The organism is Pseudomonas abietaniphila, from assembly GCF_900100795.1.
Classification (GTDB): Bacteria; Pseudomonadota; Gammaproteobacteria; order Pseudomonadales; family Pseudomonadaceae; genus Aquipseudomonas; species Aquipseudomonas abietaniphila.
This window is the reverse complement of sequence record NZ_FNCO01000010.1, coordinates 56,433-112,510: the sequence shown is the minus strand read 5'-3', so window position 1 is coordinate 112,510 and position 56,078 is coordinate 56,433. Positions and strand designations below refer to the sequence as shown.

The window sequence follows — 56,078 nt, the reverse complement described above, 5'->3', positions numbered from 1 at the left end:
ATTCATTCGCGATTGGCCGGTACACCCGATAAATCTGTGTCGGAAGTGCTGCCGCATCGCGAATGAATTCGCTCCCACAGGGGGAATGCGGTGGCTTCAAGCTTTACAACCGAACAGCTTTCCTACACAGCCGGGTTTCTCTCAAAGAACCCGGCTGTTCTGTCTCATCCCTTTGAGCCACAGGAGCGTGGTGATGCGTTGGGGTACTTATTTCGCGGTGCTGTCGTCCGTCTTGAGCGTCGGTCTGGCGTTGGGCGTGAGCATGCCGCTGGTGTCGTTGCGCCTTGAAGCGTGGGGTTACGGCGCGTTTGCCATCGGCGTCATGGCGGCGATGCCGGCCATTGGCGTATTGCTGGGCGCGAGCCTTGCCAGCCGCCTGGCTTCGATTCTGGGCACCGCGAACCTGATGCGTCTGTGCCTTTGGGGCGGTTCGATTTCCGTGGGTTTGCTGGCGCTATTGCCCAATTACTGGATCTGGCTGGCGCTGCGGCTGATGCTCGGCGTGATCCTGACGATGGTGTTCATCCTTGGTGAGAGCTGGATCAACCAACTGGTCACCGAAAACCTGCGGGGCAAGCTGGTCGCGCTGTATGGCAGCTGCTATGCGCTCAGTCAGTTGGGCGGACCGTTGTTGCTCGGCGTCATCGGCACCGGACACGACTTCGGCTTTTGGGTCGGTACTGCGCTGCTGGCGACGTCACCTCTACTGCTGCTGGGAAGGTCCGGTGCGCCAAGCGCCGAAGCCAGCCATGTCAGCCTCGGTGATCTTGCCGGGTTCTGTCGGCAGTTGCCTGCAATCGCGTGGGCAATTGCGTTGTTTGCAGGTTTCGAGGCGATGATTCTGACGCTGTTGCCGGTGTATTGCCTGCAACAGGGGTTCACGCCAGAGATCGCACTGGCGATGGTGAGCACGGTGGTCGTTGGCGATGCGCTGCTCCAACTGCCGATCGGTGCGTTGGCGGACAAGATTTCCCGGCGTCGACTGTTCTCCGGCTGCGCGGTGGCGTTGATGGCGTCGAGCCTGGCGATTCCGCTGCTGGTCGATACGGATGCCATCTGGCCATTGTGGGTCGTGTTTGGCGCCAGTGCAGGCGGGCTGTTCACGCTGTCGCTGATTCTGATCGGCGAGCGCTATCGCGACGACGCGTTGGTACGCGCCAACGCTCATGTCGCGCAGCTGTGGGGTATCGGTTGCTTGTTGGGACCCTTGGCCGCGGGTGCGGGCAGCCAATGGATCAGTGGACAGGCGCTGCCGCTGTTGATGGCCGCGGGGGCATTGGGTCTTGTGATTCTGTCCCAGCGCCCACGAGCGTTCGGCACCGTCCAGCCGGTGGCAGCCTAGAGCATCCTCTCAAGGCCGACGGCGCTGCTGAACCAGGCGTTCAGTCGGCGCCACCAGTCGCCGGGTTCTTTGTACAGCGTGTGAATCTTGCCGTTGTCTTCGGTCACCCAGACCACGCGATCATTCTCAAGCTTGGCCTGGTAACTAATGGCGGGCGCCATGCCTTGCAGCGCCAGATCGCGCAGGTATTCCGTCAGTTCGGGGCTGTCGACGAGCACGCCGACTTCGGTGTTCCACAGCACCGAGCGCGGGTCGAAATTGAAGGAGCCGACGAACATCTTCTGTCGGTCAAAAATCATTGCCTTGCTGTGCAGGCTGGACTCGGAACCGCCCTTCAGGGTTTTGGTGCGCAGAAATCTGGGTCCGCTGCCCCCGCGATTGCTGGGGTCTCCCGGCTGGCGTCGCAGCTCGAACAACTTCACGCCGTGCGCCAGCAATGCTTTGCGGTACGGGGCGTAACCGCCATGGACGGCTGGCACGTCCGTGGCTTCCAGCGAGTTGGTCAGCAGGCTCACTGAAACGCCTTTGTCCGAGAGCCCGGTGAGGTAGACCAGTCCCTCCTGTCCCGGCACGAAATACGCCGAAATCATCATCAATTCCTGATGCACGTTCAGCAGATCGGGACTCAGTTGCGTGGTCAGCAACAAATGCGGGTCGGGCTCGCCCCGTGACAGCACTTTGGTCGGTGCGTCCCACAGGGCCTGGTTGTGCGCCCAGATCAGTTCGTTGAGCCAGGTCTTCATGCGGGGCTGTGTCTTGTAAGCCATCAGCCGTTCGTACAGGGCTTTTTTCTCGACATGCGCCTTGTCCAGCGAGGCCGCCAGACGCGTGCGCGCTTTGGCCAGATCCTTGGTGTCGGGAGGCCAGTAGAGGAAGTCGTCAATCGGCTTGCTCAGGGTGCTGTTCCAGTATTGGTCGAAGCTATGACTGAGCTGCTCGGCCACCGGGCCGACGCTGAGCATGTCGATATCGGTGAAGTTCAGGTTCGGTTCGGCGTCGAAGTATTCGTCACCCAGATTGCGGCCGCCGACGATGGCCACTGCGCTGTCGGCCAGCCACAGCTTGTTGTGCATGCGTCGATGTTGCTGCGACAGATTGAACAGCCGCCCCATGTTGCGCGTGGCGCCGGTGCTGCGGCCCAGATTGAGCGGGTTGAACAGGCGAATCTGAATGTTGGGATGCGCGGCGAGGGTAGCGATGACTTCATCCAGACCGTCGCTGGTGGTGTCGTCCAGCAGGATGCGAACGCGCACGCCGCGGTCTGCGGCCTTCAGTAGTTCATCGATCAATGCCCGGGTGCTGAGCCCGTCGTGAACGATGTAGTACTGCAGGTCCAGGCTGGATTTGGCGTTGCGGATCAGTTCGGCCCGCGCCATGAAGGCTTCCGTGCTGTTGGGCAGCAGGCGAAAACCGGAGCGGCCTTCGTACGGCGCGGCCTGGGCCATGATCGAGCGTCCGAAGGAGGACGCCGACGCGGGCAATGCCTGACTCGGACCGTCATCCGCCACCGGCGTATGCGCGCATCCGCTGATGCCCAGGGCACAGGCCAAAAGGAGGGGCAACGCCCATGTGTTGGTCAACGCAATCATCCAGAAGTCACATCATGGCGATATGACCGCGTTTTCGACAAAAGGTTAAGTCGCGGCGTCGGTTTGGGCCATGAGCCGCGCCGCCATTGCACCGACCTTGCGCACCGCCTCCTCGATTTTCGGCGTCGGCTTGGCCGCGAAATTCATGCGCAGGCAATTTCTGTACTTACCTGAGGCCGAAAAAATATTGCCGACGGCGATCTGTACGCCTTGGCCTTCCAGCGCGCGATTCAGGCGAAGCGAGTCAAAGTCCTCAGGCAACTCGACCCAAAGCATGAAGCCGCCTTGCGGACGGCTGACCCGAGTGCCCTCCGGGAAATAACGCGTCACCCAGTCGGTCATCAAGTCTCGGCTGCGCTGATACTGGCCACGCATCCGCCGCATGTGCGGTTCGTAATGCCCGGCCTGCAGAAATTCGGCAATCGCCAGTTGCGGTTGAGTCGCGGTGGAACCGGTGCTGATGTATTTCATGTGCAGCACACGGTCGAGGTAGCGCCCCGGCGCAACCCAGCCGACACGCAGGCCGGGCGCCAGGGTTTTCGAGAAGGAGCTGCAGAGCAGGACGCGCCCGTCCACGTCGAAGGATTTGATCGTGCGAGGGCGAGGGTAGGTGTAGGCAAGGTCGCCATACACATCGTCCTCAATGATCGCCACGTCAAAGCGCTGGGCGAGGGTCAGCAAGGCGCGTTTGCGGTCCTCCGGCATGATGTAACCCAGCGGGTTATTGCAGTTGGGCGTCAACTGTATGGCCTTGATCGGCCATTGTTCGAGGGCCAGCTCGAGTGCGTCCAGGCTGATACCGGTGATGGGGTCGGTCGGTATCTCCAGCGCCTTCATGCCAAGGCCTTTGAGCGCCTGCATGGCGCCGTGAAAGCTGGGTGAGTCCACGGCCACGATGTCACCGGGTTCGCAGATGGAGCGAATGCTGACCGCCAGCGCTTCCTGAGCGCCGGTAGTGATCACCAGATCATCCGGGGCAATGCTGGTGCCCGAGTCCAGCAACAGGCGGGCAACCTGATCACGCAGGCATTGCGTGCCATGAATGTTGTCGTAATACAGCCCCGGCATGTCCTGACGGCGGCTGATCTTGCCCAGCGCCTGGGTCAACGGGCGCAAGGTCGGGCTGCTGATGTCGGGCATGCCCCGCGCCAATTGAACGACGTCGGGGCTGGGAATGGCTTTGGCCAGCTCCAGCACTTGATCCCATTGCGAGATATCGACCGGACGCTGTGCGGGGCGTCCTACGACGGGCAATGCAGGTGTCTTGCGCCCTGCAGGAACAAAGTAACCCGATTTGGGGCGAGGAGACGCCAGACCGTTATCTTCGAGCAACCGATAGGCCTGTTGCACGGTACTGAGGCTGACACCGTGTTCAAGGCTTAGCGCGCGGACCGAGGGCAGGCGATCACCGGGTCGGTAGAAGCCGTTTTCGATGCGCGTGCCGAGCAGATCGGCAAGATTGACATAGAGGGTCATGGCGTACTCCCGCACAGTGTGGCGTCGGTTGACCGATACAGATGGGGCGAAAATACAGCATTCAGGCGCTGATGTATTGAATCTGTATGCAAAAAATTAGAATTCTTTGGTTCTGTAATGGTTTTCCATACAGACGCATCATGGAATCACTTGAAACCCATGATGAGGTGTCTGGAAATGAACGGAATGAGCGATGTTCGGCTGACGCTGTATGCACAGGAGTTGGTGAGAGAGCAGGAGGTGCGGGTGCGCGTCAATGCGCCAAAGGGCCTGGGTGTGTGGGGCTTGTTTCAACACCGGCGAGTTACGCGGCGAGCGCTCTTGAACTTGACTGACGATCAACTGCGCGACATAGGCCTGAGTTATGAGCAGGCACGCCGGGAAGGGCTCAAGCCGTTCTGGAGAGAGTGATGCGGGCTAACGCAAGCTTGCTTTCGGAAGGCTCAAGGCAAACCGACGTCTTCAAGCACACTGAATTCTTTGTGGGAGACGTCGGAGGTTACGGCGGCAGCGAATGCGGTCTATCAGGTGAATGTGTATGGCCTGGCAGGCCCCATTCGCCAGCAAGGCGGCTCCTACAAGGCTGCGCCATCTGATCCGGACCAGCTCTTGAGCCGATGCCAAAGCATCCCCAGCGCCAGCAAAGGCGAGCGCAGATGTTTGCCGCCCGGGAAGGCCATGTGTGGAACCTTGGCGAACACGTCGAAGCCGCTACTGTGCTGACCACTGATGGCTTCACCCAGTAACTTGCCCGCCAGATGCGTGGCATTGAGCCCATGACCCGCATACGCCTGGGCATAGAACACATTCGGATGCTCATCCAGACGCCCTATCTGCGGCAGACGATTGGCGCCGATGCCGATCATCCCGCCCCACTGAAAATCAATCTTCACGTCCTTGAGCTGTGGAAAGACCTTGAGCATTTTCGGCTGCATGTACGCACCGATGTCCTGCGGATCGCGCCCGGAATAGTGGCAGGCGCCGCCAAACAGCAGGCGCTTGTCGGCCGAGAGCCGGAAGTAATCCACCGCCACTCGCTGGTCACACATGGCGGTATTGCGCGGAAGCAGTTGCTGCGCCAAGTCGTCGCCCAAAGGCTCGGTGGCAATGATGTAACTGCCAGCTGGCAGGACCTTGCCGCTCAGGGTCGGGTCCAGATCGTTCAAATAAGCGTTGCAGCCCAGCACCAGCGTGTCGGCGCGAACCAGGCCCTGCGCGGTATGCACCTTGACCTGTGCGCCGTACTCGAGGCGGATCACGGGCGAATGTTCGAACAGTTGAACGCCCAGTGATTTCGCAACGGCGGCCTCACCCAGCGCCAGGTTCAGCGGATGCAAATGGCCCGAGCCCATGTCCAGCATGCCGCCCGCGTAATTGCCTGAACCGATGACGCTGCGCAGGTCGTCGGGCGCTATCAGCTGCAATTCATGGCGATAGCCCAGTCCGCGCAGTTCCTCTGCATCCTCGGCGAAACCGTCGAATTCCCTGGGTTTGTTGGCCAGGTCGCAATAGCCCCACGTAAGGTCGCAGTCGATCCGGTATTTCTCCACGCGCTGACGGACAATCTCGACGGCTTCCAGCCCCATCCGTTTTAACTCACGCACGCCGCTGTCGCCGATCACGTCGCGAAAGCGCTCGACGTGATGGCCCACGCCGCGAATCAACTGCCCGCCGTTGCGGCCGCTGGCGCCCCATCCGATCGTGTGCGCTTCAAGCAATGCGACACTCAGTCCACGCTCGGCCAGTTCGATCGCCGTGTTCAGTCCTGTAAAGCCGCCGCCGACCACGCAGACGTCCACGTTTACTTCCCCGCTCAAGGCAGGTTCATCAGGCTGTGCTTGAGAGCTGGCCGCGTAATAAGAGGCGGCGTGACTAGAGGGGTGGTTCGGTCGAGCGCGGGCGTCCATGGCGATTCTCGGGAGGCTGTTTGGAAAATTTTACGGAGGGTAGCCTGCGGGTTGTCGCTCGGGCAAGGAAGGGCGGGCGGCTGTCCCCTGTCCAGAGGGTGGGGCACAATGTCGGCTTTGACAGGGAAATTTCACGCGATGAGCTGCAACAGCCAGAAAATCCGCGATTTGCGGCGGCAGATCCCGTCCTTCGAATGCGTGCCCGGCTGCCACGATTGCTGTGGGCCGGTGACGACGTCGTCCGAGGAGATGGCGCGCTTGCCACGCAAGACGGCCGCGGAGCAGGAAGCGGCGCTCAATGAGTTGAACTGTGTGCACCTGGGGCCCGACGGCTGCACGGTGTATGACGAGCGCCCGCTCATCTGCCGGTTGTTCGGCACCACCCAAACCCTGCCATGCCCCAACGGCCGCCGCCCTGCGGAGCTGATTCACCCGCGGGTGGAGAAACAGGTGCATGAGTACATTGCGTCGACGCGGCAGGTGTTGGTTTGATTGACGCCACCAATCTTTGTAGGAGCGTGGCTTGTCCCGCGATCGGACGGGAACCGGCCGCAAATCCGGATAATGCGGTGCATCAGATACGGCCCCGTTGCCCGATTTTGCTGTCGCTTCGCGACAGATCGCGGAACAAGCCACGCTCCTACGGATGACGTGCGGCGTTCATTATTCCGGAATCGGCAGGTTCAGGCTCTCCTTCACCTCTTCCATCACGATGTAGCTCTTGGACTCGCGCACATGCGGCAGCTTGAGCAGGATGTCGCCCAGCAGCTTGCGGTAGGAGGCCATCTCCGAGATGCGCGCTTTTACCAGGTAGTCGAAGTCACCCGAGACGAGGTGACACTCCAGCACATGAGGCAGTTTGAGGACCGCTCGGCGGAATTCCTCAAATGTGTCGCCCGATTTGTAATCCAGACTGATCTCGACGAACACCAGCAGACTAGCCTTCAGGTTCTGCGGATTGAGCCGGGCGTTGTAGCCCATGATGATGCCTTCGCGCTCGAGGCGACGGACCCGTTCTGTACAGGGCGTGGTAGAGAGGCCCACGCGTTCGCCCAGCTCCGTGAAGGAAATTCTGCCGTCGCTCTGCAGGATGCGCAGGATGTTGCGATCGATCTTGTCCAGCTCACGTTTTGACTGGTGTTGGGTGCGCATGGCTTACCCCCTCTGCTAAAGCCTTGGTTGTCGAGAATTAACGCCGAATATAGGCGCTTATATAGTGAAAAGCACTGCTCAATGCTTTTTATACTGCCCACATCCTTGCTTAAAACTTCAAAACGTCAGCGGATATCCGCGATGAGGAAATCAACATGCGCGTCCTGGTCCTTGGAAGTGGCGTAATCGGTGTCACCAGTGCTTATTACCTGGCCCGTGCGGGCTTCGAGGTGACGGTGGTAGACCGTCAGCCTGCCGCTGCCATGGAAACCAGCTTTGCCAACGCCGGGCAGGTGTCGCCGGGCTATGCATCGCCGTGGGCCGCACCGGGCGTACCGCTCAAAGCCATCAAATGGTTGTTGCAGCGCCACGCGCCGCTGGCGATCAAGGCAACCGCCGACATCGATCAATACCTGTGGATGGCGCAAATGCTGCGCAACTGCACGCAGAACCGCTATGCGGTGAATAAGGAGCGCATGGTGCGTCTGTCCGAGTACAGCCGCGACTGCCTTGACGAACTGCGCGCAGAAACCGGCATTGCCTACGAAGGCCGTAGCCTGGGCACCACGCAACTGTTCCGTACGCAAGAGCAACTGGACAACGCCGCCAAGGACATCGCCGTCCTCGAGCAGGCGGGTGTGCCGTACGAGGTCCTGGACCGCGAAGGCATTGCCCGCGTCGAGCCCGCGCTGGCCAGCGTCAGCAACATCCTCAGCGGCGCCCTGCGTTTGCCAAACGACCAGACGGGCGATTGCCAGCTGTTCACTACGCGTCTGGCACAGATGTGTGTGAAGTTAGGCGTTGAATTCCGATTCGGCCAGTCGATCGAGTCGATCGACTTCGCGGGCGACCGGATCAACGGCGTGCGCGTCAACGGCAAACTGGAGACGGCTGATCGCTACGTGCTGGCGTTGGGCAGCTACTCGCCGCAATTGCTCAAGCCGCTGGGCATCAAGGCGCCGGTATACCCGCTCAAGGGTTACTCGCTGACCGTGCCGATCACCAACCCCGACATGGCGCCAACCTCGACCATTCTCGACGAGACCTACAAGGTTGCGATCACCCGTTTCGACAACCGGATCCGAGTGGGCGGCATGGCGGAAATCGCCGGTTTTGACCTGTCGCTCAATCCTCGCCGGCGTGAAACGCTGGAGATGATCGTCAACGATCTCTATCCTCAGGGCGGCGACCTGACCGAGGCCAGTTTCTGGACCGGTCTGCGTCCAACCACCCCGGATGGCACGCCCATCGTCGGTGCTACACCGTATCGCAACCTGTTCCTCAATACCGGCCACGGAACACTTGGCTGGACCATGGCCTGCGGTTCCGGTCGTTTGCTGGCCGATCTGATCGCTCGCAAAACGCCACAGATCAGCGCCGCAGGCCTCGATATTTCCCGCTACGGAAGCTCCAAGGAGATCGCAAAACATGTCAATCCAGCGCCAGCTCACCAATGAGCGCATGAGCCAGATCGTCGTCCACAACGGCACCGTTTACCTGTCCGGCCAAGTGGGTGATGACATGGCGGCGGGTATCGAACAACAGACCCGCGGGACGCTTAACTCCATCGAGCGCCTGCTGGACCTGGCCGGTACCGACAAGAGCCGCATTCTGTCGGTGACGATTTACCTGAAAGACATCGACGCGCATTTCGCCGGGATGAACAGCGTATGGGACAAATGGCTGCCCAAGGGCGTCGCGCCAGCCCGTGCCACCGTTGAAGCCAAGCTGTGTGAACCGGAAATTCTGGTTGAATTGTCGGTGACGGCAGCGTTGCCGTAAAAAACGCCCAACCCTTGCAGGAGCGCGCTTGCCCGCGAAGGCGCTGTGTCAGTCAGCCTGGATGTCACAGATAAATTGCAATCGCGGGCAAGCGCGCTCCTACAGTTCAATATCTCCTAAACCAGAAGCCTTGCCATGCGTCCAGCCCGCGCCCTCATCGATCTCTCCGCCCTGCGCCACAACTATCAACTGGCCCGTGAAACCACAGGCGCGAAGGCGCTTGCCGTGATCAAGGCCGATGCCTATGGGCACGGTGCCGTACGCGTTGCCCAGGCGCTCGAAGCCCAGGCCGATGGTTTTGCGGTGGCCTGCATCGAAGAAGCCCTGGAGCTACGCCAGGCCGGTATTTGTGCGCCGATTCTGTTGCTGGAAGGGTTTTTTGAGGCCGACGAACTGCCGCTGATCGTCGAGCACGATTTCTGGTGCGTGGTGCATTCGCTGTGGCAACTCGACGCCATCGAGCAGACCATCGTCGGCAAGCCGCTGAACATCTGGCTGAAGATGGACTCGGGTATGCACCGCGTGGGTGTTCACCCGGCGGACTATGAGTCGGCCTACAAACGCCTGCTGGCCAGCGAGAAAGTCGCCAAGGTCGTGTTGATGACTCACTTTGCACGGGCTGATGAGCTGGGCAGTGCTCGCACGGACGAGCAAGTGGCGATCTTTCAGTCGGCTCGCGAAGGGCTGTCGGCCGAGGTCAGCTTGCGCAACTCGCCCGGCGTGATGGGCTGGCCCAACGTGCCGAGCGACTGGGTGCGGCCCGGCATCATGTTGTATGGCGCGACGCCCTTTGATCAGCCGCAATCGGTAGCCGATCGCCTGCAGCCCGTGATGACGCTGGAATCCAAAGTGATCTGCGTGCGTGAGCTGCCAGCCGGCGAGCCGGTGGGTTACGGCGGGGCTTTCGTGACCGACCGCAACATGCGCATCGGCGTGGTCGCGATGGGTTATGCCGACGGGTACCCGCGTCAGGCGCCGACCGGTACACCGGTGATGATCGACGGGCATCGCAGCCAGCTGTTGGGGCGCGTGTCGATGGACATGCTGTGTGTCGACCTGACCCACGTGCCGGCCGCAGGTGTAGGCAGCCGAGTCGAGCTCTGGGGCAAAAACGTGCTGGCCAGCGACGTCGCCACCCACGCAGGGACCATTCCTTATCAGATCTTCTGCAACCTCAAGCGCGTGCCAAGGCTCTATTCCGGGGATTGAACGCGCTGGTCGCTTCATTCGTCCGAACCCTTTGCGGCCCATGGCGGCCGCGGGTCCCTTTGCTAATCGGGTCAAGTGTTGTAAATACTGAACGCGGTCGCCATCATGGCGGCCACTTGACCGTATTTGATTATCAGGAGGACTCCAGCATTGGACGTCGGTGAACGACTGCAATCCATTCGTAAACTCAAAGGTCTGTCCCAGCGCGAACTCGCCAAGCGAGCGGGCGTGACCAACAGCACCATTTCCATGATCGAGAAAAACAGCGTGAGTCCCTCGATCAGTTCCCTGCGCAAGGTGCTGGGCGGCATACCGATGTCCATGGTGGAGTTCTTTTCGGAAGAGCTTGAGCCAGAAAACCCGACCCAAGTGGTCTACAAGGCCAGCGAGCTGATCGATATCTCGGACGGCGCCGTCACCATGAAACTGGTCGGCAAGTCTCATCCAGACAGGGCCATCGCGTTCCTGACCGAGGTGTATCCGCCAGGCGCCGACACCGGCGAAGAAATGCTCGTTCACGAGGGCGAAGAGACCGGCATTCTGGTCGAGGGACGACTGGAGCTTGTCGTTGGCCTCGATACTTATGTGCTTGAGGCAGGCGACAGCTACTATTTCGAAAGCACCCGACCTCATCGCTTCCGTAATCCGTTCGACGTTCCGGCGCGACTCATCAGCGCTGCCACGCCGGCGAATTTCTGATCCGCGAAACCCTTCCCCCGCTGAGCCATCACGCGGGGAATTGGGCGAGCCCGAAGCAGCAGGTCGACGCATGAATAACCCTGCGGTGCTCAGGGATGTAACGACCAACGGGCTACCCGCTATACTTTCGCCGTCTGCGGCTTACCGTGACCGCAGGGGCGTTATAGCCACCATGAGGGTGAAAGCGTGAACCTTACTAATAAGATCCTGGCTGCTGTTGCACTCCTCGCGTTTTGGGCTTTTGCGGCCCAAGCCTCCACCAGCGATGACCTCGCCAAACGACTCGAGCCTGTCGGACAAGTCTGCATCCAGGGCAAGGAATGTCCCGGCATGGACGTCGCCGCCACGGCCGGCGGCGCGGGTGGCGCAAAATCCCCTGACGACGTGATCGCCAAACACTGCAACGCCTGCCATGGCACCGGGCTGCTGGGCTCGCCGAAAATCGGTGACAGCGCCGATTGGGGCAAGCGCGCCAAAGAACAGGGCGGCCTTGACGGTCTGCTGGCCAAGGCGATCAGCGGCATCAATTCCATGCCACCTAAAGGCACCTGCGCCGATTGCTCGGATGAAGAGCTCAAAGGCGCGATCAAGAAGATGTCCGGGCTGCAGTAGGACTGAAAGGATCTTATGTTTCGCAAAACATCGCTGGTATGGCTGTTGCCTTGTCTGATGTTTGCCGACTTTGCGCAGGCGACCATGCGCTGCGGGACTGCATTGATCAACCTTGGCGATACCGCAACGGTTGTCCGCGAAAAATGCGGTGCGCCTGACCGCAGCGAGGATCAGGAGCCGGCTTCGCGAGTGAACGGAGTGCCTCGTCTCAATGCCGTAAAAGTCAGTTTCTGGGTATACGGGCCGAAAAACGGAGCGTTCCAGCATCTAAAGTTCATTGAGGACAAGCTGGTCGAGATGGACACCCGACGCGATTGAGCCGACAAGCATTGCCATTTTTTATTGTAGGAGCGTGGCTTGTCCCGCGATCGGCGGCGAAGTCGTCGTAAAACCTGAAGACATTGTTTGTCTGACACGCCGTGTATGTGGAATTTGCGACCGCCTCGCGGCTGATCCTCCAAATCCAGCTCAGACACAAACCACGCTCCTACAGGAGTGGGCTCGATGCAGCAAATCCCGTCGATCCCCGGTCCAACCTCCATCGAATAACAATCAGGAGAGGCCGGATGCCGCATTCCTGCTCCATCGAGCAAGCTGTCGATCATGTACTGGCCGAGCTGCCTGCCCACATTCGCATGGGCATGCCGTTGGGGCTGGGCAAGCCCAACCGGTTTGTCAACGCGCTGTATGCCCGCATCAAATCGCTGCCTGATCGGCAACTGACGATCTATACCGCGCTGTGCCTGGGGCGGCCTGCGGCGGGTGATGGGTTACAGGGGCGCTTTCTCGAGCCTTTCCTTGAGCGTGTTTTCGGCGACTACCCCGAGCTGGATTTCCTGGCTGATCTGCACAAGGACAACTTGCCGCCGAACGTGCAGGTCGAGCAGTTTTTCATGCAGCCCGGCAGCCTGTTGAACAGCACTCAGGCGCAGCAGGACTACGTCAGCAGCAATTACAGCCATGCGGCGCGGGACATCAACGCCAGCGGCCTGAACCTGATCGCTCAACTGGTGGCCCGTGATCCGCAACACAGCGACCGGTTAAGTCTGAGCTGCAACCCCGACATCACCCTCGACCTTTTGCCCATGGTGGAAATGCGCAGGTCTCTGGGTGAAACCATCCTGGTGCTGGGGCATGTTCACGCCGACCTCCCGTACATGCCGGGCGATGCCGAGGTAAGCCTCGACACTTTTGATCTGCTGATCGAACACGAAGAGCGCAGCACGCTGTTTTCCACGCCAAACATGCCGGTCGGTGTCCAGGATCATTTCATTGGCGTGTATGCCAGTACGCTGGTCCGCGACGGCGGCACCTTGCAGATCGGCATCGGCTCGATGGGCGACGCACTGACGGCAGCCCTGCTGGCGCGGCAGGCCGACAATGAAGCCTATCGCGCCTGCCTTTCGGAACTGGAGGGTATCTCTACCTGGAAGCCGCTGATCGAAGCAGAAGGCGGCGTGATGCCGTTCGCCACCGGGTTGTACGGCTGCAGCGAAATGCTGGTTAACGGGTTGTTGGTGCTGCTGGACGCCGGCATCATCCGGCGTAAGGTCTACCCCGACGCCGCGTTGCAGAAGCAGGCCGATGCCGGGATGCTGGATGAGTCCATTCACGGCAACGGCGTGTTGATCCATGGCGGTTTCTTTCTGGGACCGCGCAGCTTCTATGAGCGCCTGCGGGAGTTGACGCCCACGCAGATGGCCCAGATCAACATGACCGCCATCAGCTACATCAACGAGTTGTATGGCGACGAAACGCTCAAGCGGCTGCAGCGACGCGATGCGCGGTTCATCAACAGCGCATTCACCGTCACGCTGCTCGGCGCAGCCGTTTCCGACCAGTTGGCCGATGGGCGTGTGGTCAGCGGTGTCGGCGGGCAATACAACTTCGTTGCCCAGGCCCATGCACTGGAAGGCGCGCGTTCGATTTTGATTCTGCGCAGCTGGCGGGAGTCGGGTGGAGACGTCAGCTCCAATATCGTCTGGGAATACGGACACACGACGATTCCACGGCATTTGCGGGACATCGTCATCACCGAGTACGGCATTGCCGATCTGCGCGGCAAAACCGATGCCGCCGTGATCGAAGCCCTGCTCAACATTACCGACTCACGCTTTCAGCCGGGCTTGATTGAGCAGGCGCAGAAGGCGGGCAAGCTGCCCAAGGGCTTCCGTCTCGACCCTTTGTTCAGTCAGAACACCCCGCAAGGGCTGAAAGCGATTCGCGACCGCTTTCCCTCGCTGTTTACCGAATACCCGTTGGGCACCGATTTCACGCCACCTGAGCGGGATCTGTTGCGCGCACTGAACTGGCTCAAGAGTAAGTTCAAGCTCACTGAACTGATCGACCTTGGCAAGGCGACGCTGGAAGCCCCGGAACCGGATGCATTTCCCGAACACCTGCAGCGGATGGGACTGGATCAGCCGCAAGGGTTGCGCGAGGAGCTGTATCAGCGACTGTTGCTGGCGGGGTTGCAGGCAACCAGCGGGTCATGATGATCGTGTCAGAGCAGCGTCTTCGCGACCAACAACACCGCTGCAATCATCCCGGTTACGGCAAACAGCTGCTGCAGCCTTGGCCCGGCCAGAAACCTTGCGGCCTGTCGCCCGATGATCAGGCCGACCACCGCACCTGCCGCAAACGGCACGCCCACGGCCCAATGCATCACACCGCTGACGCTGGCGGTGATGACGCTGGCAGTCGAGACCAGTGCAATCACGGCCAGAGATGTCGCAACAATGCTCTTCATGTCCAGGTCGGTGTAACGGGTCAGCGCCGGAATGATCACGAAACCGCCGCCCACGCCGAGCAGTCCCGACAACACACCCGACATCACGCCCGTGATCGCCAGCGAACGGGCGCAAGGCAGCGTCCAGCGCAGGCGACCTTCCAGCGGGTTGAGAACGCAAGGCAGGAATTCGGCGCGTGCTGCGGGCTGACCATGGTGCAGCTCGTGAGCGGCCTTGCGATAAATCCGCCCGCACGCATAGACCAGCACCACGGCGAACCCCAGCGCCAACGGTGCGTTGGGCAGTTGATGAGCAAGCCATAAGCCCAGCGGGGCGAAGCAGACACCGATCACCGCGATGAACAAGGCGGCGCGATACCGCACGATGCCTTGGCGCAAGCCCAGCAACGCACCGACGGCGGCCGCAAGCCCAACCGCCAGCAAGCCGACAGGCGCGGCCTCGACCATCGATAAACCCAGTCCGAACACCAACAGCGGCACCGCGAGAATGCCGCCGCCCGCGCCGGTGAGTGCCAATACCGCGCCAATGATTGTGCCGAGGCCGGCTCCGATCAGTTCGTGTTCAGGCATTGTGGGTGGCGTCCACCGTCGGTGTCGGTCGGGCCATCCATTCGCGTCCCTTGAGCATCGCGTGCCAGTAAATATGCGGCAGTGCGGCGGCTTTCAACCACCAGGCCAGTCGCGTCGGGCGTCGCCCGTCGAGCAGCCAGCTCGGGAAGCTCGGGGCGACTTTGCCGCCGTAGGTGAACTCGGCGAGGACGATTTTGCCCCGTTCCACGGTCAGCGGGCAGGAGCCATAGCCGTCGTAATGGGCCAAGTGTCCCCGCCGATTCAGTGCCACCAATACGTTATTGGCGACCACGGGCGCCTGTTTTCTCGCCGCTGCTGCGGTCTTGGCGTTGCTGGTGTTGGTCACGTCACCCAATCCGTGGACGTTGGTGAACTGGCGATGGCGCAAGGTCGCGGGATCGACGTCAACCCAGCCGGCCGCATCGGCCAGCGGGCTCTGCCGAATGAAATCCGGTGCAATCTGCGGCGGCACCACGTGAAGCATGTCGAAGGTCTGCTCGACGGTTTCGCTGGAACCATCGGCCAGCGTTCGAACGAACGTTGCGCGCTGCTGTGGGCCATCGACCGCGACCAGTTTCGAACCGAACTTCAGGTCGATGCTGTACTTACGCACGTACTCCATCAGCGCAGGCACGTACTCGGCAACCCCGAACAGCACGCCGCCCGCGTTGTGAAACGCCGTGTTGATGTGGGCAAGGCGATCGGTTTTGAGCCAATGATCACAGGACAGGTACATGGCCTTTTGCGGCGCACCGGCGCATTTGATGGGCATCGGCGGCTGCGTGAACAATGCGCGGCCCTGTTTGAGTTGCTGAGCCAGTTGCCATGTGTAGGGCGCCAGATCGTAGCGATAGTTGGATGTCACGCCATGGCGGCCCAGGGTTTCGCGAAGGCCGTCGATGGCGTCCCAGTCCAGTTTCAGGCCCGGGCACACCACCAGTTGCTCGTAGCCGATGACCCGGCCGTCGCTGAGTACGACTTGATTGTGGGTGGGATCGAAGCGCTCGACCACCGACTTGATCCAGCGTGCTTTGGCGGGGATTACCGTCGCCATGCTACGGGCCGTGGATTCGGGCTGGAAGATGCCCGCGCCGACCATGGTCCAGCCAGGCTGGTAGTAATGCGTGTCGGCGGGGTCGATCAGCGCGACGTCCAGCGACGCATCGCGCGCCAGCAGGCTGGAAGCGGTGGCGATGCCCGCAGCGCCTGCGCCGATGATCAGGATTTGATGATGAGTCTTGTTGCCAGGCATGGAGTTGTTTCCAAAAAAATCTGAAGTCGGGCACCGACCGCAATCGGCGCCGGCGGCTTGCGTCACAGGGCGTTGATCGGGATCTTCAGATACCGCACACCGTTGTCTTCCGGCTCCGGAAGGTGGCCGCCGCGCATGTTGATTTGCACCGAAGGAAGGATCAGCACGGGCATGTCCAGCGTCGCATCGCGCTTTTCGCGCATCTCGACGAATGCGTCTTCGTCGATGCCTTCGCGAATGTGGATGTTGTGGGCACGCTGTTCGGCCACGGTAGTCATGTACATCAGCTTACGGCCGTTGGGCAGGTAGTCGTGGCACATGAAAAGACGTGTTTGCGGCGGCAGGCTGAGAATCCGGCCAATCGAGCGATACAGCGTGCGCGCATCGGCGCCTGGGAAGTCGCAGCGCGCCGTGCCGTAATCGGGCATGAACAACGTGTCGCCGACAAAACCCACTGTCTGGCCATCGGCTTCGATGAGGTAGGTCATGCAGGCGGGCGTATGGCCGGGTGTATGCATTGCGCGGGCCTGCAAGGAACCGATCTGAAAGTGCGCGTCATCTTCCAGCAAGCGGTCGAACTGGCTGCCATCGCGCGCGAACTCCCCTTTGGCGTTGAACAGTGTGCCGAACACCTTCTGCACGCGGGTGATGTGGCTGCCAATGGCGACAGCACCGCCGAGTTGCTCTTTCAAGTATGCAGCGGCCGAGACATGGTCGGCATGCACGTGGGTTTCCAGAATCCACTCGACCGAGACGCCCAGTTCGCGAACCCTGGCGATCAGCTTGTCCGCCGACTCGGTGTGTGTCCTTCCCGATTTGGGGTCGTAGTCCAGCACGCTGTCGATCAACGCGGCCTTGAGGGTTGAGCGGTCGATGACCAGATAACTGATGGTCCAGGTCTGCGGATCGAAAAACGCCTCCACGCACAATGTTTCGCCGATGTTCATGGGTTCTCTCCAGAAGATGCCTGATGCCAGACCGGTTGGCAGTCGCTGGCTGGAGAGATCAATATCCATGCCAGCGTATTTTCAGCGTCTGATCTGGATACCGAGGCCTGTTTATAAGGGGTTGTGCTGTTGGGGCAGCGAGACGCAAACGCGTTCTCTGCCATAACTGGCAGTCAATTGGCAGCATGTGGCAGTCGATGGCAGTGGCTGGGGCAAAGGAGTACCCTTGCGCTACGCGCAGGAGATCCACATGGCAAACGCTTCAAACGCTCTTTTCAGCCCGCAGATGCAGGCGCTGGTGTCCTATCTTGAGCACGACACCCATCCCACCATCGTGTTGGACATTGACTACAACATAGTCGCCGCCAACACGGCTTACCAACGGCAATTTGGTGTGGAGGGGCGGCCCCATGTGGGCGCCAAGTGCTATCGCGTGTCCCATCAGTTCGCCGTGCCCTGCGATCAGGCCGGGGAGCATTGCCCAATGCGCAAAGCGTCGGAAACCAAGGTGCCGGAACGCGTACTGCACATTCATCACACGCCCCGTGGTCCTGAGCATGTGGACGTGGAGCTGCGTCCGATTCTGGATGCCCGGGGCGAGGTGTTCGCGTATGTCGAGCGGCTGAACAGCGTAGCCGTGGCGTCCGTTCAACCACAGCAAAGCGGCTTGGTCGGGCGTTCGGCTGCTTTCAACGAAGCGCTGACAGCGCTGCAGCGCGCCGCGCCGTCGCAGATTCCCGTGCTATTGCAAGGCGAGTCCGGGACCGGTAAGGAACTGTTCGCTCGCGCGCTGCACGCCGCAAGCCCCAGAGCCAGTGGGCCGCTGGTGGTGGTCGATTGCACAGGATTGACCGAGACGTTGCTGGAAAGCGAACTGTTCGGCTACGAAAAAGGCGCGTTCACCGGCGCTCTGCAGCGCAAGATCGGCCTGGCGGAAAGCGCCCATGGCGGGACGTTGTTTCTCGACGAAATCGGGGAAGTGCCCTTGGCGATGCAGGTGAAACTGCTGCGCCTGATCGAGTCAGGGAGCTTTCGTCCCGTCGGCAGCCTGCGCACGGTTCATTCGGATTTCCGTCTGGTCGCGGCCACGCACAAGCCGCTCAAGGAAATGGTCGCAGCGGGGAGTTTCCGTCAGGACCTGTTCTATCGCATCAGCGCGTTCCCGATTCGTCTGCCTTCCTTGCGAGAGCGCAGTGAAGACCTGCCGCTGCTGATCGAAAGCCTGTTACGTCGGCTGGCGCCGGGCGCTGCGCCGAGGGTCGATGACGACGCGATGAAGCTGCTGCGTCTGTACCCATTCCCCGGCAACATTCGCGAACTGCGCAACATCATGGAGCGGGCGCGGCTGTTCACGGACGACGGCGTGATTCGCGCGCAGGACTTACCGCCGGAAGTGCGTGCCCAGCAATCTTCGCCCTTGGCCATTCGCTCTGCGGGGCGCAATGATCTGGAGTCGTTGGCCCATGCGCTGCAAGCCTTCGACGGCTCGCGCAGTGAATTGGCGAAGCATCTGGGGTTGAGCGAGCGCACGCTGTATCGGCGGCTGAAAGCGTTGGGAATCAATAGCTGACCAAACGCGCTCCTGCATCGGACTGGATCAGTCCACGAACGTCACCACGCCGCCATTCAGCGACTTGACGCGGGCCAGCGATTCGACGCGATAACCCTGTGTGTCCAGCTCTGCACGGCCGCCCTGGAACGACTTCTCTATCACGATACCCAGCCCGGCCACGGTCGCGCCGGCCTGCTTGATGATCGAAATCAGCGCCTGGGACGCCTTACCGTTGGCCAGGAAGTCATCGATGATCAGCACGCGGTCGCTGCTGGTCAGGTGCCGCGTACTGATGGCGATGGTGCTTTCGGTCTGCTTGGTGAAGGAATACACCGAGGCCGAGAACAGGTTTTCAGTCAGGGTCAGCGACTGATGCTTGCGGGCGAAGATCACCGGGATGCCCAGTTTCAGGCCGGTCATCACCGCAGGCGCGATGCCCGAGGCCTCGATGGTGACGATCTTGGTGATCCCCGAGTTGGCGAACAACGTGGCGAACTCGTCACCGATCTGCTGCATCAGGACCGGGTCGATCTGATGGTTCAGAAACGCGTCGACCTTCAATACCTGGTCGGAAAGTACGATGCCTTCCTCGCGAATTTTCTTGTGCAGTGCTTCCACGTCGGTGTTCCTCAGGGCGCAAAACGCGCGAAATTGATGTTTATCTTTTCAGCATGGCGCGAATGTCCGCCAATGCCGTATTGCCGCGAACGGCCTTCACTTCGGTGGGGGTGTCGTCGTTGCCTTCCCAGGCCAGATCGTCCGGCGGCAGCTCATCGAGAAAACGGCTGGGCAGGCAGTCGATGATCTCGCCGTATTGCTTACGCTTGGCCGCAAACGTGAACGCCAGCGTCTGACGGGCGCGGGTGATGCCCACGTAGGCCAGACGGCGTTCTTCCTCAATGGTGTCGGCCTCGATACTCGAACGGTGCGGGAGGATTTCCTCTTCCATGCCCATGATGAACACGTAAGGAAACTCCAGGCCCTTGGAGGCGTGCAGGGTCATCATCTGCACACCCTCGGCGCCGTCTTCTTCTTCCTGCTGACGTTCAAGCATGTCACGCAGCACCAGTTTGCCGATCGCCTCCTCGATGGTCATGCCGCCTTCTTCGTCCTTCTCCAGCGTATTTTTCAGCGCTTCGATCAGGAACCACACGTTGCCCATGCGGTAATCGGCGGCTTTGTCGCTGGAACTGTTCTGACGAATCCAGTTCTCGTAGTCGATGTCCATGACCATGCTGCGCAGGGCCGCGATCGGGTCCTGTGTCGCGCACTGCTGACGCACGCCGTCCATCCAGTGCTTGAAGCGCTTGAGGCGGTCAGTGAACCGGCTGTCCAGATGCTCGCCCAGGCCGATTTCGTCGGTGGCCGCGTACATCGACACTTTCCGCTCGGTGGCGTAATTGCCGAGCTTTTCCAGCGTAGTCGAGCCGATCTCCCGGCGCGGCACGTTGATCACCCGCAGAAAGGCGTTGTCGTCATCCGGGTTCACCAGCAGGCGGAAGTAGGCCATCAGGTCTTTCACTTCCTGGCGGCCGAAGAAACTGTTCCCGCCGGACAACCGATAGGGAATCTGGTGGTGCTGAAGCTTCAGCTCGATCAGCTTGGCCTGGTAGTTCCCGCGATACAGGATCGCGAAGTCGCTGTACGGCCGGTCGGTACGCAGGTGCAGGCTGAGGATCTCCACGGCCACGCGCTCGGCTTCGGCGTCCTCGTTCTTGCAGCGAATCACCCGGATTTCATCGCCGTGGCCCATCTCGCTCCACAACTGCTTCTCGAACGCGTGCGGGTTGTTGGCGATCAGCACGTTGGCGCAGCGCAGGATACGGCTGGTGGAACGGTAGTTCTGCTCCAGCATCACCACTTTCAGCGAAGGGTAGTCATCCTTGAGCAGCATCAGGTTTTCCGGCCGCGCACCGCGCCAGGCGTAGATCGACTGGTCGTCGTCGCCTACCACGGTGAACTGGCAGCGCGTGCCGATGAGCATTTTCACCAGCAGGTACTGGCTGGCGTTGGTGTCCTGGTATTCGTCCACCAGCAGGTAGCGGACCTTGTGCTGCCACTTTTCCAGAATGTCGGCGTGCTCTTCGAACAGCTTCACCGGCAGCAGGATCAAGTCGTCGAAGTCCACCGCGTTGTACGCCTTGAGCGTGCGCTGGTAGTGGGTGTAGACGATGGCGGCGGTCTGTTCCTTCGGGTTTCGGGCGTTTTCCAGGGCCTGAGCCGGCAGAATCAGGTCGTTCTTCCAGGCGCCAATCATGTTCTTGATCTCGTCGACGCCGTCGTCGCCCGAGTATTCCTTCTGCATGATGTCGGTCATCAGGGCCTTGACGTCGGTCTCGTCGAAAATCGAGAAACCGGGTTTGTAGCCCAGCCGTACATGCTCCTTGCGAATGATGTTCAGCCCCAGATTGTGGAACGTCGAGACCGTCAGGCCGCGCCCTTCGCCGCTGCGCAGCAGGGTACCGACCCGCTCCTTCATCTCCCGCGCCGCCTTGTTGGTAAAGGTCATGGCGACGATGTACTGCGCGCGAATGCCGCAGTTCTGAATAAGGTGGGCAATCTTGCGTGTGATCACGCTGGTCTTGCCGGAGCCAGCACCGGCGAGCACCAAAAGAGGGCCGCCGACGTAGTTCACGGCTTCTTGTTGCCGGGGATTGAGTCGGGACATGAGGAAATAGAGGGATCGTTTGAAAAATGGGCGGGCATTTTAACAGGGTCGACGGATTGTGGAGCGACCGTCCGACACTGTGATGCGCCACGCTATCTATATTTCCCCGTTTTGTTACATTTGCGCATCACGCGGATGAGTGTCGCGTTTGATGGCCCTCATTTGAGTGGGCATCAATGTCTTTGGATTGGTTGGGGAACTAGCTTGGCTACGCCTGTCGAACCCTTGCGTTTGCTGCTTCTGGCGGATTCGCCGGAATGGTCAGCGTTATTACGCGAGTGCCTGGCGCCCCTCGGGGATGCCGTGTTTCTCGACTGTGCGTCGAGCTGGGACGCTATTGGCGATGCCGCCGATCCCTCGCACGCGTTCATTCTCTTCACCACGCACGCGCTGCAACCGACGGCGGGGCAGTGCAGCTGGCCAACGGTGCTGCTGTTCGACGCCGAGCCTGACGTGGAGCCGGTGGGCGTCGCTGACTGGCTGGTGCGCGAATGCCTGACCCCTCAAAGCGTGCGCCGTTGCCTGCGTCACGTGCGCGAGCGCGGTCTGCTGGAAAACACCCTGCAACGCCTGGCCGAACAGGATCCGCTGACCGGCATTGCCAACCGCCAGGGTTTTCAGACTTTGCTGGCGGCTCGGCTGGTCGAATTCGACGGACGCGGGTTGGCGCTGGGGCATCTGGACCTGGATAACTTTCGCCGTGCCAACGATGCACTCGGCCATCAAGCGGGTGATCGGCTGATCCTTCAGGTTGTCGCGCGGTTGAAAAGTCAGCTTGAGGCGTGCGATCAACTTGCACGCCTGGGCAGCGACGAATTCGCCCTGCTGATCGACACGCGCCGCGCGCCGGAGCGGGCGGAATGGATGGCCGAGCGCATCACCGAGGCCTTGTCCGAGCCGTATTGGGTCGACGGCGAAAGCCTGCTGATCGGTTGCAGCCTGGGCATTGCTCACGCCCGTGCCGACGCGGGCGCCGATCCCTTGATGTGGCATGCCCACATTGCCATGCAGCAGGCAAAAAGCACGCAGGGCTGCACCTTTCATGTTTTCAACGAACGCATCAACCGCAATGCCCGTAGCCTCGCGGACCTGGAAAGCGAACTACGCCGGGCGCTGCGTCGCGACGAGCTGGAACTGCATTACCAGCCGCGACTGTGCCTGAACAGCGGAAAGATCCTGGGGCTGGAGGCGCTGGTGCGTTGGCGTCATGCCGAACGTGGGTTGCTGCCGCCCAGCGAGTTCGTGCCGCTGGCCGAGCAAAGCGGGCTGATTGTGCCGCTCGGTTACTGGGTGATTTCCCGGGCGTTACGTGACATGCAGACGCTGCGCGAAAAAGGCCTGCCGCCGCTGCACATGGCGATCAACCTGTCGTTCCGGCAGTTTCAGGACAATCAGCTGCTGGCGACCCTGAGCCGTTTGATCGAGGATCGCGGCGTGGACGCGCAGTGGCTGGAATTCGAACTCACCGAAACTGCCGTCATGCGGCGCAGTGATTTGGTCAAACAGACCATGGACGCGCTGGGCCGACTGGGCGTGCGGTTTTCACTGGATGACTTCGGTACCGGGTTCTCATCCTTCGTGCACCTGAACAGCCTGCCGATCACCTTGCTCAAGATCGACAAGAGCTTTGTGGGCGAGATGGAACAGCGCGAAGAGAACCGCAAGCTGGTTCACGCCATGATCAACCTGGCGCACAACCTGAGCCTGGAAGTCGTCGCCGAGGGCGTTGAAACCCCGGAACAACTGGCGTTGCTGCGCAGCTTCAATTGCGATCAAGCGCAGGGCTATCTGATCAGCCATCCGTTGGCGTTGCCGGAGCTGCTGGATTATCTGATGTTCGATGAAGGCAAAGGGCGGTTGACGCAGGGCGTTTGATTCCGCGCGTTTGATGTAGGAGCGCGGCTTGTCCCGCGATCTGGCGCGAAGCGGCAGTCATGTCATCCGCCTCGGTGTGTCAGGGATAGCGCATCAGCCGGGTTTGCTGCCGGTTCCCGGCAGATCGCGGGACAAGCCTCGCTCCTACCATTGCTCTGTATCAACCCATCACCACAACGCCTGTCGCCTCTTTGCGCAGCAGCTTTGTGGTTTTGCGCTCGAAAGCGTAGGTGAGGGCAACCGCCGAGCACAGCAGGCCCAGTGCCAGGCCCCACCACACGCCCACCGCGCCTTGATGCGCCAGAAAGCCGAAGCCCCAGGCCAGCGGTGCCCCCACGACCCAATAACTTGCCAGGCCTATCAGGAAGGTGGTCTTGGCGTCCTTGAACCCTCGAATCGCCCCCATCGCAATGGTCTGCGTGCCGTCGAGAATTTCAAACCAGGCGGCAATCGCCAGTAGCTTCACCGCCAATTCCACCACGCCCTGGTATTTCGGATCGTTGACGTCCACGAACAGGCCGATGACCGCGTGCGGCGCGACCCAGAACAGGATGCCGAACAACAACATCAGCAGGCCGCCGAAGCCGATGCCCATCCGTCCCGCCGTGCGGGCGAGCAACACGTTGCCCGCGCCGTAATGCAAGCCGATACGCATCGTCACCGCGTAGGAAATGCCCACCGGGATCATGAAAGCCATCGACACCGATTGCAGCGCGATCTGGTGCGCCGCCATTTCCGTGCTGCCCATTGCGCCCATGCAGAACGCCGCGAAGGTGAACAGACCGACTTCCACGGCGTACGTCCCGCCGATGGGCAGACCCAGACGCCATAGCTCTTTGAGGCAACTGCGCGACAGGTTCATCAGGTCTTTGTGAATCGGATACGCCGCGTACGCCTTGTGATAGCGAATGTGCAGCCACAGGGCCAGCGCCATTGTGTTGGTCACGACGGCGGTCACCAGTCCGATTCCCAGCAGGCCCCAGTGCGGCAGACCGTACAGGCCGTGAATGAACGCGTAGTTGAGCCCGAAATTCATCACGACGCCGACCAGGCTGATAACCATCACCGGCGTTGCACGGCCCAGTGCGCTGGTGAAGCCGCGTAGCGCCATGAAGCTCAGCAGGCCGGGCAGGGCGAGCGGCAGGGTGATCAGAAACTGGCTGGCCATGTGCACGTTGGCTTCGTCCTGGCCAAAATTCAGCAGGATCGGCTCAAGGTTCCACAGAATAAGGGCTGCGATCAGCGCCATGCCCCACGCCAGCCAAAGCCCGGCCTGGGTCAGACGCGTTGCGCCGGCGTCGTCGTTTGCCCCTTTTCGAATGGCGACCAACGTGCCAACCGCCGCCATGACGCCGACGCAGAAAAACGACACGAAGTTGTAACTGGCAGCACCCAACCCGCCACCGGCCAGGGACTCGGGACCGAGTTTGCCCATCATCACGGTGTCGGTGAAGACCATCAGCATGTGCGCCATCTGGGATGCGATCAGCGGCCCGGCCAGGCGCAGGATGATCCACAGTTCTTTGAAGGCGTGCTGTTGCATAGGCGGGCGCTCGGAGGTGGAGGCATTGATGAGCGCTTCATTGTGGTGATTCGTGCACCAATGCACAAAGGGATAAATCCGATCATTGGCATGAGTAAAACTCATCCTGGGTCATTTCCGGTACAGTGCCATGAGTCGCCTTCACGTACAGAGGAACGTGTCCAATGCCTCGTAGTCTCCCGCCCCTGTATGCGCTACGCGCATTTGAAGCCGCTGCACGGCATGCCTCTTTCACCCGCGCCGCCGAGGAGCTTTCGATCACCCAAAGCGCGGTGAGTCGGCACATCCGAACGCTTGAGGAGCACTTCGCCTGTCGTCTGTTTCGCCGAAACGGTCGCAACCTTCAGTTGACCGAGGCCGCGCGTGAACTGTTGCCCGGCGTGCGCGAAGGTTTCTCTGCACTGGAGCGGGCCTGCAGCGCGTTGATGGCCGAAGAAGGGATTCTGCGCATGAAGGCACCGTCCACGCTGACCATGCGCTGGTTGTTAGCGCGGCTCAGTCGCTTTCGTCATTTGCAGGTCGGCAATGAGGTGCAACTGACCAGCGCCTGGATGGACATCGACAACGTCGACTTCACCCAGGAACCGTTCGACTGCGCGGTGTTGTTGAGCCGCGGTCATTTTCCGCCGGACTGGGAAGCGACCTACCTGTTCCCGGAGCTGTTGATTCCCGTCGGATCGCCCAGCCTGCTCGATGATTCCCCTTGGGATGTCGAGCGACTGGCCAGCGCGGAGTTGCTGCATCCCACCCCGGACCGGCGCGACTGGCGCAGCTGGCTAGAGCGCATGGGATTGTCGGATCAGGTCTCGCTCAAGGGCGGGCAAGTGTTTGACACGCTGGAACTGGGGATGATTGCGGCGGCGCGCGGCTACGGGGTGTCCATGGGTGATCTGCTGATGGTGGCCGAGGACGTGATTCAAGGGCGCTTGAGCCTGCCCTGGCGTACGGCGGTGGTCAGCGGCGAGAACTATTACCTTGTCTGGCCGAAAACCCGGCCGGGCGGCGAGCGCTTGCGCCGGCTCAGCGACTTTTTACAGGGCGAAGTGCAGGCGATGGAGTTGCCCGAAGTGACCATCCTGGAGTGACGTGCTTGCCGCACCCGCTTTTCGCGGGTGGTGGCGTTTCGGCCTGGTAAAGCCCCACCGCTGAAAAATTGAAACAACTTGTAACCAGGCCCTTCGTCCTAAGACCGGGTGTAGGACTCAAGTATTCTTCATGTCAGCCGAATGTGTAATTGCATACCGGTTTGTTCCAATCGGTTCATCGATGTCCTCTATTAGATAATGTCCGAATGGTTTTCCTGAAATCAGGACGATCCAGTCGTTCGGCAAGGAGTCTTCATGTCTCAGCCCCGTGCCCGTATTGCCTCGCAACTCGGTATTGCCCTGGCCGTTATCCTGGCCGTTGTCATCAGCGGCAGTACCCTGTTCGCCCTTCGTTCTCTGGATTCGGCTAACCTGGCCATCCGTGAGGAACATATGGGCAGCGAAGCGCGCTTGCTGGCTGACCAGTTGAACACCTTCCACAGCACCTTGCGCGACAGCACTCAACGTTTGAGTGGGCTGTTTGAGAAGCGCTTCAATGGCCTCACGCTGCAAGCGGATCAGCAGATCGCTGTCGCGGGCGTGCAGACCCCGACGTTGCTCCTCAATGGCAACGCCCTGAACAATGACTTCGCCGAAGTGGATGATTTCAAGAAGATGACCGCAGGCGTGGCGACCGTGTTCGTGCGCAGTGGCGACGACTTCATCCGGATCAGCACATCGCTGAGCAAGCAGGATGGTTCGCGCGCCATCGGCACGACGCTGGACCACAAGCATCCCGCCTACGAGCGACTGCTGGCCGGGCAGGAGTATGTCGGTCGCGCCTTGCTGTTCGATCGTTTGTACATGACCCAATACAGTCCGGTCCGTGACGCCGGTGGCAAGGTCATCGCAGTGTTGTTCGTGGGATTCGATTACACCGACGCGCAAAAGGCTCAGTTCGATAACCTCAAGAGTTTCCGGATCGGCAAGACCGGTTCGCTGGCGCTCCTTGACGAGCAGAACAAATGGCTTGTCCCGCCTGCGGGCGTGAAGGATCTGGATCAGGCGAGCAAAACCTTGACCGGCTTCGTTAAAGAACCCGGCAAAGGTCGCTTCTGGCAGGACGCGGGCAACGATTTCTACACCGTCGCGGAGCCATTTTCAGGCGGCCCGTGGTCGATTCTGGCGATCATGCCCAAGGACGAAATCAGCGCCGTGACCTGGAGCGTGGGTACGCAATTGGCGATCGGCAGCCTGCTGGCGATGTTGATCGCCGTCAGTGCAGCGATCTGGCTGCTGCGCAGCAAGCTTCAACCGCTGTCGGATCTGGTGACTCAGGCTGAGGCATTGGGTGCCGGTGATCTGAGCGCCCGCCTGAATGTCACCCGGCACGACGAGATCGGCCAGTTGGCGGCCAGCTTCAACAAGATGGGGCAAGCGCTGGAAACCATGGTGTCGCACATTCGCACCGCCGCGCAGGAGGTCAGCGGCCGGGCGCATGCGTTGTCCGGCCTGTCCGGTGGCGCTTACGAGGGCATGGAGCAGCAGTCGGGCGAAATCACCAGCATGGCCGGGGCAGTCGAAGAGTTCAGCGCAACAGCACTGACCATCGCCGACAACATGGGCAGCACCGAACGTATGGCGCAGGGCAATGCCCAGCAAACGCGTATCGGTCGCGCGTCCATGGAAGAAGCCTCGGCCTCGCTGGAGCAAATTGCAGGTTCGCTGGGCAGCACGGCTGCCGTGATCGACACCCTTGGCCAGCGCTCGCAGGAGATTGGCGGCATCGTCAGCGTGATCACCTCCATCGCCGAGCAAACCAATCTGTTGGCCCTCAACGCCGCCATTGAGGCTGCGCGCGCGGGCGAGCAAGGTCGTGGTTTTGCCGTGGTCGCCGATGAGGTTCGCAATCTCGCCTCGCGCACCCGTCAGGCCACCGACGAAATCTCCGGCATGATCACCAGCATCCAGCAGGAAACCAGCAACGCGATCAACACGATGGAACAAGGCAATGCGCTGATGCAGGAAGGTCTGACGCGTAACGCCAAGGTGGCCGCAGCGCTGGCGCAGATCGACGAACAAAGCCGTTCCGCGGGCGAGCAGTTCGCGTCCATCACCACCGCGACCCAAGAGCAAAGCAGCACCGCGACCATGCTCAGTGCCAACCTGCAAAGCATTGCACTGGCGAACAGCGAACAGCGTGAAGTGGTGTCGAATCTGGCGGTCACGGCGCAAGAACTGAACGCACTGGCTGCGGATCTGCGTAAGGAAGTGGATCGGTTTCGGTGAGTTATTGACCGTTCGCTAGACCGCTGACTCGGGGTCGGCCAAGCATCTGTGGGAGCGAGCTTGCTCGCGAATGCTGAGTTTCGTTCGCTGAAGGTGTAGCGAATGTACCGGCGTCTTCGTGAGCAAGCTCACTCCCACAGAAACGACGTTCGCTTCTCGCACTGGTGTCGACTCTTTTCAGGTCCGCGAGCGTACTTGCTCCATTCAACTGTCAGCACCACGCTTCCTTCTGAGTAATGTCGCTGCTTCGTCCATGACGTCCTCATGTGAGGTCTTCGGGCCTGTGTCTTCCATGGCTTCGCGTACTTTTGCCCTGAACCATTTGTCGTAGGCCGCGGCGTCACTGGTAAACCCGGCGGGCAGGGCACCTTCTTTCGCAACTCGGGTGAGCAGTATTCGCACGGCGTCAGAAACCGTCAGGCCGAATTTCGCCAGCGTTTCTGCGGCTTGGGTTTTGAGCTCGTCATCGATTCGGACGTGCAGCATCGAGGTTTGAGTGGGCATCGTTATCTCCTTCGAAAGACTCACTGTGTATCTCATTTGAGATACAGGCAATGAGTCTTTCAGCTTGTAGACGGCCGATACTGCAACGCCTCTGCGATATGGCTCCTGGCGATTGCATCGACGTTCTCCAGATCCGCAAGCGTTCGTGCGACTTTCAGCAAGCGGTGTGCTGCACGCAAAGACAAATTCAAGCGTTCACAGGCGGTTTCAAGCCAGGCCTCGTCTTCGGCGAGCAGCGCGCAATGCTGTCTCAGCGCAGGTAAGTCGAGAAACGCATTGGCACAACCCTGACGCTTGTTCTGGCGTTCGCGGGCATCGGACACCCGCTGCGCGGCACTGGCACTGCTTTCGCCGCCTTGCGCAGTGGCGGCCAGAGACGTGGTTTCGCGCGCGACCGTCAGGTGCAGGTCAATTCGATCCAGCAGCGGGCCGGAGAGTTTGTTGCGGTAGCGCTGAATCTGATCGGTCGAGCAGCGACAACGCCCGGTGGGTTCTCCGTGATAACCGCACGGGCACGGGTTCATCGCCGCCACCAGTTGGAACCTGGCCGGGAAACGAACGCGATCCCGGGCGCGTGAAATGACGATGTGGCCGGATTCCAGCGGCTCTCGCAAAACCTCCAGCACACGCCGATCGAATTCGGGTAGCTCGTCCAGAAACAGCACGCCGTGATGGGCAAGGGTGATTTCGCCGGGTTGCGGACGGCTGCCTCCACCCACCAGCGCTGGCCCCGAAGCCGAGTGATGCGGTTGGCGGAAGGGTCTTTGCGGCCAACTGGTCAAGGGCGCATGGCTGGCGACCGACTGGATCGCTGCGACTTCCAGCGCCTCGAACTCATCCAGTGGTGGCAGCAGGCCGGGCAGACGGCTGGCGAGCAGGGTTTTGCCGGTGCCGGGCGGGCCGCTGAACAACAGGTTGTGAGCACCGGCCGCAGCGACCAACAGCGCGCGCTTGGCGGCAGTCTGGCCCTGGACTTCGCTCAGATCAGGATACGGTTGGGTTTGCAGAATCAGTCCGTTGGACTTATACGGCGCGATGACGGTGTGGCCGTTCAGATGAGCGACCAGTTCGAGCAGATGACTCACCGCGATCACTTTCAGCCCGGAGGCCAGACACGCTTCCTCGGCGTTCACCGCCGGTACGATCAACGTGTGCCCGGCGGCACGCGCGGCCAGCGCCGCGGGCAGCACGCCCTGCACAGGCCGTATAGCGCCGGACAGCGCAAGTTCTCCCAGGCATTCCACGCCATCGAGCGCCAGCGTCGGGACCTGCGCGCTGGCGGCCAGCAAACCCAGCGCGATGGCCAAATCAAAACGGCCACCGTCCTTGGGCAAGTCAGCAGGGGCGAGATTCAAGGTGATGCGCCGCGCCGGAAACTCCAGCCGACAGTTCAGAATCGCACTGCGCACCCGGTCCTTGCTTTCTTTCACAGCGCCTTCGGGTAACCCCACCAGCGTGAGTGAGGGCAAGCCATTGGCCAGGTGGGTTTCGACGGTGACGGCAGGGGCTTCGACACCGACTTGAGCGCGGCTGAGGACAATGGCGAGGGACATGATCTTTCCTTGATGAGGCACCGCGTCCTGCGGCGTGCTCAAGGATAGTCAGCGAGGAGGTGGAGGGGGTCTCGCAAGTTCTACTGCATGTGTCTTAGGGAAAGCTACTAAAACGATATGCCGCTTCAAGCAACTACTGCACGAACACAACCGGGAAGCCTTGCATAAGTGATCACGCCGTCAGTGCTCGGTCGGTGATCTAGGTTCGGGCCAGCGAAGCGCGCAGCACTTCGCCGGCCGCGATCAGGCACCTTCTCGAAGGTATTTCTTCACCCCCCAATGCCAAAGCAATCGAGACAACAGCAAGAAGGCCAGAGTCGCCAGTACGGCGCCCGCCAAAGACCGTCCCGTCGTCATCCCCATCGCTGATTGCGCGGGCACTTCCATGATGAAAAAGACAGGGACTACGGTCATGATCACGACCTGGATCCACTCCGGGTACGCGCCGGACGGGAACCGTCCGGTTGTCAGAAACATAAACAGCAGGTGGGAAATGTTGCCGGTTTTCTTGGTCCAGAACGCCAAGCTGGCAATGCTGAACCAAATCGAATAAACCAGCGCACACGCCAAGACCATGAAGGCCAGGAAAGCGCCGAGCGTCTGCAACGTAAGCTGCCCTTGCGCATGACTGCCGCCTAGCATCAGACCCAGCCCCAGCAAGACCCCGAAAATATGCCACAGGCGCAACTGCCCAAATGCCAGAATGGTTTGAACATCAACTGGTTTGGACAAGTAAGTGTCAATGGACTTGCTGATGATCAACTTCGAGGCGGCCTCGCAGTTGGGCAATACCACCATTTGGACAAAGGAGCGAATAAGGATAAAAGCACCATACAACACGATTGATTGCTGTTTATTCCACCCCCCAATTGTATCGACATTTCCAAAGAAAATTTCAATCACAACATAAACGGACAATCCCAGTAGAGCTGTATTCAACAGGCTGACAAAGACCGGGACGCGATCTTTCATATTTGCCCGCAACCTTGCTGTGAGAAGCGCCTTAACTGCGCTCAGCGTCTTCATTATCCGAACACCGAATAACGTTTGACACCTTTGGTCCAGATAAAATGAGCCAAGAAAGAGAGTGCAGTAACTAGCACGGCCTGAAACATCAGCCCATTAACCAATTGTTCGCCTGTTAGTTCCCCCATGATGATTCTGATCGGAAAGCTGATAATATAAGGGAATGGCGACCATTCAAGTATCGACTGCATCCAGCCAGGATAAAGCGTCAGTGGTGCGAGGATCCCACCAAACAGCGTAAGCATGTAAGTCAACACCAAATCAAAGGCACTTGCCTGATCGGACCAGAACGCCGCAAGCCCGCCGATGAAATAAAGCAAATAGTTGATGGCAAACCCAAGTATGACGCCGAGCAGTGCAGGCAGTAGATAGCTCAAGTGCAAATACTTGCCCGCTTCGGAAAACAGGAATACTCCAGCCACCAGGAAAAATATCGGTATGACTCTGACCATCGCCGAAGCCATCTCGCCCAGAAAGTAATAAAGGGCAATATTGAACGGTTTCAAGAGGGAACTGCCAATATCCCCTGAATGAATGTCGTTCTCGACTTCTTCAGCAGCCGTACTGGAGACGATTTCGCCAACCAAAAATACCAGCGCGAAGTAAGCGGTAAACTTGGCCGGGGTAAAACCTTCCAGCGCGGCATCCTTTGCAATGCCCATCCAAATGACCATCATGAACAGCGGCACCAAAGAGGCGAGTACCAATACAAACAGCTCTGCACGATGCCAACCTTGCGACGAATCGCAGTGCGTGCGACGCCTGCAACTTTCATGGCAAATCGGCTCACGCGACACACTCCCCGGGCGCACCCTTGACCTTTTGCCCAGCGTCGGCCTGCGAGGCCATGAACAGCTTCAGCAGGGCCTCTTCGATCGGTGGATCACCGATGGAAATGTCGATGACCGGCTGCTCGGCCAGAACCTGCGAACAGATACCCACCATCTCGTCAGCCGGCACCAGCAACTCATGCACGAAGCCGTCTGAGGAGCGCACCAAACCGTACCGGCCAAGTGCCGAAGCCATAACGCTTTCAGACAATTCCACGGTGATGATGCGGTGATTCGACATGCGTTTACGCAACGACTCCAAGGTGTCATCGAACGAGATCTTGCCATCGGAAACGACAACGACTCGCTCACACAGGGCTTCTATATCCTGCATGTAATGTGACGTCAGCAGAACGCTTACATTGCGCTCACGACTATAATCCCGAATAAATGAACGAACTATCTTTTGCACCCCGACATCGAGTCCGATAGTCGGTTCGTCGAGAAAAAGAACTTTGGGATCATGAAGTAATGATGCGACCAGTTCGCACTTCATTTTCTCGCCAAGCGACAGGGTTCGCACCGGCGCCTTGGCCAGCTTCGATACCTGGAGCAATTCATTCAGATAGCCATAGGTTTGTTTGAACTGCTCATCGGAAATTTCGAATATTTTCTGATTCAGCCGGAAAGTTTCCATAGCAGGTAAGTCCCAAATCAACTGCTGACGTTGCCCCATGATCAACGAGATGGACTTGAGAAACTCCTTGCTGCGCAGTTGCGGGTTATAACCGAGAACCGATATCTGGCCGGCCGTCGGATAGAGCAGCCCCGACAGCATTTTCAATGTAGTGGTTTTACCTGCGCCATTAGGACCGAGAAAGCCTACGATCTCACCCTGCTGGGCAGTAAATGAAATATCATCAACAGCCTTCTTGTTCGAACGCTTGGGAGAAACCAAACTTGTCAGCCAGCCGAGAGGTCCTTCCGAAGTTTCTTTTATTTGATAGGTTTTAGACAGGTTTTTTACGTTTATACAATCCATTGCGTGCAAGATCCCTTGAGTAAATGAGCTATCCATTGCGCATAGTGTTTCAATATCGAATTTATTATCACGAGGGCGATTCGGACCGTCAAGAAAAAAACTATTACGCGGTAGGCTCGGAAACTGAATGTATTACCTCAACTCACGGCTGATATTGATGTCGTGCACAGAAGAAGGCTTCCTGCGAAGCCACGTATTCGCTAGCCTATTGGAGGAAGAAGTGTCGACATTTATTGGCGAATCGTCGATTACCACTGAGGTAAATCAAATGACCAAGAACGGAATGCGCCCCGTGCACCCAGGGGAAGTTCTCAAGGAAGAGTACCTGGAGCCGCTGGGCTTGACGTCAGCAGCACTCGCTCGAGCTTTGAGCGTTTCCACGCCAACGATCAATGACATTGTGCTTCAGCGAAGAGGTGTGAGCGCTGACGTGGCGTTGCGCCTTGCGGCGTGTTTTGAAACGACGCCGGAGTTCTGGCTGAACCTGCAATTGACCTACGACCTGCGCAAAACGGAGATCGAACGTGGGTCGGCCATAAAAGCGCAGGTTCGACGTCTCTCGCACTGCGCTTGAGCACATCCAACATGCCCGGCGTGTGCCAGGCATGTCGTGATGTCACTCTTTTGGTTGTGCCGCCAGTTGCGCTTCCATCTCGGTCATTTTCGCTTCCAGTGCCTCAAGACGGGCACGGGTGCGGGCCAGGACGAGCATCTGGCTGTCGAACTCTTCGCGGCTGACCAGATCCAGTTTGCTGAAGCCGCTTTGCAGCAGCGCTTTGAACTGAGTTTCGAATTCGTTGCGTGGTAGCGGGGTCTCGCCGTTGAACAACCGCGAGGCATGGCCACTCAGGGCGTCTAGAAAAGCTTTGGGCGCGAGCATGATCAACTTCCGGAATCAGATGGGCGGGAGTGTAGCACGCAGCGTCTATAGTCTTTTCACGGGCGCAGGGTTGCACGGTTTTCGCGCATGAGGGCGTGCACGTGCGCACTGTTGTTGTGCGGACGGGTTGGATGATGGCGATCTGGATACTCGGAAAAGGCATCAACGCGCCGTAATTCCTGGGATTGAACGAGATGGCAAGCTTTCTGCTTAGTGGCATATGACCCATGCACTGATGCAGTCGCTGTGACGAATGCAGTGCGGCAGGCGGAGCGGGGAAGTGTTTCGTCAGAAGCGGTTTTCTGGAGTCGGTCTGGTCTGTTTCGGGCCATCGACGCGTTACAAAGCCAGACACTGCGCTTAGACTTGAGTCGGGTTTGTTTTCCTGGGGCAAGTCCACCAATTCGGGAGAAAGTTTCATGAAGCTAGTCACTGCCATCATCAAGCCGTTCAAGCTGGACGACGTACGCGAGTCGTTGTCCGAAATCGGCGTGCAGGGCATCACGGTAACTGAAGTCAAAGGCTTCGGACGTCAGAAAGGCCACACCGAGCTGTATCGCGGTGCGGAATACGTAGTCGACTTCCTTCCCAAGGTGAAGATCGATGTTGCGATCGACGACAAGGATCTGGACCGCGTTATCGAAGCGATAACCAAAGCGGCCAACACCGGCAAGATCGGTGACGGAAAGATCTTCGTGGTCAATCTGGAACAGGCTATTCGCATACGTACCGGCGAAACCGATACCGACGCAATCTAAGCCGCCAAACCCAACGCCCCAGGAGAAAACAATATGACTCTGCGTCAATTCGCAGGGCTAGGAGCCCTGTTGTCCCTCGTAACCCCTGGCTTGGCCATGGCGGCAGACGAAGTGGCAGCCCCAGTACTGAACTCAGGCGACACTGCCTGGATGCTGACTTCGACAGCCCTGGTGCTGTTCATGACCGTTCCCGGTCTTGCACTGTTCTACGGCGGCATGGTCCGTTCGAAGAACGTTCTTTCCGTGATGATGCAGTGCTTCGCCATCACCGGTCTGATCAGCATTCTGTGGTGCATCTACGGCTACAGCATGGCGTTCGATACCACCGGTATGGAAGCCAACGTCATTAACTTCAACTCCTTCGTCGGCGGCCTGTCGAAGGCGTTCCTGGCAGGCATCACGCCTTCCAGCATCACAGGTGCAACAGCGCTGTTCCCAGAAGCTGTGTTCGTCACCTTCCAGATGACTTTTGCCATCATTACTCCAGCCCTGATCGTCGGTGCCTTCGCAGAACGCATGAAGTTCTCCGCGATGCTGATCTTCATGGCCATCTGGTTCACCCTGGTCTATGCGCCTATCGCGCACATGGTCTGGAGTGGTGTCGGTGGTCTGCTGTGGGACTGGGGCGTTCTGGACTTCGCAGGCGGCACCGTCGTTCACATCAACGCCGGTGTGGCGGGTTTGGTAGCGTGCCTGGTACTGGGCAAGCGTAAAGGTTTCCCGACCACCCCGATGGCTCCGCACAACCTGGGTTATACCCTGGTCGGCGCAGCGATGCTGTGGGTAGGCTGGTTCGGCTTCAACGCCGGTTCCGCTGCTGCGGCGAACGGCACTGCCGGTATGGCGATGCTGGTCACTCAGATCGCAACCGCTGCCGCTGCGCTGGGCTGGATGTTCGCCGAATGGCTGACCCACGGTAAGCCAAGCGCGCTGGGTATCGCTTCGGGCGTGGTTGCCGGTCTGGTTGCCATCACCCCTGCGGCCGGTACTGTCGGCCCAATGGGCGGCCTGATCATCGGTCTGGCGGCGGGCGTAGTCTGCTTCTTCTGCGCCACCAGCCTGAAACGCAAGCTGGGCTACGACGACTCCCTGGATGCCTTCGGCGTTCACGGTATCGGCGGTATCCTGGGCGCGATCCTGACCGGTGTCTTCGCAGCACCGTCGCTGGGCGGCTTCGGCACTGTGACCGACATCGCTGCTCAAGTCTGGATCCAGTGCAAAGGCGTAGGCTTCACGATCATCTACACCGCGATCGTGACCTTCATCATCCTCAAGGTGCTGGACGCGGTCATGGGCCTGCGTGTCACCGAGGAAGAAGAAGCGGTGGGCCTGGACCTTGCGCAACACAACGAGCGTGGCTACAACTTGTAATCACGGCTGTAAAAAAATGCCCGGTTTACCGGGCATTTTTTTGTCTGGCGTTTGTCGATAGGCAAGACCGCCAGCGAGTGACGCACGAACGGCATTCAGGCCCTGTCGCAGGGCATCCCCGAGGGTTTTTGCAACGGCATACCCACTTGGGTTTTCGGCTTACAAAAAACGTCACTCATTGCGTGCTTTGCTTTTTTTTTTACCGCGTTAGAATGCGCGCCGAAGGGCGGAGAACTGTATGTGGCAACAGACCAGAATCACGCTGCGTGCAAGGCCTCGCGGCTTTCATCTGGTGACCGACGAGATCGTCGCAGGGCTTCCCGGACTGCGAGATTGCCGAGTGGGTCTGTTGCATTTGTGGCTGCAGCATACCTCGGCCTCGTTGACCATCAACGAGAATGCCGACCCGGCTGTGCGTCGTGACTTCGAACGTTTTTTCAACCGATTGGTGCCGCAAGGGCGTGACGGGTATGAACATGACGACGAGGGTCCCGACGACCTGCCTGCGCACTTCAAAGCCAGTTTGCTAGGCTGCCAGCTTGTTCTTCCGGTGACTGACGGGAGGTTGGCGATGGGTACCTGGCAAGGTGTTTATTTAGGCGAGCACCGTGATGCCGGCGGTGCACGTAAAGTCCTCGCCACCCTGCAGGGTGAGGGGCACGACCGCTGATTGTCGGCGGTAGTTGAATTTTTTCCGGCTGTCTTAAAAATTAGGCGCAGCTGGGCTATAACTAATCTGCTTTCGCAAGTCATGAGGTAGAACATGAGCGACGACGACATCGATAACGAAGGTCTGGAAGACGATCTGGAAGGTGAGGACGACGGTGAGGAGCTTGCGGCTGCTCCCGAAGACGACGGCGCGGATGTCGAAGACAGCCCCGAAGCGTCGGTCACCCCAACCAAAGGCAAAGCCAAGGCTGCGGTCTCGGTTGATGAGCTGCCCAGCGTAGAGGCCAAGAATAAAGAGCGTGACGCTCTGGCTCGCGCGATGGAAGAGTTCCTCGCCCGTGGCGGCAAAGTGCAGGAAGTGGAGGCCAATGTGGTCGCCGATCCGCCCAAGAAGCCTGACAACAAGTACGGTAGCCGCCCTATTTAAGGGTGTCTGATACCTGCTGGAAAAAGCCCGCTGTCGCTGCGGGCTTTTTTTTGGGTTTGTTTCATGCTTTTGGTGTCTGGCCCAACCCAGCCCTCAACCCAATCCCGCCAACACCCCCGGCAACTCCGTCAAACGCCTGATCTGCGCATCCGGCGCCCTATCCGACTCCCACGGCTTGCCCGCCGGGTTGTACCAGATCGCCCGCAAGCCCGCCTGCTGAGCCCCTGCGATATCGTCGCCGGGATGATCGCCCACGTGCACGGCGTGACGCGCATCGGCGTTGCCGCGTTTGAGCGCCTCCAGGAAAGGTGCCGGATCGGGCTTGCCGATGCCCAGGTCTTCCGCGCACAGCGCAAACGAAAAATAGTCGGCCAGACCCAAGCGGCGCACGTCGGCATTGCCGTTGGTGACCACGCCCAGGGTGTACTGCTTGGTGAGCAGTTCCAGCGTCGGTACGACCTCGGGGAAGATATCCAGCTGATGCCGTCCTTGCAGGAAGACCTCAAAGCTGCGGTCCGCCAGATCCTGTGCCTCAGGGTGGGCATAACCCGCATCCTCAAGCGCCAGAAACAGTACCCGACGGCGCAGGGCGCTGATCCGGTGCTTGAAGGTCGGGTCGGCTTCGACCAGGCGCGAGCGAATTTCCCACAAATGTTCCACCGGCACCGGGCCCAGCTTCGGTGCGTGTTCCGCCAGCCAGTCGCGCAGCATGGCTTCTGCGCTGACGATGGCCGGTGCGGTGTCCCACAGCGTGTCGTCCAGATCGAAGGTGATCAGCTTGATGCTCATGGTTCTGAAGAATCCTTGCGTTTGGCCCGTGGGTGGGCGCTGTCATACACCGTCGCCAGGTGTTGGAAATCCAGGTGGGTGTAGATCTGAGTCGTTGTGATGTCGGCGTGCCCCAGCAATTCCTGCACGGCGCGCAGGTCCTGAGAGGATTCGAGCAAGTGGCTGGCGAAGGAGTGCCGGAGCATGTGCGGGTGCAGGTTTTGCCCCAGCTCGCGCTCACCTGCTGCCTTGACCCGAAGCTGGATCGACCTTGGACCCAGCCGTCGACCTTGCTGGCTGACGAACACCGCGTCGTCCTGAGGGTTGGCCAGCGCGCGCTGTTTCAACCATTCCTCCAGCGCCTCGCGGGCTTTTCGGCCGACAGGGAGCACGCGGGTCTTGCTGCCTTTGCCGAGCACCTGAACGAGCCCATCCGCTAGGTCCAGCTGCTCGCAATTCAGGCCTGTCAGTTCGGATAAACGCAGGCCGGACGAGTAAAACAATTCGAGAATCGCGTGATCGCGGCGGGCGAGGAATTCGTCTTCGACGCCGCCTTCCAGCAACTGCAGCGTGCGATCGGCATCCAGTGTCTTGGGCAGGCGGCGCTCGCCTTTGGGAGGCGCCAGGCCGTTGGCGGGGTCGTGATCGCAGATGCCTTCGCGGTTCAGGTAATGATAAAAGCCCCGCACTGCCGAGAGCAGACGGGCGATGCTGCGCGATGACTGACCCTGTTGGTGCAAGCGGGCGACCAGGCCGCGCATGGACTGGATGTCCAAGGCCTTCCAGCTGCCGATGTTCTGCTTCTCGCAGAACCCCAGCACTCTGCTCAAATCTCGGCGATAGGCATCCAGCGTGTGGGGCGACACCTGACGCTCACTGCGCAGATGTGTGCAGTAAGCGTCCAGCTGCCGTTCCATGACTAGCGCACCGAACGCAGGGCGTTGGTGAAGCGCGGCAGCAGTCGGCTCAATACATCGGCGATGTAGGTGAGGAACAGTGTGCCCACCGAGCTTTTGTAGTGCTGCGGGTCGCGGCTGCCGATGGCCAGAACGCCGTGCAGGCCCTGATGATTGAGCGCGACGATGGCGGTGGAACCGACTTCCTTGCTCTGGTCAGCACCGAACAGGAACTCAAGCTCGTGCTCTCGCAAGGCGCCGCAGACTGTCTTGCCACCCGAGATCAATCCACCGAGGGCTTTCTGCGCCTCGGCGCTGGTGACCCAGCGACCCACGGTCATCGGGTTGTCGCTGAACAGGATCAGGCTCACGAACGGCACCTGAAACTCCTGACGCAGGCTGTCTTCCACCGCGATCACGATGTCTTCCAGGCTGTTGGCGTCCATCAGCGCGAGGATCAGGCGACGGGTTTTTTCGAAGAGACGGTCGTTGTCGCGCGCGACGTCCATCAGCTGTGAAAGCCGATGGCGCATTTCGATGTTGCGTTCGCGCAGTAACTTCAGCTGGCGCTCAACCAGCGAGACGGTGTCGCCACGCTGGTGAGGAATGCGCATCGCGGTGAGCAGGTCGTCATGCTCGGCGAAAAAGTCCGGGTGTTGCTGTAGCCAGGCGGCGACTGCCTCGGCTTCAAGGGCGGGCACTGCGTTATCGGCAGGCGATTCGCTGGGCGTGTCGGTTGAAGTCTGAGGCTGGTCGGTCATTGGATACTCTCACTCATAGACGTACTTGGCCTTCATAGACCCTGACGGCCGGGCCGGTCATCAGCACAGGATGTCCCGGGCCGGCCCAATCGATGGACAAGCGTCCGCCGGGCAGATCGATCAACAGTGGCGACTCCATCCAGCCCTGGCTGATGGCGGCAACGGCCGCGGCGCAGGCGCCGGTGCCGCAGGCCTGGGTTTCGCCCGCCCCGCGTTCCCAGACGCGCAATTGTGCGCGCTGACGGTCGACGACGTGGAGGAAACCGACGTTTACCCTGGCCGGAAAGCGCGGGTGATTCTCGATTTTCGGGCCCAGCGTATGAACAGGTGCGTTGTTGATGTCGTAGACGCGCAGCACCGCATGGGGATTGCCCATGGACACGGCAGCCAGTTCGACCGTGTCGTCGTCGACTTCAAGCGTGTAGCTGATCGCCTGTTGCGGCGCATCGAAAGGGATATCAGCAGGCACCAGACGCGGCGCGCCCATGTCGACGCTGATCTGGCCGTCGTTACGGATATCCAGCTCGATGATGCCGCTCTTGGTTTCGACGCGGATCTGCTTTTTGGCCGTCAGGCGCTTGTCCAGCACGAAGCGGGCGAAGCAGCGCGCGCCGTTGCCGCACTGTTCGACTTCGGAGCCGTCAGAATTGAAAATCCGGTAGCGAAAATCCACATCCGGATTGCTCGGCGCTTCGACCAGCAGCAGCTGATCGAAACCGATGCCGGTGTGTCGATCGCCCCATTGCTTGGCGTGCTTGGGCAGGATGTGCGCGTGCTGGCTCACAAGGTCCAGCACCATGAAATCGTTGCCCAGGCCATGCATCTTGGTAAAACGCAGCAGCATGGGATTACTCCGGCAGCAGGCTTTCGCCGGCAAACAGCTCAGTCACGGTTTCACGACGACGCACTTCGAACGCCTGATCCCCATCGACCAACACTTCGGCAGCACGGCCGCGGGTGTTGTAGTTGGAGCTCATCACGAAGCCATAGGCGCCAGCGGAGTGAACCGCCAGCAGGTCGCCTTCGGCCAGCGCCAACTCGCGTTCCTTGGCCAGGAAGTCGCCGGTTTCGCAGATGGGGCCGACGATGTCGTACGGGCGCGCAGCACCGTCACGGGGCTTAACGGCCGTGACGTCCATCCAGGCCTGATACAGCGCCGGGCGGATAAGGTCGTTCATGGCCGCGTCAACGATGGCGAAATCTTTGTGCTCGGTGTGCTTGAGGTATTCGATACGGGTCAGCAGGACGCCAGCGTTTGCCACGATGAAACGGCCTGGTTCGAACATCAATGCCAAGTCGCGACCATCAAGGCGTTCGCGCACGGCCTTGATGTACTCGCCCGCCAAGGGCGGCTCTTCATCGCGATAACGCACGCCCAGACCGCCACCCAGATCCAGGTGACGCAGCTGAATGCCGCAGTCGCCAAGACGGTCGACCAGGTCCAGCAGGCGATCCAGCGCATCGACGAAAGGCGACAGCGTGGTCAGTTGCGAACCGATGTGGCAATCGACGCCAATGACATCAAGGTTCGGCAACTGCGCGGCACGGATGTAGACGTCTTCGGCGTCAGCGATGGCGATGCCGAACTTGTTTTCTTTAAGGCCGGTGGAAATGTACGGATGAGTTCCCGCGTCGACGTCCGGGTTCACGCGCAGGGAAACCGGGGCGCGTACGCCCATTTCGGCGGCCACGACCTGCAGGCGTTCCAGTTCGTCGGTGGATTCGACGTTGAAGCAATGAACGCCCACTTCAAGCGCACGACGCATGTCGTCGCGGGTCTTGCCGACGCCGGAGAACACGATCTTGTCGGCCTGACCGCCTGCGGCCAGCACGCGCTCCAGTTCGCCACGGGAAACGATGTCGAAACCGGCGCCCAGACGGGCCAGGACATTGAGCACGCCCAGGTTGGAGTTGGCTTTGACCGCGAAGCAGACCAGGTGCGGCGTGCCACTCAGAGCGTCGGCGTAGGCGCGGTATTGCGCTTCGATGTGCGCGCGGGAGTAGACATACGTCGGCGTGCCGAAGCGCTCGGCGATGGCAGACAATGCAACTCCCTCCGCGAACAGCTCACCGTCGCGGTAGTTGAAGGCGTCCATGGTCAGTCCCTAGTAGGTCGAGTGCTTGTGCGTGTGCGATTGGTTCTGAGCGCCCGGTGCGTTGGACTGTTCATCATCGGGCAGGTACAGCGGACCTTTTTGACCGCAGGCAGAGACCAGGCACGCTACAGCGAGGAGCGCGGCCAGGGAGGAAATCAGGCGCTTCATGGCGAAATCCTTTGTATAAGCATTAATTGCGCCCGAGTATACCGACCAGCCTACAGATTGCCTATGCGCTGGAGTTCCCGTCCGGCGGGGCTTTGACGCATTTGCCAGATAACCGGGTAAACGCCGTGCGGTTTTTTGGCGCGGCGAATGGCAATTGGGCGGGTATGCTTTGCAATTGCCGGAGAGCGACCGTATCTTGCGTCGCTGCGCCATCCGTAGACACTTTCGAGGTTCCTGCAATGAGTTTGACCGAAGCCCGCTTTCACGACCTGGTGGATGCCACCCAAGAAAAGCTCGAGGACATCTTTGACGAGAGCGGTCTGGACCTGGACCTTGAGAGTTCGGCCGGTGTGCTCACGGTAAAGTTTGAAAACGGCACTCAGTTCATCTTCAGTCGTCAGGAACCACTGCGTCAGTTGTGGCTGGCGGCGGTCGACGGTGGTTTCCACTTCGACTACGACGAAGAAGAGAAGCGCTGGGTGTGCGACAAAAGCGAAGAGCTGCTGGGCGAAATGCTCCATCGTCTGGCATTGAAGCAGGCGGGTGCAGAGCTTGAGTTCGACGCGATCGATGGTCACTCCGACGGCAACCGTGAATGACCGCCAGTGCCGCGCCTGTAAAACCGCCAAAACCGCTGTTCAGCAACGTCAGCCCGGCTGTTCCATCGCCTTGCATCAGCGTATGTCGGCTGGATGATGGCAAAGTGTGTACGGGATGTTTCCGGCACGTCGAAGACATCCGCGAATGGCGCGCGGCGACGGACGAGCGCAGGCGAGAAATTGTGCGGCAAGCATCAGAGCGGCGTGCGCAACGCTGACTGATGGATGTCTCTGGGCATCTGTGGGAGCGAATTCATTCGCGACACGGCGGTACAGCCGATACAAATCCTTCGCCTGCACTTGCTTTCGCGAATGAATTCGCTCCTACAGGGCTTCGTCCACTCCGCACGATCTGGGGGTTCCTCAAGCCTCATCCATCGCTTCATTCAGCGACCTCTCCAGCTCGGCCTTGTAGCGCAGGAACAGGATGGTCTGTCCTCGCGTATCCCCCAGTATTCCCGAGAGATCCAGGTCGGTGATGTAGCAGCGGTAGCGTTGAGGCTCGCTGCGCTGGTCGAGAATCTGCCGGGCGACGACGCTGTACAACTGTTCGCCGAATTCCAGCTCGGAAAACTCCATGCCGTCGCAGTACAGCGTCACGCTGACCTGGCCGGGAGAGGCTTCCTCGACGATGGCCTGAACGTCGTAGAACGGTTTGTCGGTGGGCATGACCGGTGCCAGTCGTTGCTCGATGCGCCGCGCGCGCCCAGCGCCGTCCGGGGTGATTCGGTAATACAACGTGTCCAGCGACGAAGGCTCCAGCGGGTTGTCCAGCGGCAAGAGGGCACCACGTCGATACATCAATGACTGCAGGAAGCGCTGCAACGGCATCATCAGGCTGGATTCGTCGTGATACGGCAAGCGCTGATGCCAGAGCGCATTGTGTTCATCCAGCACGTACAGATCCGCTTGCGGCTCGTTGATCCGGTAGAACACCTGAATGCACTCAGGCTGGCCGTGAGGAATGATCAGCGACAGGTCGTTGTCATCGAGCGCTTGCGGGTCGAGGTGGATCGGGCTGTAGGTCGGTAACTCTTCGCCAAGATATTGGTAAAGCGCTGTCAGGTTGTCGATCGCAACATGGCTGACTTGCCCTGGCGTCATTTCCAGCACGTGATAGTGGTACTGGACCTGAATCAGATAACGATGATTGAGGTTCCGGGCCAGCAGCAGCTGCGCCGTGTTGATCAGCTCCTCGACCCTTTGCGCAATCGCAGGCGCGCGGTTGTGGCAGAAGCAGCGCACGCGGATGACCGGCTTGGGTGATGTTTCAGGCACGTTGTTGAGCAGCTCGGTGAGGCAGTCGAGCAGCGCATGCGGGCCGTCAAAGCGACTGACCAGCACCTCGTTCCAGCTGTTGAGCGTGATCTGGTCGAAGGTCAGCACCAGGTTTTCCCGCACCCCGGCATAGCTCAGCGAGTCAGTGCGTTCGGTGGTCATCAGGATGTTCAGGTCTTTGTGATGCTTGAGCGGGTCAACGCCCACGTTGACCAGCAGCAGGATTTCGCTGGGCACGCTCGGCTTGAGCAGAACGTCTTCGTGAACCATGCCCAGCGGCGTCGGAATGCTGTGTTGCAAGGCGCCCTGAAGATTGAACAGCTCGAACTCGGTCAAATCGCTCGTGCCGGGATGCAGCGCGAGCCGGGTGCTGCTGTCGATCACATTATTGCGATGACACCAGGCCAGAAGCTCCAGCAACTCGCGGCTGCGTTTGATCGGCGCGAAGGTTTCCCACTCATGGGCGCCAAGGTTGCCGTTGTACAAACCCCACTGGTATTTACCGGGTTCACGTTTGTTCGGCGATTGCACCAGCGTCAGCGTGTCCTCGGCCAAGTCTGGAGAGATGCCCGGATTGACGAATTCGACCTTGCCCGCCTTGCGCTCGAACGCGGCATACAGCCGACGGCCGAGCACATTCAGGTCGCGCTTGTTGATGGAGCTGATCGCGTTTTGTGTGCGAGCAAATTGCGTCAGGAAGCGGTAGCTGTAATTGAGCTCGCTGACCAGCGCACGGCGTTCGCTGGACACCTGACGCACCTTCCACTGGCTGCGGCTGTCGAGCAGGGCAAGCTGACGTTCGTCCCATTTCCATTCTTTCGCCAGACGCTCCAGCAACAGACGTTGCCAGCTTGTGGTGCGCTGGCGCGGCAAGCCGGTGAGCTTCTTGTTCACTTTCAGGTAAAGGCTGCGTCTGACCAGCTCCAGCCGTTCCGGCTCGCCCCGATCGCGCAGATATTCCTCGATGCGGCGGTACACCATCATGTAAGGATCGAGTTCGTCCAGGTCGACATTGTTGGCGAACACCTGCTGTTTGAAGCGCATGCTCAGGCACTGCACTTGCGGGTGTTCGCTGGCGTAGACCTCGGTCAGCAACAGCTTGAGCACGGACTTGTAGGGTGACTCTATGCCCTTGAACAGCTGCCAGAGCCCGGCTCCAATGAACTCGCCGGGCGGAATGCGCGACATATTGCCCAGATCGAGCACTTCGTCTTCTCGAATGAAGCGCTTGGACAGAAGCGTATGGGTGTACTCGGCGTAACGCGTCTCTTCGTAGACGGGCACCAGCCACCAGATGGGCGTGCGGCCTGCCAGCCAGATGGCTGTGCGGTAGAACTCGTCGAGCAGCAGATAGTGCTGCGTCGTTCCGCAATCCTCGCCGCTCAGTTGTGCATCGCGCTCGCCCACTACAAACCGCTCAGGGTCGATCAGGAAAAAGTGCGCCTCGGCGCCCATGGTCGCTGCCCAGGTTTCCAGTGCCTGGCATTTTTTGCGCAGCTCCAGGACGTCTTCGGGCGACAGGTGGGTGTCGTGGCAGATCCAGACATCCATATCGCTCTGATCGGCCTGGGCCAGCGTGCCAAGGCTGCCCATCAGGAAGATGCCGTGGATGGGCTGTGGAGGATTGCCGCGACGCGGTTTGTACGAAAAAGAGCGCGTCAGGCGTTGCGCTTCGGCCAGCGCCTGCGCGTCGGGTTCGTAGTGGGACACGCCAGCAGGCGTTGCCCCCGAGACATAGCCGGGCAGCAAGGGATGGTTAACGTGGAAAAACAGCGGCAATAGCGCCAGCACGGACTGTTGGCGTGTGGACAAACCTTCATTGGCACGCGCCAGCCGCCCTTCATTGAGGGTCAGGAAGCGGTTGCGCAACTGGCTGAGGACCTTGCGGTCGATGCCCTCATCCAGATCGGGGCGAATTTCGAAACTACGCGTCATCGCGACTCAAAGCCGGCGAACGGCACTGCTGGGGTGGCGAGCAAGGCGACAGGCAAGAAAGGTCAGGGGCAGATAGCTGCTTGTAACGCGATGGCTTGTCTTTTTTCTGGCGCCAGAATTTTATCGGCGCAGCATCTTATAAATGAAGGGCTCGCGAAACCTTTATTTCATGCGTCCTGGCAAAGGTTTCGCGACGCGACGATTTCAGGCCGCTTCCTGGGCGGTGGTCAGAATGATCAGCAGCGATTGAGCATGCTCGGCGGCATCCAGTCCCAGACTGGTCAGATAGCCTCCGTCGACCTGAGTCGTCAGGCCTTTTTCAAAGAGTCGTTTGGCAGCGGCAACGGCGGTGGGAGCAGCCACGTGGTGGACTTTAAGGCCCTCCTGGGTATTGCGCAGGTTGAACAGTGACAGGATTTCCAGTTCGGCAACCAATTCAGGGGTAAACGACATAGGTGCTCCAGACTTTTCTAATTGAAAACGCGGCGAATGAATCGCAGACGTGACAGCCCCGTCGTTCAAGCGGCAGCGAGGCATCTGGAGTGTAGTTAGCGTCTGGAGATTTTGCAGAAAGTATCTGGCCGGTCGTCAGGTGGTGCGTTGCGATCCCGCTCCTGCGACTTGGCAGGCATCCGTCGGATGCAGGCCTGGCTCCGGACCTGTGGGAGCGAATTTATTCGCGATTGGTGGGTACAGTCGACGTGTCTCGATCGCCTGGACGATTTTTCGCGAATGAATTCGCTCCCACAGCGGTGCCGCTTAGCTCCGGTTAAGGAGCGCTTTACTCGTGTTCCGGCTTCACCTCCGGCGGCAGCACTGGCAGCGCGCGCAGAGCCTTTTCGTACCACTCGGTGTTGAACGGGCGGTCGTCTTCCAGAATCCCGTCGATCTCCACGGCGAGCACGTGCGCCATCATTTCCAGAATGTCGTCACGCTCGTAACCGACCAGGGTCAGCTTGTTGAACGTGGCCTTGGCGGCAGGCGGGTTGTCACTTTCGATCTGGTTCTCGATGGCCTGGATCAGGGTCGATTCAGCGAACTCTTCTTCGTCGTTGTCGATGTGGTCGCTCATGGCGGACTCCTCAGGAAAGGCCCGCAGTTTAACTGCAATCGGGCGCGGTGTGATCCGGCGCATGTATGACTTACGTCAACGCACGTACGTCGCGCCGCTGATAGGGTGTGGCCCGCTCTGGATCTGCCCTCACGGGTCGAGGTGAGTTGCAATGACCGCTTAAGGGGCCAAGGAGGCCTGTCAATGTTCAAGCTTTACGGATTCGCCGCAAGTAACTATTTCAACATGGTCAAACTGGCTTTGCTGGAGAAGCAGATCCCGTTTGACGTCGTTTCGATGCATGGCTGCCAGAACCCGGAAACCCTCGCTGTCAGCGCGCGAGGCAAAGTCCCGGTGCTGGAGACCGAAGACGGGTTCATCAGCGAAACCGACGTGATTCTGCGCTATCTCGAAGATACCCATCCGCAGACGCCGCTTTTACCCGCCCACCCATTCGCCCGGGCGCAGGTGTGGACCATGGCCAAGGAGATCGAGTTGTACATCGAGCTGCCAGCGCGCTTGTGCTACGTCGAAGTGTTGTTTGGTGGTCGAGCGACGCCCCAGGCACTGAAAGCCAAGGCTCTGCGGGATCTGATCAAGGGTTTTGCCGCACTGGCGCGGCGTGGCCAGTTTGCTCCCTATGTCGCGGGTGCAGAGTTTACGCTGGCGGACATCTACTTCCTGTACAGCGTGGACCTGGCGCAACAGGTGGCGGAGCAGTTGTTCGGCCTGAACCTGCTGGACGAAGTCGCGGGGGCCAGGGATTTGCTGGAAAGGCTGAATGGCCGACGTTGTGCACAACGTGTCGCGGCAGACAGAGAGGTTGATTTCCCGATTTTTCTGGAGCGTGTGCGTCCCGTCTCGGTCCTTTGAGGGTAAAAAGGGCGATGGCTGCTGCTGCCATCGCCCTTCCGTGTCGACTTAACGGCTGGCCAGCAACTGCTTGCCACGCACGACAGCTGCCTTTACCTGAGCCGGCGCGGTCCCGCCGATGTGGTCACGGGCATTGACCGAGCCTTCCAGCGTCAGCACCGCAAACACGTCCTGGTCGATCTGGTCGCTGAACTGGCGCAGTTCATCGAGTGTCATTTCGGCCAGGTCCTTGCCGGTTTCCACGCCGTATTTCACGGCATGACCCACTATCTCGTGGCAGTCACGGAACGGCAGGCCACGGCGAACCAGGTAATCGGCCAGATCGGTCGCGGTCGAGAAGCCGCGCAGCGCAGCTTCACGCATGATCGCGTGCTTGGGCTTGATGGCCGGAATCATGTCGGCAAAGGCGCGCAACGAATCGCGCAGCGTGTCGGCGGCGTCGAACAGCGGCTCTTTGTCTTCCTGGTTGTCCTTGTTGTAGGCCAGCGGTTGGCCCTTCATCAAGGTCAGCAGGCCCATCAGGGCGCCGAACACGCGGCCGCTCTTGCCACGCACCAGCTCGGGAACGTCCGGGTTTTTCTTTTGCGGCATGATCGAACTGCCGGTGCAGAAGCGGTCCGGCAAGTCGATGAACTGGAATTGCGCACTGGTCCACAGCACCAGCTCTTCGGAGAAGCGCGACAAGTGCATCATCGCGACGCTGGCGGCTGCGCAGAATTCGATGGCAAAGTCGCGATCCGACACGCTGTCCAGCGAGTTGCCGCCGACGGCTTCGAAGCCCAGCAACTGGCAGGTCAGCTCGCGGTCGATCGGATACGTGGTGCCCGCCAGCGCAGCACTGCCCAATGGCATGCGGTTGGTGCGTTTACGGCAGTCGACCAGACGCTCGAAATCGCGGCTGAGCATTTCGAACCAGGCGAGCATGTGGTGCCCGAACGTCACCGGCTGTGCGGTCTGCAGGTGAGTGAACCCCGGCATGATGGTGTCGGCTTCGCGCTCCGCCAGGCCCAGCAGGCCTTCTTGCAGGCGGGTGATCTCGGCCAGGATCAGATCGATTTCGTCACGCAGCCACAAACGAATGTCGGTCGCGACCTGGTCGTTTCGGCTGCGACCGGTGTGCAGCTTCTTGCCGGTGATACCGATGCGGTCGGTCAGACGCGCCTCGATGTTCATGTGCACGTCTTCCAGATCCACGCGCCAGTCGAAGGTGCCGGCCTCGATTTCGCCCTGAATGGTCTTCAGGCCATCGACGATGGTGTCGCGCTCGGCATCGGTCAGCACGCCGACCTTGGCCAGCATCGTGGCGTGGGCGACGGAGCCCATGATGTCGTGGCGATAAAGGCGCTGATCGAAGGTGACGGAGGCGGTGAAGCGTGCGACGAAGGCGTCGACGGGTTCACTGAAGCGGCCGCCCCAGGACTGATTGGTCTTGTCGGTGCTCATGGATTCGCTCGCTGCTCTGCTGATTACTGTACTGATGACGGTTTGGGTGAAGACGTGGCGCGGCCCATTTTAAAAGGCGCGGGCGATGATAACAGTATTGCCGGTTTTTTATTCCCGACAGCTTGCCGGACGGGGTACGAGCGCAGAGACTGGACCTATGCAAAACGAGCGCAATAATCCGGGCCAGAGCGTTTCGCCCGGCAAAGAGTTCTTCCTTCCGGAACTGTGCCTGCCGCAGGCGCTGCTGGTGCTGGTCGTGCTCGCGGAGCTGCTGGTGTTGGTGCTGGTGCTCGTCGAGCCCATGCACCCTGGGTTCGACTGGGTCAGGCTCGCGCTGATCTCGCTGTTCGTGCAGTGGATCGTGTTGCTGTCGGCCGCGCTGCTGTGCGGCTTGCGTCCCTGGTTGGCACGCCTGAATGCAGGGCTGGCAGGCACCCTGGGCTGTTTGCTGGTGGTGGCGGTGACGTTGGTGTGCACGGCGGTCACGGATTATTGCCAACTGGTGGGCACGACATCCGATGGCGATGTCGAACGCTATCTGCGCTATTCGATGATTGCTCTGATCATGTCGGCGCTGATGTTGCGCTACTTTTATCTGCAGAGTCAGTGGCGCAAACAACAGCAGGCAGAACTGCAAGCCAGAATCGAATCCTTGCAGGCCAGGATTCGGCCACACTTTCTGTTCAACACGCTCAACAGTATTGCGAGCCTGGTCACCAGCGATCCGGGCAAGGCCGAGCAGGCGGTGCTGGACCTGTCGGACCTGTTTCGCGCCAGTCTGGGCAAGCCCGGCAGTCTGACGACGTGGCGTGATGAGCTGGCGTTGGCCAAACGTTATCTATCGATTGAGCAATATCGACTTGGCGAACGTCTACAGTTGGACTGGGACGTCAGTGCAATTCCCGACGACTTGCCGATTCCCCAGCTAACCTTGCAGCCATTACTTGAGAACGCGTTGATCTATGGGATCGCGCCCCGCGTCGAAGGCGGGGTGGTCAGGGTCGAGGCGGACTATGAACGGGGAGTATTCATATTGCGTGTCAGTAATCCCTATGAAGAAGTCGCCCATCGGCAGACTTCAAGCGGCACTCAGCAGGCCTTGGCAAATATCGGCGCCCGCATTACGGCACTTTTTGGCCCTCTCGCGAGTCTGAGCGTGGAGCGCCGTGACGGTCGTCACTTCACCTGTCTACGCTATCCTTGTGCGAGACTCACGCAGGAAGCCAGAGCAATATGAATGTCCTGATCGTTGATGACGAACCCCTAGCCCGCGATCGCCTGAGCCGTCTGGTCGGTGATCTTGAGGGTTATCGGGTCCTTGAACCCAGCGCCACCAATGGCGAAGAAGCCTTGACGCTGATCGATAGTCTGAAACCCGATGTGGTGTTACTCGATATCCGCATGCCGGGTCTTGATGGGCTGCAGGTTGCAGCCAAATTATGCGAACGCGATACGCCACCTGCCGTGGTGTTCTGCACCGCTCACGATGAGTTTGCCCTGGAGGCTTTTCAGGTCAGCGCCGTGGGTTATCTGGTGAAACCGGTACGTCCGGAGAATCTGCTGGAAGCCTTGCGCAAAGCCGAACGGCCCAACCGCGTGCAGTTGGCGGCCATGACGCGGCCCGCCGCCGAAAGTGGCAATGGTCCACGCAGTCATATCAGCGCGCGAACTCGTAAAGGTATCGAGTTGATTCCGCTGGATCATGTGATCTATTTCATCGCCGACCACAAATACGTGACCCTGCGCCACGAGGACGGCGAAGTGCTGCTAGACGAGCCGCTCAAGGCACTGGAAGACGAGTTCGGTGATCGCTTCGTGCGTATCCACCGAAATGCGTTGGTGGCCCGTGACCGCATCGAGCGCTTGCAACGTACGCCGTTGGGGCATTTCCAGTTGTTCCTCAAAGGACTCAATGGCGATGCGCTGATCGTCAGCCGCAGGCATGTGGCCGGTGTGCGCAAGATGATGCAGCAGTTGTAGGGCCTGTTCTCCGCTGAACGCGGCGACACGCCGTCGCAGGGTGTCCGTGGGTCGATTGAGGCCATGATGCGCGCAGATTGAATACAGCCTTCGGCCCGATTGGGCCGAGCTGTTATTATCCGCCGCATTCACTCAGTACGGATTGATCCATGTCCTCTCGCGAAATCCGCATCGCTACGCGCAAAAGTGCACTGGCCCTCTGGCAGGCCGAGTACGTCAAGGCTCGCCTGCAAGACGCTCATCCAGGCCTGCTCGTGACCCTGGTTCCGATGGTCAGTCGTGGCGACAAGCTGCTGGACTCGCCGCTCTCGAAAATCGGTGGCAAGGGCTTGTTCGTCAAAGAGCTGGAAACCGCGCTGCTGGAAAACGAAGCGGACATCGCCGTGCACTCGATGAAGGACGTGCCGATGGATTTCCCGCAGGGCCTCGGGCTGTTCTGCATCTGCGAGCGCGAAGACCCGCGCGATGCGTTCGTCTCCAACACATTCGCCAGCCTGGACGAACTACCTGCCGGTAGCGTCGTCGGCACCTCGAGCCTGCGTCGTCAGACTCAACTGCTGGCGCGTCGGCCGGATCTGAAAATCAACTTTCTGCGCGGCAACGTCAACACGCGTCTGGCCAAGCTGGACGCGGGCGAATACGACGCGATCATCCTGGCGGCTGCGGGCCTGATCCGCTTGGGTTTCGAGGACCGCATCACGTCCGCCATCAGCATTGAACACAGCTTGCCCGCAGGTGGCCAAGGCGCTGTCGGCATCGAGTGCCGCAGTGTCGACACCGACCTGCATGCGCTGCTGACTCCGCTTCATCACGCGGATACCGCCGTGCGTGTGACCGCGGAGCGCGCGCTGAACAAGCACCTTAACGGTGGCTGCCAGGTGCCGATTGCCTGTTATGCCGTGTTGGAAAACGATGAGCTGTGGTTGCGTGGCCTGGTGGGCGATCCGGCGGGCAGTCTGTTGCTTCGTGCCGAGGCCCGCGCGCCGCAGGCCGACGCCCAGGCGTTGGGCGTTCAGGTTGCCGAGGCGCTGCTTGATCAGGGCGCGGCGAAGATTCTCAAGGCGGTGTACGGCGAGGCGGGCGAGGAGTGACGGGTTGGCGTTTGCTGTTGACGCGCCCGGCTGAAGAGTCGCAAGCGCTCGGGCAGGTGCTGGCAGATGAAGGTGTATTCAGCGCCAGTTTGCCGCTGCTGGAGATCGAGCCGCTGCCCGTCTCGGAAGAAAACCGGTCGATCATTTACAACCTCGCGGCTTACTGCGCCGTGATTGTCGTCAGCAAGCCCGCCGCACGGTTGGGGCTGGAAATGGTCGACGAGGTCTGGCCGCAACCGCCGATTCAGGACTGGTTTACCGTCGGGGCGGCCACCGCGCAGATTCTGGACGACTATGGTCTGCGCGTGTTTTTCCCCGAGCAGGGCGACGACAGCGAAGCGTTGCTCGATCTTGCGCAGCTTCAGAAAGCCATTTCCGGTCACGACCCCAAAGTGCTGATCATGCGCGGTGAAGACGGCCGCGAATTGTTGGCTGAGCGCTTGCGCGAGCGGGGTGTTACTGTCGATTATCTGCCGTTGTACCGCCGTCAGCTGCCTATTTATCCCGCTTTCGCCCTGCCGCAGCGAGTCGAGGCGGAACGCTTGAACGGGCTGGTGGTCAGCAGTGGACAGGGTTTTCAACATCTGCGCGAATTGGCAGGCGATGCCTGGCCTGATCTTGCGCGGCTGCCTTTATTCGTACCGAGCCCCCGGGTCGCTGAATTGGCGCGCAATGCCGGGGCTCTGACCGTAGTGGACTGCCGTGGCGCCAGCGCTTCGGCCTTGCTGGCAGCGTTGCGGGAACACCCCGAACCTGCCTCCCAGGCGTAATGATCGACGGGTCGGATTACGCGATTACGCCCAAATGCAAAGGATGGATACGTGAGCGAAACAGTCTTGCCAAAAGATGACGTTGAACCGGTACTGGTGAAACCTGAGCCCTTGCCGGATCCAGCGCAAAAAGAACCTCCGAGCCGTCGTGGCGGTAATGGTCTGGCCATCCTGGCACTGCTGCTGGGCGCCGCTGGCGTAGCGGTCGGCGGCTGGAGCGTGTGGCAGTTGAGGGCGATCCAGTCAGGCCATCAGCAGCAATCCGGTCAGCTTGAGGACGTCGCTTCGCAGACTCGGAGCCTGCAGCAGAGTGAGCAGCAACTGGCGGCTCGGCTGGCGCAACTGCCCCCCGCTCAGGAACTGGAAGATCGCCGTCGGCTGGTCACTCAACTGCAAGGCGATCAGCAGCGTTTGAGTCAGCGCGTGGAAACCGTTCTGGGTGCCAGCCGTAAAGACTGGCGTCTTGCCGAAGCCGAGCATCTGTTGCGTCTGGCGAGTCTGCGATTGTCTGCGCTGCAAGACATTAACAGCGCTCAGGCGCTGGTTCAGGGCGCCGACGAGATCCTCCGTGAGCAGGACGATCCGGGCGCATTTGGCGCACGCGAGCAACTGGCCAAGAGTCTGGCGGCGCTGCACAGTGTTGATCAGCCCGACCGCACGGGGCTGTTCCTGCAACTGGCCGCCCTGCGCGATCAGGCCACCCAGTTGAATGCGCTGGCGCCGGAATACAAGGACAAGGGTGAATCCCTGTTTGGGCTGACTGACGGCACCGAGGACAGCTACTGGGCGACCTGGTGGCAAAAGATATCCCAATACATCCGTATCGATTTCCATGCCGACAAGAACATTCGTCCATTGTTGGCCGGACAGAGCCTGACTCAGGTCCGTCTGGCATTGAGCCTGGCGCTTGAACAGGCGCAGTGGGCTGCGCTCAACGGCGAGTCCGAGGTCTATGCCAAGGCAATGACCGAGGCGCGAAGCGTGCTGGATGCCAACTTCAATCAGGACAATCCGCAGAGCAAGATGCTGGGCGAGCGTCTGGATGAACTGGCGAAGATGCCCGTGTCGGTGGTGACGCCGGACCTGACTCCGAGTCTGAGCGCGGTGCAGGCTTACCTTGAGCAACGACACAAGCCGGTGGGCGGCGCGTTGGACAAGCAGGCTGACGGGGCGCCGTCGGGGAGTCAGCCATGAAACGCGCCTATATCATTGTCTTTTTCGTGATCGTCATCGCGGCGCTGGTGGGCCTCGCCATCTCCCGGCATGCCGGTTACGTGCTGATCGCCTATGACAGCTTCCGGTACGAGTCCAGTATCTGGGCTGCGCTGGGGCTCTTGGTCGCGGTCGTCTTGGTGGTTTGGCTCGTTCGCGCACTGGTGAGGCTGCTGACTACTTCTAGCGGTGTGGTGAATCCGTGGTCGCGTCGCAACCGCAGTCGTCGCGTTCAAGTGGCCATCGAACAGGGCCAGATGGACCTTGCCGAAGGCCGCTGGGCGAGCGCTCAACGTCATCTGCACCGCGCCGCCGAAGCGGAGCCTCAGCCGCTGCTGTATTACCTCGGCGCCGCGCGTGCCGCCAATGAGCAAGGTCGTTACGAAGAAAGCGATAACTTGCTGGAGCGTGCGCTCGAGCGACAGCCGAATGCAGAGTTGGCCATCGCGTTGAACCACGCGCAGTTGCAACTCGACCGTGGCGACAGCGAGGGTGCGTTGACGACCTTGCAGGCCATGCAGGAGCGTCATCCGCACAACCCGCAGGTGCTGCGTCAGTTGCAGCGCCTCTATCGTCAGCGTGGCGAATGGTCCGAACTGATTCGCCTGATGCCCGAGTTGCGCAAGGACAAGGTTCTGCCCGCCCAGGAGCTGGCGGAACTCGAAAAGCGTGCGTGGGGAGAAAACCTGTCACTTGCGGCCTATCGCGGCTTGGAAGGCGAGGGTGCCCCGGCCGGTTTGCCTGCGCTTGAAAAGGCCTGGCAGCAACTGACATCGGCGCAGCGTCAGGAACCGGCGTTGATCCTGGCGTATGCCGAGCAGCTGCGTCGGCATGGCGCCGATGTTCAAGCGGAGGAGGTTCTGCGTACGGCCATGAAGCGTGATTACAACGCGCATCTGGCACGGCTGTACGGTCTGGTGCGCGGCAGCGATTCCGGTAAACAGCTGCAGACCGCAGAAGGCTGGTTGAAAAATCATCCTGACGATCCCGGCCTGCTGTTGACGCTCGGTCGCCTTTGCCTGCAGAGCAGTTTGTGGGGCAAGGCCCGTGATTATCTGGAAGCGAGTCTGCGTTTGCAGCGCAACCCGGAAGCGTGCGCCGAGCTGGCTCGTTTGCTGGGGCAATTGGGTGAAACCGAGCGCAGCAACCAGCTTTTTCAGGAAGGATTGGGCTTGCTCGACGAGCGTTTATTGGCTCGCCCGCTTCCGGCGTTAGCGCGTGCATGACGTGCAACATTCGCGAGACACAAAAGGCCCTTGAAAGGGCCTTTTTGTTAACGTGTTCTCCAATACCTGTGGGATCCTTCCCGCACTCTCAGGGCTTTTATCTCCGTCCTGCGATTATCGGTATATTTTCCTATGGCTGTGGTCGGTAAATCCCTACACAAACTAAGAAATATCCTCCCCCGGTTACCTTGAAAGCGAGTCTCGCTTTCCTCTACCGTACCGCCTTCGTCTTTTGTTACGGATTTTCCATGCATCTGGCCCGCACGCGCTCCTTGTTCTTTCTGGCGTTTTTCGCCTGCGTATCGATTGTGGGAGCTGCCATCTATCTAGAGCGCGTGGTTGTCTTTGCGCCGTGCCCGTTATGCCTGGTGCAACGCGTTCTTTTCGGACTTTTTGCGGCCATCTCCCTGATGGCTGCAACGCACTCTCCACAGCGCAGAGGCTGGCGTCTTTATTCCGCCGCGCTGGTGCTGGTGTCGCTGGCTGGCGTGGCAACAGCGGCTCGACAGGTGTGGTTACAGGCCTCGCCCCCTGAAGACATCGCCTCGTGTCTGGGCAATCTGCAAACCATGCTCGACACCATGCCCTTCCTGACCGTCATTGGTGAGATTCTGGCTGGCCATGCTGACTGCTCCGAAATCACCTGGTCACTTTTCGGTATCAGCATCCCGGAGTGGAGTCTGCTGGCGTTTT

At 60.1% G+C, this 56,078-nt stretch carries 55 protein-coding genes (1 of these 55 only partly in view); 29 read left to right on the top strand and 26 right to left on the bottom strand.

All coding sequences use genetic code 11. The annotated features are described in order from the left end of the window. The first annotated feature begins 193 nt into the window (after positions 1-193). Complete coding sequence (locus BLS87_RS19560) at positions 194-1,342, top strand: MFS transporter (protein WP_074754687.1); 1,149 nt, start codon at positions 194-196, stop codon at positions 1,340-1,342. On the opposite strand, the gene BLS87_RS19555 is transcribed toward BLS87_RS19560, so the two are convergent. Continuing rightward, on the bottom strand, positions 1,339-2,922 hold the full coding sequence (locus tag BLS87_RS19555; RefSeq protein ID WP_074754955.1) for a phospholipase D family protein: 1,584 nt from the start codon (positions 2,920-2,922) through the stop codon (positions 1,339-1,341). The two genes, BLS87_RS19560 and BLS87_RS19555, sit on opposite strands and share 4 nt — an antisense overlap. A 54-nt stretch (positions 2,923-2,976) precedes the next feature. Further along, entirely contained in the window at positions 2,977-4,407 is a 1,431-nt protein-coding gene (locus BLS87_RS19550; RefSeq protein WP_074754685.1) for an aminotransferase-like domain-containing protein, read from the bottom strand. Positions 4,408-4,584: 177 nt separating this feature from the next. On the opposite strand from BLS87_RS19550, the gene BLS87_RS19545 reads away from it, so the two are divergent. Further along, positions 4,585-4,818, top strand: a complete 234-nt coding sequence (locus tag BLS87_RS19545; RefSeq protein WP_074754953.1) for a DUF1127 domain-containing protein — start codon at positions 4,585-4,587, stop codon at positions 4,816-4,818. 164 nt (positions 4,819-4,982) lie between these two features. Here BLS87_RS19545 and BLS87_RS19540 read toward each other — a convergent pair whose 3' ends face one another. After that, positions 4,983-6,314, bottom strand: a complete 1,332-nt coding sequence (locus tag BLS87_RS19540) for an NAD(P)/FAD-dependent oxidoreductase (RefSeq protein WP_074754683.1) — start codon at positions 6,312-6,314, stop codon at positions 4,983-4,985. A 138-nt stretch (positions 6,315-6,452) separates the two neighbouring features. Between BLS87_RS19540 and BLS87_RS19535 the strand changes: the two genes are divergently transcribed. Then, a complete protein-coding gene (locus BLS87_RS19535; protein WP_074754681.1) occupies positions 6,453-6,806 on the top strand; it encodes a YkgJ family cysteine cluster protein in 354 nt (117 codons plus the stop codon). Positions 6,807-6,977: 171 nt separating this feature from the next. Here the strand turns inward: BLS87_RS19535 and dadR are convergent, their stop codons facing one another. After that, on the bottom strand, positions 6,978-7,466 hold the full coding sequence (gene dadR / locus BLS87_RS19530; RefSeq protein ID WP_074754679.1) for a transcriptional regulator DadR: 489 nt from the start codon (positions 7,464-7,466) through the stop codon (positions 6,978-6,980). A gap of 155 nt (positions 7,467-7,621) precedes the next feature. Here dadR and dadA point away from each other — a divergent pair, with 155 nt between their 5' ends. The 7 genes from dadA to BLS87_RS19495 all read left to right on the top strand — a co-directional run bounded on the left by dadA (position 7,622) and on the right by BLS87_RS19495 (position 14,263). Then, positions 7,622-8,923, top strand: coding sequence for a D-amino acid dehydrogenase (gene dadA / locus BLS87_RS19525; RefSeq protein WP_074754677.1), 1,302 nt, complete (start codon positions 7,622-7,624; stop codon positions 8,921-8,923). After that, positions 8,895-9,248 carry a RidA family protein gene (locus tag BLS87_RS19520; RefSeq protein ID WP_074754675.1) on the top strand — a complete coding sequence of 118 codons (354 nt, stop codon included), beginning with the start codon at positions 8,895-8,897 and terminating at the stop codon, positions 9,246-9,248. The genes dadA and BLS87_RS19520 overlap by 29 nt, the downstream gene beginning before the upstream one ends. 135 nt (positions 9,249-9,383) lie before the next feature. Beyond that, entirely contained in the window at positions 9,384-10,457 is a 1,074-nt protein-coding gene (gene alr, locus BLS87_RS19515; RefSeq protein ID WP_074754673.1) for an alanine racemase, read from the top strand. A 150-nt stretch (positions 10,458-10,607) separates the two neighbouring features. Continuing rightward, complete coding sequence (locus tag BLS87_RS19510) at positions 10,608-11,156, top strand: cupin domain-containing protein (RefSeq protein ID WP_074754671.1); 549 nt, start codon at positions 10,608-10,610, stop codon at positions 11,154-11,156. A gap of 186 nt (positions 11,157-11,342) precedes the next feature. Beyond that, positions 11,343-11,768, top strand: coding sequence for a c-type cytochrome (locus tag BLS87_RS19505; RefSeq protein ID WP_074754669.1), 426 nt, complete (start codon positions 11,343-11,345; stop codon positions 11,766-11,768). 15 nt (positions 11,769-11,783) lie between these two features. Next, positions 11,784-12,086, top strand: coding sequence for a DUF2845 domain-containing protein (locus BLS87_RS19500; RefSeq protein WP_074754667.1), 303 nt, complete (start codon positions 11,784-11,786; stop codon positions 12,084-12,086). A gap of 248 nt (positions 12,087-12,334) precedes the next feature. After that, the gene (locus BLS87_RS19495) at positions 12,335-14,263 is read left to right on the top strand and encodes an acetyl-CoA hydrolase/transferase C-terminal domain-containing protein (protein ID WP_074754665.1); all 1,929 of its coding nucleotides are present in this window, start codon (positions 12,335-12,337) and stop codon (positions 14,261-14,263) included. 8 nt (positions 14,264-14,271) lie between these two features. On the opposite strand, the gene BLS87_RS19490 is transcribed toward BLS87_RS19495, so the two are convergent. From BLS87_RS19490 to BLS87_RS19480, 3 genes are all read right to left on the bottom strand, one after another. Next, on the bottom strand, positions 14,272-15,087 hold the full coding sequence (locus BLS87_RS19490; protein WP_074754663.1) for a sulfite exporter TauE/SafE family protein: 816 nt from the start codon (positions 15,085-15,087) through the stop codon (positions 14,272-14,274). Continuing rightward, entirely contained in the window at positions 15,080-16,339 is a 1,260-nt protein-coding gene (locus tag BLS87_RS19485; protein ID WP_074754661.1) for an NAD(P)/FAD-dependent oxidoreductase, read from the bottom strand. Before BLS87_RS19485 ends, BLS87_RS19490 begins: the two co-directional genes overlap by 8 nt. 62 nt (positions 16,340-16,401) lie before the next feature. Next, positions 16,402-17,286, bottom strand: coding sequence for an MBL fold metallo-hydrolase (locus BLS87_RS19480; protein ID WP_074754659.1), 885 nt, complete (start codon positions 17,284-17,286; stop codon positions 16,402-16,404). Between the two features lie 250 nt (positions 17,287-17,536). On the opposite strand from BLS87_RS19480, the gene BLS87_RS19475 reads away from it, so the two are divergent. Next, positions 17,537-18,856: a sigma-54 interaction domain-containing protein gene (locus tag BLS87_RS19475; RefSeq protein ID WP_074754657.1), complete on the top strand. Its 1,320-nt coding sequence runs from the start codon at positions 17,537-17,539 to the stop codon at positions 18,854-18,856. Between the two features lie 27 nt (positions 18,857-18,883). On the opposite strand, the gene BLS87_RS19470 is transcribed toward BLS87_RS19475, so the two are convergent. Together BLS87_RS19470 and rep are read right to left on the bottom strand one after the other, a co-directional pair. Next, positions 18,884-19,456 (bottom strand): xanthine phosphoribosyltransferase, encoded by a 573-nt coding sequence (locus BLS87_RS19470; RefSeq protein WP_074754655.1) that lies wholly within the window; start codon positions 19,454-19,456, stop codon positions 18,884-18,886. A gap of 40 nt (positions 19,457-19,496) precedes the next feature. After that, the gene (gene rep, locus BLS87_RS19465; RefSeq protein ID WP_074754653.1) at positions 19,497-21,506 is read right to left on the bottom strand and encodes a DNA helicase Rep; all 2,010 of its coding nucleotides are present in this window, start codon (positions 21,504-21,506) and stop codon (positions 19,497-19,499) included. A gap of 204 nt (positions 21,507-21,710) precedes the next feature. Between rep and BLS87_RS19460 the strand changes: the two genes are divergently transcribed. After that, positions 21,711-23,381: a putative bifunctional diguanylate cyclase/phosphodiesterase gene (locus tag BLS87_RS19460; protein ID WP_074754651.1), complete on the top strand. Its 1,671-nt coding sequence runs from the start codon at positions 21,711-21,713 to the stop codon at positions 23,379-23,381. A 160-nt stretch (positions 23,382-23,541) separates the two neighbouring features. On the opposite strand, the gene BLS87_RS19455 is transcribed toward BLS87_RS19460, so the two are convergent. Further along, positions 23,542-24,924, bottom strand: a complete 1,383-nt coding sequence (locus BLS87_RS19455; protein ID WP_074754951.1) for a NorM family multidrug efflux MATE transporter — start codon at positions 24,922-24,924, stop codon at positions 23,542-23,544. A gap of 164 nt (positions 24,925-25,088) precedes the next feature. Here BLS87_RS19455 and BLS87_RS19450 point away from each other — a divergent pair, with 164 nt between their 5' ends. Next, positions 25,089-26,009: a LysR substrate-binding domain-containing protein gene (locus tag BLS87_RS19450; RefSeq protein ID WP_074754649.1), complete on the top strand. Its 921-nt coding sequence runs from the start codon at positions 25,089-25,091 to the stop codon at positions 26,007-26,009. A 255-nt stretch (positions 26,010-26,264) separates the two neighbouring features. Further along, positions 26,265-28,238, top strand: coding sequence for a methyl-accepting chemotaxis protein (locus tag BLS87_RS19445; protein WP_074754647.1), 1,974 nt, complete (start codon positions 26,265-26,267; stop codon positions 28,236-28,238). 204 nt (positions 28,239-28,442) lie between these two features. Here BLS87_RS19445 and BLS87_RS19440 read toward each other — a convergent pair whose 3' ends face one another. The 5 genes from BLS87_RS19440 to BLS87_RS19420 all read right to left on the bottom strand — a co-directional run bounded on the left by BLS87_RS19440 (position 28,443) and on the right by BLS87_RS19420 (position 33,133). Continuing rightward, positions 28,443-28,724 (bottom strand): type II toxin-antitoxin system RelB/DinJ family antitoxin, encoded by a 282-nt coding sequence (locus tag BLS87_RS19440; RefSeq protein WP_460046983.1) that lies wholly within the window; start codon positions 28,722-28,724, stop codon positions 28,443-28,445. Positions 28,725-28,801: 77 nt separating this feature from the next. Then, a complete protein-coding gene (locus tag BLS87_RS19435) occupies positions 28,802-30,295 on the bottom strand; it encodes a YifB family Mg chelatase-like AAA ATPase (RefSeq protein WP_074754643.1) in 1,494 nt (497 codons plus the stop codon). 243 nt (positions 30,296-30,538) lie between these two features. Continuing rightward, positions 30,539-31,321, bottom strand: a complete 783-nt coding sequence (locus BLS87_RS19430; RefSeq protein ID WP_074754641.1) for an ABC transporter permease — start codon at positions 31,319-31,321, stop codon at positions 30,539-30,541. Further along, positions 31,321-31,998, bottom strand: coding sequence for an ABC transporter permease (locus tag BLS87_RS19425; protein ID WP_074754639.1), 678 nt, complete (start codon positions 31,996-31,998; stop codon positions 31,321-31,323). The genes BLS87_RS19430 and BLS87_RS19425 overlap by 1 nt, the downstream gene beginning before the upstream one ends. 109 nt (positions 31,999-32,107) lie before the next feature. Next, on the bottom strand, positions 32,108-33,133 hold the full coding sequence (locus BLS87_RS19420) for an ABC transporter ATP-binding protein (RefSeq protein WP_074754949.1): 1,026 nt from the start codon (positions 33,131-33,133) through the stop codon (positions 32,108-32,110). Between the two features lie 268 nt (positions 33,134-33,401). On the opposite strand from BLS87_RS19420, the gene BLS87_RS19415 reads away from it, so the two are divergent. Beyond that, positions 33,402-33,707: a HigA family addiction module antitoxin gene (locus BLS87_RS19415; protein WP_074754947.1), complete on the top strand. Its 306-nt coding sequence runs from the start codon at positions 33,402-33,404 to the stop codon at positions 33,705-33,707. A 42-nt stretch (positions 33,708-33,749) separates the two neighbouring features. On the opposite strand, the gene BLS87_RS19410 is transcribed toward BLS87_RS19415, so the two are convergent. Beyond that, the gene (locus tag BLS87_RS19410; RefSeq protein WP_074754637.1) at positions 33,750-34,013 is read right to left on the bottom strand and encodes an accessory factor UbiK family protein; all 264 of its coding nucleotides are present in this window, start codon (positions 34,011-34,013) and stop codon (positions 33,750-33,752) included. A gap of 419 nt (positions 34,014-34,432) precedes the next feature. On the opposite strand from BLS87_RS19410, the gene glnK reads away from it, so the two are divergent. From glnK to sutA, 4 genes are all read left to right on the top strand, one after another. Then, a complete protein-coding gene (glnK, locus tag BLS87_RS19405) occupies positions 34,433-34,771 on the top strand; it encodes a P-II family nitrogen regulator (protein WP_002555808.1) in 339 nt (112 codons plus the stop codon). 33 nt (positions 34,772-34,804) lie between these two features. Then, positions 34,805-36,142, top strand: a complete 1,338-nt coding sequence (locus BLS87_RS19400) for an ammonium transporter (protein WP_074754635.1) — start codon at positions 34,805-34,807, stop codon at positions 36,140-36,142. 238 nt (positions 36,143-36,380) lie between these two features. Beyond that, positions 36,381-36,812 (top strand): secondary thiamine-phosphate synthase enzyme YjbQ, encoded by a 432-nt coding sequence (locus BLS87_RS19395; protein ID WP_074754633.1) that lies wholly within the window; start codon positions 36,381-36,383, stop codon positions 36,810-36,812. A gap of 93 nt (positions 36,813-36,905) precedes the next feature. After that, a complete protein-coding gene (gene sutA, locus BLS87_RS19390) occupies positions 36,906-37,238 on the top strand; it encodes a transcriptional regulator SutA (RefSeq protein WP_074754631.1) in 333 nt (110 codons plus the stop codon). Positions 37,239-37,331: 93 nt separating this feature from the next. Here the strand turns inward: sutA and BLS87_RS19385 are convergent, their stop codons facing one another. From BLS87_RS19385 to lptM, 6 genes are read right to left on the bottom strand one after another with little or no spacing between them, the layout of a single operon-like run. Then, on the bottom strand, positions 37,332-38,027 hold the full coding sequence (locus tag BLS87_RS19385; RefSeq protein ID WP_074754629.1) for an HAD family hydrolase: 696 nt from the start codon (positions 38,025-38,027) through the stop codon (positions 37,332-37,334). Continuing rightward, positions 38,024-38,923, bottom strand: coding sequence for a tyrosine recombinase XerC (gene xerC, locus BLS87_RS19380; protein WP_074754627.1), 900 nt, complete (start codon positions 38,921-38,923; stop codon positions 38,024-38,026). Before xerC ends, BLS87_RS19385 begins: the two co-directional genes overlap by 4 nt. A 2-nt stretch (positions 38,924-38,925) precedes the next feature. Next, complete coding sequence (locus tag BLS87_RS19375; protein ID WP_074754625.1) at positions 38,926-39,663, bottom strand: DUF484 family protein; 738 nt, start codon at positions 39,661-39,663, stop codon at positions 38,926-38,928. 13 nt (positions 39,664-39,676) lie between these two features. Continuing rightward, complete coding sequence (gene dapF / locus BLS87_RS19370; RefSeq protein ID WP_074754623.1) at positions 39,677-40,507, bottom strand: diaminopimelate epimerase; 831 nt, start codon at positions 40,505-40,507, stop codon at positions 39,677-39,679. Positions 40,508-40,511: 4 nt separating this feature from the next. Continuing rightward, on the bottom strand, positions 40,512-41,759 hold the full coding sequence (lysA, locus tag BLS87_RS19365) for a diaminopimelate decarboxylase (RefSeq protein ID WP_074754621.1): 1,248 nt from the start codon (positions 41,757-41,759) through the stop codon (positions 40,512-40,514). A gap of 9 nt (positions 41,760-41,768) precedes the next feature. Continuing rightward, positions 41,769-41,927 (bottom strand): LPS translocon maturation chaperone LptM, encoded by a 159-nt coding sequence (lptM, locus tag BLS87_RS19360; protein ID WP_074754619.1) that lies wholly within the window; start codon positions 41,925-41,927, stop codon positions 41,769-41,771. A gap of 239 nt (positions 41,928-42,166) precedes the next feature. Here lptM and cyaY point away from each other — a divergent pair, with 239 nt between their 5' ends. Together cyaY and BLS87_RS19350 are read left to right on the top strand one after the other, a co-directional pair. Further along, a complete protein-coding gene (cyaY, locus tag BLS87_RS19355) occupies positions 42,167-42,526 on the top strand; it encodes an iron donor protein CyaY (RefSeq protein WP_074754617.1) in 360 nt (119 codons plus the stop codon). Further along, entirely contained in the window at positions 42,523-42,744 is a 222-nt protein-coding gene (locus BLS87_RS19350; RefSeq protein WP_074754615.1) for a DUF1289 domain-containing protein, read from the top strand. The genes cyaY and BLS87_RS19350 overlap by 4 nt, the downstream gene beginning before the upstream one ends. 145 nt (positions 42,745-42,889) lie before the next feature. Here the strand turns inward: BLS87_RS19350 and BLS87_RS19345 are convergent, their stop codons facing one another. The 3 genes from BLS87_RS19345 to BLS87_RS19335 form a co-directional block, all read right to left on the bottom strand. Next, positions 42,890-45,739, bottom strand: a complete 2,850-nt coding sequence (locus BLS87_RS19345; RefSeq protein ID WP_074754613.1) for a class I adenylate cyclase — start codon at positions 45,737-45,739, stop codon at positions 42,890-42,892. 204 nt (positions 45,740-45,943) lie between these two features. Beyond that, positions 45,944-46,192, bottom strand: a complete 249-nt coding sequence (locus BLS87_RS19340) for a TIGR02647 family protein (RefSeq protein WP_074754611.1) — start codon at positions 46,190-46,192, stop codon at positions 45,944-45,946. A gap of 328 nt (positions 46,193-46,520) precedes the next feature. After that, the gene (locus BLS87_RS19335) at positions 46,521-46,811 is read right to left on the bottom strand and encodes a hypothetical protein (protein WP_074754609.1); all 291 of its coding nucleotides are present in this window, start codon (positions 46,809-46,811) and stop codon (positions 46,521-46,523) included. Between the two features lie 183 nt (positions 46,812-46,994). Here BLS87_RS19335 and BLS87_RS19330 point away from each other — a divergent pair, with 183 nt between their 5' ends. After that, entirely contained in the window at positions 46,995-47,663 is a 669-nt protein-coding gene (locus tag BLS87_RS19330) for a glutathione S-transferase family protein (protein ID WP_074754607.1), read from the top strand. Positions 47,664-47,711: 48 nt separating this feature from the next. Here the strand turns inward: BLS87_RS19330 and argH are convergent, their stop codons facing one another. Beyond that, a complete protein-coding gene (gene argH / locus BLS87_RS19325; RefSeq protein WP_074754605.1) occupies positions 47,712-49,106 on the bottom strand; it encodes an argininosuccinate lyase in 1,395 nt (464 codons plus the stop codon). A 157-nt stretch (positions 49,107-49,263) separates the two neighbouring features. Here argH and BLS87_RS19320 point away from each other — a divergent pair, with 157 nt between their 5' ends. From BLS87_RS19320 to BLS87_RS19290, 7 genes are all read left to right on the top strand, one after another. Continuing rightward, complete coding sequence (locus tag BLS87_RS19320; protein WP_074754603.1) at positions 49,264-50,343, top strand: sensor histidine kinase; 1,080 nt, start codon at positions 49,264-49,266, stop codon at positions 50,341-50,343. Further along, positions 50,340-51,086, top strand: coding sequence for a LytR/AlgR family response regulator transcription factor (locus BLS87_RS19315; protein ID WP_074754601.1), 747 nt, complete (start codon positions 50,340-50,342; stop codon positions 51,084-51,086). The genes BLS87_RS19320 and BLS87_RS19315 overlap by 4 nt, the downstream gene beginning before the upstream one ends. Before the next feature lie 149 nt (positions 51,087-51,235). After that, positions 51,236-52,177, top strand: a complete 942-nt coding sequence (gene hemC, locus BLS87_RS19310; protein WP_074754599.1) for a hydroxymethylbilane synthase — start codon at positions 51,236-51,238, stop codon at positions 52,175-52,177. Continuing rightward, a complete protein-coding gene (locus BLS87_RS34680) occupies positions 52,174-52,947 on the top strand; it encodes a uroporphyrinogen-III synthase (protein WP_074754597.1) in 774 nt (257 codons plus the stop codon). The genes hemC and BLS87_RS34680 overlap by 4 nt, the downstream gene beginning before the upstream one ends. 51 nt (positions 52,948-52,998) lie before the next feature. Then, complete coding sequence (locus BLS87_RS34675; RefSeq protein WP_074754595.1) at positions 52,999-54,141, top strand: uroporphyrinogen-III C-methyltransferase; 1,143 nt, start codon at positions 52,999-53,001, stop codon at positions 54,139-54,141. Continuing rightward, positions 54,138-55,385 carry a heme biosynthesis HemY N-terminal domain-containing protein gene (locus BLS87_RS19295; protein WP_074754593.1) on the top strand — a complete coding sequence of 416 codons (1,248 nt, stop codon included), beginning with the start codon at positions 54,138-54,140 and terminating at the stop codon, positions 55,383-55,385. Before BLS87_RS34675 ends, BLS87_RS19295 begins: the two co-directional genes overlap by 4 nt. Before the next feature lie 248 nt (positions 55,386-55,633). Next, on the top strand, positions 55,634-56,078 hold the 5' portion of the coding sequence (locus BLS87_RS19290; RefSeq protein ID WP_074754591.1) for a disulfide bond formation protein B. Its footprint extends 83 nt past the window's final position; 445 of the gene's 528 nt are visible here — the first part of the coding sequence; its start codon is at positions 55,634-55,636; the stop codon falls past the right edge of the window.

Coding starts and splice junctions, on each gene's coding strand:
- BLS87_RS19560 (WP_074754687.1), top strand. CDS start 194: ATGCGTTGGGGTACTTATTTCGCGGTGCTGTCGTCCGTCTTGAGCGTC.
- BLS87_RS19550 (WP_074754685.1), bottom strand. CDS start 4,407: ATGACCCTCTATGTCAATCTTGCCGATCTGCTCGGCACGCGCATCGAA.
- BLS87_RS19545 (WP_074754953.1), top strand. CDS start 4,585: ATGAACGGAATGAGCGATGTTCGGCTGACGCTGTATGCACAGGAGTTG.
- BLS87_RS19540 (WP_074754683.1), bottom strand. CDS start 6,314: ATGGACGCCCGCGCTCGACCGAACCACCCCTCTAGTCACGCCGCCTCT.
- BLS87_RS19535 (WP_074754681.1), top strand. CDS start 6,453: ATGAGCTGCAACAGCCAGAAAATCCGCGATTTGCGGCGGCAGATCCCG.
- dadR (WP_074754679.1), bottom strand. CDS start 7,466: ATGCGCACCCAACACCAGTCAAAACGTGAGCTGGACAAGATCGATCGC.
- dadA (WP_074754677.1), top strand. CDS start 7,622: ATGCGCGTCCTGGTCCTTGGAAGTGGCGTAATCGGTGTCACCAGTGCT.
- BLS87_RS19520 (WP_074754675.1), top strand. CDS start 8,895: ATGTCAATCCAGCGCCAGCTCACCAATGAGCGCATGAGCCAGATCGTC.
- alr (WP_074754673.1), top strand. CDS start 9,384: ATGCGTCCAGCCCGCGCCCTCATCGATCTCTCCGCCCTGCGCCACAAC.
- BLS87_RS19500 (WP_074754667.1), top strand. CDS start 11,784: ATGTTTCGCAAAACATCGCTGGTATGGCTGTTGCCTTGTCTGATGTTT.
- BLS87_RS19495 (WP_074754665.1), top strand. CDS start 12,335: ATGCCGCATTCCTGCTCCATCGAGCAAGCTGTCGATCATGTACTGGCC.
- BLS87_RS19490 (WP_074754663.1), bottom strand. CDS start 15,087: ATGCCTGAACACGAACTGATCGGAGCCGGCCTCGGCACAATCATTGGC.
- BLS87_RS19485 (WP_074754661.1), bottom strand. CDS start 16,339: ATGCCTGGCAACAAGACTCATCATCAAATCCTGATCATCGGCGCAGGC.
- BLS87_RS19480 (WP_074754659.1), bottom strand. CDS start 17,286: ATGAACATCGGCGAAACATTGTGCGTGGAGGCGTTTTTCGATCCGCAG.
- BLS87_RS19475 (WP_074754657.1), top strand. CDS start 17,537: ATGGCAAACGCTTCAAACGCTCTTTTCAGCCCGCAGATGCAGGCGCTG.
- rep (WP_074754653.1), bottom strand. CDS start 21,506: ATGTCCCGACTCAATCCCCGGCAACAAGAAGCCGTGAACTACGTCGGC.
- BLS87_RS19455 (WP_074754951.1), bottom strand. CDS start 24,924: ATGCAACAGCACGCCTTCAAAGAACTGTGGATCATCCTGCGCCTGGCC.
- BLS87_RS19450 (WP_074754649.1), top strand. CDS start 25,089: ATGCCTCGTAGTCTCCCGCCCCTGTATGCGCTACGCGCATTTGAAGCC.
- BLS87_RS19445 (WP_074754647.1), top strand. CDS start 26,265: ATGTCTCAGCCCCGTGCCCGTATTGCCTCGCAACTCGGTATTGCCCTG.
- BLS87_RS19440 (WP_460046983.1), bottom strand. CDS start 28,724: ATGCTGCACGTCCGAATCGATGACGAGCTCAAAACCCAAGCCGCAGAA.
- BLS87_RS19435 (WP_074754643.1), bottom strand. CDS start 30,295: ATGTCCCTCGCCATTGTCCTCAGCCGCGCTCAAGTCGGTGTCGAAGCC.
- BLS87_RS19430 (WP_074754641.1), bottom strand. CDS start 31,321: ATGAAGACGCTGAGCGCAGTTAAGGCGCTTCTCACAGCAAGGTTGCGG.
- BLS87_RS19425 (WP_074754639.1), bottom strand. CDS start 31,998: ATGATGGTCATTTGGATGGGCATTGCAAAGGATGCCGCGCTGGAAGGT.
- BLS87_RS19420 (WP_074754949.1), bottom strand. CDS start 33,133: ATGGATTGTATAAACGTAAAAAACCTGTCTAAAACCTATCAAATAAAA.
- BLS87_RS19415 (WP_074754947.1), top strand. CDS start 33,402: ATGACCAAGAACGGAATGCGCCCCGTGCACCCAGGGGAAGTTCTCAAG.
- BLS87_RS19410 (WP_074754637.1), bottom strand. CDS start 34,013: ATGCTCGCGCCCAAAGCTTTTCTAGACGCCCTGAGTGGCCATGCCTCG.
- glnK (WP_002555808.1), top strand. CDS start 34,433: ATGAAGCTAGTCACTGCCATCATCAAGCCGTTCAAGCTGGACGACGTA.
- BLS87_RS19400 (WP_074754635.1), top strand. CDS start 34,805: ATGACTCTGCGTCAATTCGCAGGGCTAGGAGCCCTGTTGTCCCTCGTA.
- BLS87_RS19395 (WP_074754633.1), top strand. CDS start 36,381: ATGTGGCAACAGACCAGAATCACGCTGCGTGCAAGGCCTCGCGGCTTT.
- sutA (WP_074754631.1), top strand. CDS start 36,906: ATGAGCGACGACGACATCGATAACGAAGGTCTGGAAGACGATCTGGAA.
- BLS87_RS19385 (WP_074754629.1), bottom strand. CDS start 38,027: ATGAGCATCAAGCTGATCACCTTCGATCTGGACGACACGCTGTGGGAC.
- xerC (WP_074754627.1), bottom strand. CDS start 38,923: ATGGAACGGCAGCTGGACGCTTACTGCACACATCTGCGCAGTGAGCGT.
- BLS87_RS19375 (WP_074754625.1), bottom strand. CDS start 39,663: ATGACCGACCAGCCTCAGACTTCAACCGACACGCCCAGCGAATCGCCT.
- dapF (WP_074754623.1), bottom strand. CDS start 40,507: ATGCTGCTGCGTTTTACCAAGATGCATGGCCTGGGCAACGATTTCATG.
- lysA (WP_074754621.1), bottom strand. CDS start 41,759: ATGGACGCCTTCAACTACCGCGACGGTGAGCTGTTCGCGGAGGGAGTT.
- lptM (WP_074754619.1), bottom strand. CDS start 41,927: ATGAAGCGCCTGATTTCCTCCCTGGCCGCGCTCCTCGCTGTAGCGTGC.
- cyaY (WP_074754617.1), top strand. CDS start 42,167: ATGAGTTTGACCGAAGCCCGCTTTCACGACCTGGTGGATGCCACCCAA.
- BLS87_RS19350 (WP_074754615.1), top strand. CDS start 42,523: ATGACCGCCAGTGCCGCGCCTGTAAAACCGCCAAAACCGCTGTTCAGC.
- BLS87_RS19345 (WP_074754613.1), bottom strand. CDS start 45,739: ATGACGCGTAGTTTCGAAATTCGCCCCGATCTGGATGAGGGCATCGAC.
- BLS87_RS19340 (WP_074754611.1), bottom strand. CDS start 46,192: ATGTCGTTTACCCCTGAATTGGTTGCCGAACTGGAAATCCTGTCACTG.
- BLS87_RS19335 (WP_074754609.1), bottom strand. CDS start 46,811: ATGAGCGACCACATCGACAACGACGAAGAAGAGTTCGCTGAATCGACC.
- BLS87_RS19330 (WP_074754607.1), top strand. CDS start 46,995: ATGTTCAAGCTTTACGGATTCGCCGCAAGTAACTATTTCAACATGGTC.
- argH (WP_074754605.1), bottom strand. CDS start 49,106: ATGAGCACCGACAAGACCAATCAGTCCTGGGGCGGCCGCTTCAGTGAA.
- BLS87_RS19320 (WP_074754603.1), top strand. CDS start 49,264: ATGCAAAACGAGCGCAATAATCCGGGCCAGAGCGTTTCGCCCGGCAAA.
- BLS87_RS19315 (WP_074754601.1), top strand. CDS start 50,340: ATGAATGTCCTGATCGTTGATGACGAACCCCTAGCCCGCGATCGCCTG.
- hemC (WP_074754599.1), top strand. CDS start 51,236: ATGTCCTCTCGCGAAATCCGCATCGCTACGCGCAAAAGTGCACTGGCC.
- BLS87_RS19295 (WP_074754593.1), top strand. CDS start 54,138: ATGAAACGCGCCTATATCATTGTCTTTTTCGTGATCGTCATCGCGGCG.